At 43.3% G+C, this 57,671-nt stretch carries 47 protein-coding genes (1 of these 47 only partly in view); 21 read left to right on the top strand and 26 right to left on the bottom strand.

The genetic code is table 11. The features are described from left to right. Both htpG and ispH read right to left on the bottom strand, forming a co-directional pair. Nucleotides 1-400 carry the 5' end (the start) of a molecular chaperone HtpG gene (htpG, locus tag RT034_RS01810; protein ID WP_313012919.1) on the bottom strand. It extends 1,571 nt beyond the left edge of the window, so 400 of the gene's 1,971 nt are visible here — the first part of the coding sequence; it begins with the start codon at nucleotides 398-400; its stop codon lies off the left edge, out of view. 248 nt (nucleotides 401-648) lie between these two features. Further along, the gene (ispH, locus tag RT034_RS01805) at nucleotides 649-1,617 is read right to left on the bottom strand and encodes a 4-hydroxy-3-methylbut-2-enyl diphosphate reductase (RefSeq protein ID WP_313012916.1); all 969 of its coding nucleotides are present in this window, start codon (nucleotides 1,615-1,617) and stop codon (nucleotides 649-651) included. 196 nt (nucleotides 1,618-1,813) lie between these two features. Between ispH and gmk the strand changes: the two genes are divergently transcribed. Next, nucleotides 1,814-2,431, top strand: a complete 618-nt coding sequence (gene gmk, locus RT034_RS01800) for a guanylate kinase (RefSeq protein WP_062334573.1) — start codon at nucleotides 1,814-1,816, stop codon at nucleotides 2,429-2,431. Between the two features lie 40 nt (nucleotides 2,432-2,471). Here the strand turns inward: gmk and RT034_RS01795 are convergent, their stop codons facing one another. Next, nucleotides 2,472-3,419, bottom strand: coding sequence for a LysR family transcriptional regulator (locus RT034_RS01795; protein WP_313012913.1), 948 nt, complete (start codon nucleotides 3,417-3,419; stop codon nucleotides 2,472-2,474). A gap of 135 nt (nucleotides 3,420-3,554) precedes the next feature. Here RT034_RS01795 and RT034_RS01790 point away from each other — a divergent pair, with 135 nt between their 5' ends. The 5 genes from RT034_RS01790 (at nucleotide 3,555) to RT034_RS01770 (ending at nucleotide 8,926) form a co-directional block, all read left to right on the top strand. Further along, a complete protein-coding gene (locus RT034_RS01790; RefSeq protein WP_313012911.1) occupies nucleotides 3,555-4,793 on the top strand; it encodes an acyl-CoA dehydrogenase family protein in 1,239 nt (412 codons plus the stop codon). A 130-nt stretch (nucleotides 4,794-4,923) separates the two neighbouring features. Beyond that, entirely contained in the window at nucleotides 4,924-5,991 is a 1,068-nt protein-coding gene (locus RT034_RS01785) for a phosphotransferase family protein (protein WP_313012910.1), read from the top strand. A gap of 8 nt (nucleotides 5,992-5,999) precedes the next feature. After that, a complete protein-coding gene (locus RT034_RS01780; protein WP_313012907.1) occupies nucleotides 6,000-6,764 on the top strand; it encodes a histidine phosphatase family protein in 765 nt (254 codons plus the stop codon). A 100-nt stretch (nucleotides 6,765-6,864) separates the two neighbouring features. Continuing rightward, nucleotides 6,865-7,668 (top strand): SDR family oxidoreductase, encoded by an 804-nt coding sequence (locus RT034_RS01775; RefSeq protein ID WP_313013325.1) that lies wholly within the window; start codon nucleotides 6,865-6,867, stop codon nucleotides 7,666-7,668. A gap of 445 nt (nucleotides 7,669-8,113) precedes the next feature. Continuing rightward, nucleotides 8,114-8,926: an SDR family oxidoreductase gene (locus tag RT034_RS01770; protein WP_313013321.1), complete on the top strand. Its 813-nt coding sequence runs from the start codon at nucleotides 8,114-8,116 to the stop codon at nucleotides 8,924-8,926. A gap of 115 nt (nucleotides 8,927-9,041) precedes the next feature. On the opposite strand, the gene msrAB is transcribed toward RT034_RS01770, so the two are convergent. Next, nucleotides 9,042-10,775, bottom strand: coding sequence for a bifunctional peptide-methionine (S)-S-oxide reductase MsrA/peptide-methionine (R)-S-oxide reductase MsrB (msrAB, locus tag RT034_RS01765; RefSeq protein ID WP_313012905.1), 1,734 nt, complete (start codon nucleotides 10,773-10,775; stop codon nucleotides 9,042-9,044). Between the two features lie 326 nt (nucleotides 10,776-11,101). On the opposite strand from msrAB, the gene RT034_RS01760 reads away from it, so the two are divergent. Together RT034_RS01760 and RT034_RS01755 are read left to right on the top strand one after the other, a co-directional pair. Beyond that, on the top strand, nucleotides 11,102-12,409 hold the full coding sequence (locus RT034_RS01760; protein WP_313012901.1) for a sensor histidine kinase: 1,308 nt from the start codon (nucleotides 11,102-11,104) through the stop codon (nucleotides 12,407-12,409). A gap of 9 nt (nucleotides 12,410-12,418) precedes the next feature. Beyond that, nucleotides 12,419-12,979: a response regulator transcription factor gene (locus tag RT034_RS01755; RefSeq protein ID WP_313012898.1), complete on the top strand. Its 561-nt coding sequence runs from the start codon at nucleotides 12,419-12,421 to the stop codon at nucleotides 12,977-12,979. Between the two features lie 213 nt (nucleotides 12,980-13,192). Here the strand turns inward: RT034_RS01755 and RT034_RS01750 are convergent, their stop codons facing one another. The 8 genes from RT034_RS01750 to RT034_RS01715 all read right to left on the bottom strand — a co-directional run bounded on the left by RT034_RS01750 (nucleotide 13,193) and on the right by RT034_RS01715 (nucleotide 20,526). Then, nucleotides 13,193-13,405, bottom strand: coding sequence for a cold-shock protein (locus tag RT034_RS01750; RefSeq protein ID WP_313012896.1), 213 nt, complete (start codon nucleotides 13,403-13,405; stop codon nucleotides 13,193-13,195). A gap of 345 nt (nucleotides 13,406-13,750) precedes the next feature. Continuing rightward, nucleotides 13,751-14,470 (bottom strand): glycosyltransferase family 2 protein, encoded by a 720-nt coding sequence (locus RT034_RS01745; RefSeq protein ID WP_313012894.1) that lies wholly within the window; start codon nucleotides 14,468-14,470, stop codon nucleotides 13,751-13,753. A 14-nt stretch (nucleotides 14,471-14,484) separates the two neighbouring features. Beyond that, nucleotides 14,485-15,087, bottom strand: a complete 603-nt coding sequence (locus RT034_RS01740) for a class I SAM-dependent DNA methyltransferase (RefSeq protein ID WP_313012892.1) — start codon at nucleotides 15,085-15,087, stop codon at nucleotides 14,485-14,487. Then, on the bottom strand, nucleotides 15,080-15,901 hold the full coding sequence (locus tag RT034_RS01735; RefSeq protein WP_313012889.1) for a PIG-L deacetylase family protein: 822 nt from the start codon (nucleotides 15,899-15,901) through the stop codon (nucleotides 15,080-15,082). Before RT034_RS01735 ends, RT034_RS01740 begins: the two co-directional genes overlap by 8 nt. Continuing rightward, a complete protein-coding gene (locus RT034_RS01730) occupies nucleotides 15,889-16,986 on the bottom strand; it encodes an acyl-CoA dehydrogenase (RefSeq protein ID WP_313012888.1) in 1,098 nt (365 codons plus the stop codon). Before RT034_RS01730 ends, RT034_RS01735 begins: the two co-directional genes overlap by 13 nt. Before the next feature lie 78 nt (nucleotides 16,987-17,064). Next, nucleotides 17,065-18,480, bottom strand: a complete 1,416-nt coding sequence (locus RT034_RS01725; protein ID WP_313012887.1) for an alpha,alpha-trehalose-phosphate synthase (UDP-forming) — start codon at nucleotides 18,478-18,480, stop codon at nucleotides 17,065-17,067. Continuing rightward, nucleotides 18,468-19,301 (bottom strand): trehalose-phosphatase, encoded by an 834-nt coding sequence (otsB, locus tag RT034_RS01720; RefSeq protein ID WP_313012885.1) that lies wholly within the window; start codon nucleotides 19,299-19,301, stop codon nucleotides 18,468-18,470. The genes RT034_RS01725 and otsB overlap by 13 nt, the downstream gene beginning before the upstream one ends. A 61-nt stretch (nucleotides 19,302-19,362) precedes the next feature. Next, nucleotides 19,363-20,526 (bottom strand): zinc-dependent alcohol dehydrogenase, encoded by a 1,164-nt coding sequence (locus RT034_RS01715; protein WP_313012884.1) that lies wholly within the window; start codon nucleotides 20,524-20,526, stop codon nucleotides 19,363-19,365. A 675-nt stretch (nucleotides 20,527-21,201) separates the two neighbouring features. Here RT034_RS01715 and clpB point away from each other — a divergent pair. The 3 genes from clpB to RT034_RS01700 all read left to right on the top strand — a co-directional run bounded on the left by clpB (nucleotide 21,202) and on the right by RT034_RS01700 (nucleotide 24,910). Continuing rightward, nucleotides 21,202-23,799 carry an ATP-dependent chaperone ClpB gene (gene clpB / locus RT034_RS01710; RefSeq protein ID WP_313012883.1) on the top strand — a complete coding sequence of 866 codons (2,598 nt, stop codon included), beginning with the start codon at nucleotides 21,202-21,204 and terminating at the stop codon, nucleotides 23,797-23,799. A 106-nt stretch (nucleotides 23,800-23,905) separates the two neighbouring features. Next, nucleotides 23,906-24,481, top strand: coding sequence for a dCTP deaminase (gene dcd / locus RT034_RS01705; protein ID WP_007116249.1), 576 nt, complete (start codon nucleotides 23,906-23,908; stop codon nucleotides 24,479-24,481). A gap of 186 nt (nucleotides 24,482-24,667) precedes the next feature. Continuing rightward, nucleotides 24,668-24,910, top strand: a complete 243-nt coding sequence (locus RT034_RS01700) for a hypothetical protein (RefSeq protein ID WP_313012881.1) — start codon at nucleotides 24,668-24,670, stop codon at nucleotides 24,908-24,910. Nucleotides 24,911-24,970: 60 nt separating this feature from the next. Here the strand turns inward: RT034_RS01700 and RT034_RS01695 are convergent, their stop codons facing one another. The 6 genes from RT034_RS01695 to RT034_RS01670 all read right to left on the bottom strand — a co-directional run bounded on the left by RT034_RS01695 (nucleotide 24,971) and on the right by RT034_RS01670 (nucleotide 34,776). Continuing rightward, a complete protein-coding gene (locus tag RT034_RS01695; protein ID WP_219298806.1) occupies nucleotides 24,971-26,755 on the bottom strand; it encodes an acyl-CoA dehydrogenase C-terminal domain-containing protein in 1,785 nt (594 codons plus the stop codon). Between the two features lie 157 nt (nucleotides 26,756-26,912). Then, nucleotides 26,913-28,709, bottom strand: a complete 1,797-nt coding sequence (locus RT034_RS01690) for an acyl-CoA dehydrogenase C-terminal domain-containing protein (RefSeq protein WP_313013317.1) — start codon at nucleotides 28,707-28,709, stop codon at nucleotides 26,913-26,915. A 148-nt stretch (nucleotides 28,710-28,857) separates the two neighbouring features. Further along, on the bottom strand, nucleotides 28,858-30,702 hold the full coding sequence (locus tag RT034_RS01685) for a putative bifunctional diguanylate cyclase/phosphodiesterase (RefSeq protein ID WP_313012878.1): 1,845 nt from the start codon (nucleotides 30,700-30,702) through the stop codon (nucleotides 28,858-28,860). Between the two features lie 2 nt (nucleotides 30,703-30,704). After that, entirely contained in the window at nucleotides 30,705-31,565 is an 861-nt protein-coding gene (locus RT034_RS01680; RefSeq protein ID WP_313012875.1) for a 16S rRNA (uracil(1498)-N(3))-methyltransferase, read from the bottom strand. Between the two features lie 270 nt (nucleotides 31,566-31,835). Continuing rightward, the gene (bioA, locus tag RT034_RS01675; RefSeq protein WP_313012873.1) at nucleotides 31,836-33,203 is read right to left on the bottom strand and encodes an adenosylmethionine--8-amino-7-oxononanoate transaminase; all 1,368 of its coding nucleotides are present in this window, start codon (nucleotides 33,201-33,203) and stop codon (nucleotides 31,836-31,838) included. Between the two features lie 397 nt (nucleotides 33,204-33,600). Continuing rightward, nucleotides 33,601-34,776, bottom strand: coding sequence for a helix-turn-helix domain-containing protein (locus RT034_RS01670; protein ID WP_313012870.1), 1,176 nt, complete (start codon nucleotides 34,774-34,776; stop codon nucleotides 33,601-33,603). A 197-nt stretch (nucleotides 34,777-34,973) separates the two neighbouring features. On the opposite strand from RT034_RS01670, the gene exaC reads away from it, so the two are divergent. Then, nucleotides 34,974-36,485, top strand: a complete 1,512-nt coding sequence (gene exaC, locus RT034_RS01665; RefSeq protein WP_076774262.1) for an acetaldehyde dehydrogenase ExaC — start codon at nucleotides 34,974-34,976, stop codon at nucleotides 36,483-36,485. 266 nt (nucleotides 36,486-36,751) lie between these two features. On the opposite strand, the gene lldD is transcribed toward exaC, so the two are convergent. The 3 genes from lldD to lldP form a co-directional block, all read right to left on the bottom strand. Then, on the bottom strand, nucleotides 36,752-37,900 hold the full coding sequence (gene lldD / locus RT034_RS01660; RefSeq protein ID WP_313012867.1) for an FMN-dependent L-lactate dehydrogenase LldD: 1,149 nt from the start codon (nucleotides 37,898-37,900) through the stop codon (nucleotides 36,752-36,754). 126 nt (nucleotides 37,901-38,026) lie between these two features. Beyond that, nucleotides 38,027-38,800 (bottom strand): FCD domain-containing protein, encoded by a 774-nt coding sequence (locus RT034_RS01655; protein WP_313012865.1) that lies wholly within the window; start codon nucleotides 38,798-38,800, stop codon nucleotides 38,027-38,029. A 13-nt stretch (nucleotides 38,801-38,813) separates the two neighbouring features. Next, nucleotides 38,814-40,487 carry an L-lactate permease gene (gene lldP / locus RT034_RS01650; RefSeq protein WP_409566283.1) on the bottom strand — a complete coding sequence of 558 codons (1,674 nt, stop codon included), beginning with the start codon at nucleotides 40,485-40,487 and terminating at the stop codon, nucleotides 38,814-38,816. Between the two features lie 577 nt (nucleotides 40,488-41,064). Here lldP and mdh point away from each other — a divergent pair. Beyond that, nucleotides 41,065-42,237, top strand: a complete 1,173-nt coding sequence (gene mdh, locus RT034_RS01645) for an iron-dependent methanol dehydrogenase (protein ID WP_007116525.1) — start codon at nucleotides 41,065-41,067, stop codon at nucleotides 42,235-42,237. A gap of 481 nt (nucleotides 42,238-42,718) precedes the next feature. Next, nucleotides 42,719-44,422, top strand: a complete 1,704-nt coding sequence (gene dld / locus RT034_RS01640) for a D-lactate dehydrogenase (protein ID WP_313012860.1) — start codon at nucleotides 42,719-42,721, stop codon at nucleotides 44,420-44,422. A 225-nt stretch (nucleotides 44,423-44,647) separates the two neighbouring features. Here the strand turns inward: dld and metF are convergent, their stop codons facing one another. After that, nucleotides 44,648-45,490 (bottom strand): methylenetetrahydrofolate reductase [NAD(P)H], encoded by an 843-nt coding sequence (metF, locus tag RT034_RS01635; RefSeq protein WP_313013313.1) that lies wholly within the window; start codon nucleotides 45,488-45,490, stop codon nucleotides 44,648-44,650. Nucleotides 45,491-45,658: 168 nt separating this feature from the next. Beyond that, nucleotides 45,659-47,047: an adenosylhomocysteinase gene (gene ahcY, locus RT034_RS01630; RefSeq protein WP_309593007.1), complete on the bottom strand. Its 1,389-nt coding sequence runs from the start codon at nucleotides 47,045-47,047 to the stop codon at nucleotides 45,659-45,661. A gap of 477 nt (nucleotides 47,048-47,524) precedes the next feature. Here ahcY and RT034_RS01625 point away from each other — a divergent pair, with 477 nt between their 5' ends. Both RT034_RS01625 and RT034_RS01620 read left to right on the top strand, forming a co-directional pair. After that, the gene (locus RT034_RS01625) at nucleotides 47,525-48,334 is read left to right on the top strand and encodes a hypothetical protein (protein ID WP_313012857.1); all 810 of its coding nucleotides are present in this window, start codon (nucleotides 47,525-47,527) and stop codon (nucleotides 48,332-48,334) included. 162 nt (nucleotides 48,335-48,496) lie between these two features. Then, on the top strand, nucleotides 48,497-49,954 hold the full coding sequence (locus tag RT034_RS01620; RefSeq protein WP_313013305.1) for an alanine/glycine:cation symporter family protein: 1,458 nt from the start codon (nucleotides 48,497-48,499) through the stop codon (nucleotides 49,952-49,954). A 123-nt stretch (nucleotides 49,955-50,077) separates the two neighbouring features. Here RT034_RS01620 and RT034_RS01615 read toward each other — a convergent pair whose 3' ends face one another. Continuing rightward, nucleotides 50,078-50,536 (bottom strand): Lrp/AsnC family transcriptional regulator, encoded by a 459-nt coding sequence (locus tag RT034_RS01615; RefSeq protein ID WP_313012854.1) that lies wholly within the window; start codon nucleotides 50,534-50,536, stop codon nucleotides 50,078-50,080. Nucleotides 50,537-50,700: 164 nt separating this feature from the next. Between RT034_RS01615 and leuA the strand changes: the two genes are divergently transcribed. From leuA to RT034_RS01590, 5 genes are all read left to right on the top strand, one after another. Continuing rightward, nucleotides 50,701-52,431, top strand: coding sequence for a 2-isopropylmalate synthase (gene leuA / locus RT034_RS01610; protein ID WP_313012852.1), 1,731 nt, complete (start codon nucleotides 50,701-50,703; stop codon nucleotides 52,429-52,431). A 222-nt stretch (nucleotides 52,432-52,653) separates the two neighbouring features. Then, nucleotides 52,654-52,974, top strand: a complete 321-nt coding sequence (locus RT034_RS01605) for a YcgL domain-containing protein (RefSeq protein WP_095355610.1) — start codon at nucleotides 52,654-52,656, stop codon at nucleotides 52,972-52,974. A gap of 66 nt (nucleotides 52,975-53,040) precedes the next feature. Then, complete coding sequence (locus RT034_RS01600; protein WP_313012850.1) at nucleotides 53,041-53,496, top strand: resolvase; 456 nt, start codon at nucleotides 53,041-53,043, stop codon at nucleotides 53,494-53,496. Nucleotides 53,497-53,644: 148 nt separating this feature from the next. Next, entirely contained in the window at nucleotides 53,645-54,547 is a 903-nt protein-coding gene (locus tag RT034_RS01595; protein WP_201664354.1) for an AAA family ATPase, read from the top strand. A gap of 9 nt (nucleotides 54,548-54,556) precedes the next feature. After that, nucleotides 54,557-55,744, top strand: coding sequence for a vWA domain-containing protein (locus tag RT034_RS01590; protein WP_313012846.1), 1,188 nt, complete (start codon nucleotides 54,557-54,559; stop codon nucleotides 55,742-55,744). A 114-nt stretch (nucleotides 55,745-55,858) separates the two neighbouring features. Here RT034_RS01590 and RT034_RS01585 read toward each other — a convergent pair whose 3' ends face one another. Both RT034_RS01585 and rodA read right to left on the bottom strand, forming a co-directional pair. Then, nucleotides 55,859-56,443, bottom strand: a complete 585-nt coding sequence (locus tag RT034_RS01585; protein WP_099833790.1) for a septal ring lytic transglycosylase RlpA family protein — start codon at nucleotides 56,441-56,443, stop codon at nucleotides 55,859-55,861. Nucleotides 56,444-56,856: 413 nt separating this feature from the next. Beyond that, nucleotides 56,857-57,671: rod shape-determining protein RodA (gene rodA / locus RT034_RS01580; RefSeq protein ID WP_313012843.1), on the bottom strand; the 815-nt coding region annotated here is incomplete at its 5' end.

The raw sequence follows: 57,671 nt of genomic DNA, 5'->3' as shown, positions 1-57,671 counted from the left end.
AATAAAAACCCACCCCAAATTGACCAATCAGATTGCCGTCTTGTTTTTGTGCATCGGATAATTTTTCTAAGAAAGCTTTGGTGCCTGATTTGGCAATAGTACCCAAATGTTCTACGGCATCGGCTTCATTCATACCGATACCATTGTCGATAAAGCTGATGGTTTTGGCATCTTTATCAATATCAATGCGAATGCGTAGTTCACTGTCACCTTCATACAGCGCGTCGTTTTGATTGCCTTCAAAGCGCAACTTGTCACAGGCATCAGACGCATTTGACACCAACTCACGCACAAAGATATCCGCATTGGAGTAAAGCGAGTGGGTGACTAAATGTAATAGTTGCGCGACTTCCGCTTCAAAGCTATGTTTTTTTGGTTCAGGTTTGTTTTCATTTGACATAGTAAGTAACTCCTAAAAGTAAGAATAAAAATAAGAATAAAAATAATTAACCTAATTTATGGTGGTTCGTTGTCATAGTTAGGGTGAGTCTAAAACTATTTCAAGCACAAGCGGCACAATTTTTAATTTTTAAATAATGAAAAAATGATGCAAGCAGGGTTTAAATAACCAATAATTAAATGACCAATAAAAAGCCGAGCATACTTATACCCGGCTTTACTTGCTGTCTATCCGATACTATATCTCTGTTAAATCTTGGATTCACTAGCATTAAACAGTTGGGGTGAGCGTAACGCTTTGGGCAAGCTAAAGGTCACGTTTTCCAAAATACCTGATAATTCTTCAGGTTTTTCGCCGCCCCAGGATTGTAAGGTATCTAACACTTCTTGAATCAATACTTCAGGCGCCGACGCACCCGCAGTCACACCCACCGTATCCACGCCTGCAAACCAGTCTTTTTGCATTTCGCCTGCGTTATCAATCAAATGCGCTTTGGCACCCAAGCGCTCCGCGAGTTCACGCAAGCGGTTGGAGTTGGATGAGTTGGGTGAGCCCACCACTAACACCACTTGACAACGCGCCGCAAGCTCCTTGACCGCATCTTGACGGTTTTGGGTGGCATAACAAATGTCATCTTTACGCGGCGCATGGATTTTGGGGAATTTATTTTTTAGCGCATCAATCACTTCTGCGGTGTCATCCATCGATAGGGTGGTTTGGGTGACAAATGCCAAATCAGTATCAGTCGGTAGGTCAAGATTGGCAACATCCACCACATCTTCAATTAAGTGAATACGTCCACCGTATTGTGGATCAAAGCGCCCCATCGTGCCTTCTACCTCTGGATGACCGGCATGACCAATCAATACCGCATCTACGCCTGTTTTGGCAAATTTATTGACTTCGATATGGACTTTGGTAACCAGTGGACAAGTGGCATCAAACACCGTCAAATCACGGCGTTCGGCTTCATCTTCCACGGCTTTGGAGACGCCATGCGCTGAAAAAATCACAATCGCCCCATCCGGCACTTCATCCAACTCTTCGACAAATACCGCACCGCGATTGGCCAGGTCTTCCACCACAAACTTGTTGTGTACTACTTCATGGCGCACATAAATAGGCGGTTCAAAGCGCTCAAGGCAGACATTGACGATTTCGATGGCTCTATCGACCCCAGCACAAAAACCACGGGGATTGGCGAGTAAAATTTTCATAACGCAGTTCTTCAGTCATTGATGATTCATGTGGCTAGTTTACCATGAGTTCATACACGCAAAATATGTTAAACGTAAAAAATCAACGAATCGGTATTCAAGGGCTAAATTACGCAGAAATTGTTAGCAAAAATTGCTAAAATAGCCGATTCAAAAATGGCTACTACTCACTTCATCAAACCCCTAAGGATATGTCATGACCAAAGGCTCATTATTTATCATCACCGCAGCAAGCGGTACTGGCAAAACATCGCTGGTCAAACAGCTGATTGCAACGACCAATGACTTGGCGGTTAGTATCTCGCATTCGACTCGCAAGCCACGTCCTGGTGAGATTGATGGGCAGCATTATCATTTTGTCAGCCGTGAGATATTTGCTGATATGATTAAACAAGGTGAGTTTTTGGAGCATGCCGAAGTGTTTGAAAACTACTATGGCACCGCCCAGTCCACAGTGGAATTTATGCTGAGCAATGGTTTAGATGTCATCTTAGAAATCGACTGGCAGGGCGCGCTGCAAGTGCAAAAATTGCGTCCCGATGCCACGACCATTTTTATCCTACCGCCGGACCGCCAATCGCTGCGCCAACGGCTTTCCAATCGCGGACAAGACAGTCAAGAGGTGATTGAAAAACGTCTGGCCGGTTCGGTCAATGAAATGTCGCAATACGTGAATTTTGATTATGTGGTGATTAATGACAATTTTGACGTGGCATTAGCGGAGTTAAAATCAATCATCATCGCCAATCGTTTGACTCTCGCTAAACAGCAAGAGCGTCATGCTGGCCGTATTGAGCAGCTATTGTCTGAATAAATCATCAATAGCCTATAAATAATTGAATAAGCGCAACGAGCTAATAAAACGCACTAAAAATCTGCTGTCTTAGCCACCCATACAGCGGGTCAACCTGTTGCTGTTGGTGCCAATAGCCGTGTAACTCGATATGAGTCAACTCAATTGGCAAATCCAAAATCTGCCAGCCTTGGTCGGGTGGCAAAAATGTGGTGGCTAATTGGCGCGGCAAGGTGAGCAATAGTTTGTCTTGTTTTAGCAATTGAAAAGCAGTGGCATAATGTTGGCAACGGATTTTACTCTGCCGCTGCCAACCTGCTTTGGACAATAAACTATCTTCAATCGACAGACCTAGCCGCCGGGATGACACAGTAATATGTTGACTGGCAAAATACTGGGCTTGGGTGATAGTCGGTTCATTCGCCAATTCAGCCGTAAAATTTGGCGCATACAGTACTAGCACAAACTCATCTCGCAACAACGGTTGATGCACAATCTCACTATCCACCACCCGCGCCACATCAATGGCAAAATCCAGCTGTCCAACTTTTAGTTCATGCGCAAGCGCCGAGCGATTGAGCCGACTACTAGTGATTTGACAATTGGGCAAAACTTGATGAATTTGGCTGACCAATTTGTTAAACACAATCAATTCAATTTCATCATGCATGGCAATCGTCAATGTAGCAAAGCTCTGCTGCGCCAGCTCGCCAAGTTTGCTGTCGCTTAATAAATGGTTAGTTTGAAATATTTGTTCAAGATTTTCAAAGCTTTGTTTGACGGTGGGATAAATCCGTTTGGCATAGAGCGTGGGGTGCAGCTCTCCTTTTTCCCGATAAAAAAGTTCGTCCCCGAGCGCCTGACGAAGACGACCTAACGCATGGCTAATGGCAGATTGGCTCAAATGCAAAGCTTCTGCAGTATGAGTAAGATTTTTAAGCTCAAAAATATAAATAAATAGCCTAAGCAAATTTAAATCAAGCTGCTTTAACGGGTTTTTATGCAACATTTGGATAACACCAGACATACCTCAGTTGTATGAATTTTATTTATAGTATTCTACTAATTAAAATCATTTTATTCATGATAATAAATCCGTTAAGCTGATTCAATGATTGTTTTAGCCAAATAAGGACAACGCCCAATGGAATTCCAACTTAGCGATAAAGCAAAAGACTACATCGCCCGTACCAAAGCTTTTATTGAAACCGAAATCGAACCGATTGAAGCAGAATTTTGGCAAGCCGCGCATAAGCTTAATCCCACAGGCGATTGGACGACTTGGCAATGGCCTGCCAAACTTGAAGAATTAAAAACCAAAGCCCGTGCGCAAAATTTATGGAATATGTTTTTGCCAGACCAGCAACTCGGTCAAGGATTAAGCGTGCAAGAATATGCCCATATTGCTGAGTTGTCTGGCAGAAGCCTCATTGCACCCCATGTCTTTAATTGTAATGCGCCAGATAGTGGCAATATGGAATTGATTTGGCGCTACGGTAACGATGCCCAAAAACAGCAATGGTTAACGCCGTTATTGGCAGGCGAGATTCGCTCCGTGTTTGGCATGACAGAGCCTGCAGTAGCCAGTAGTGATGCCACCAATATGCAAGCCACGGCGATTGTCGAAGGCGATGAAATTGTGCTCAACGGTCGCAAATGGTGGTCATCAGGTTTGGGCGATCCAAACGCTAAACTTATTATTTTTATGGCACACACCCCAGACGAGAGCAAAGATCGCCACCATCAGCACACCATGGTGTTGGTGCCAATTGATACCCAAGGCGTCAAGATTGAACGCATGCTCAAAGTGTTTAACGATTATGATGCACCGCATGGACATGGCGAAATGCGTTTTGACAACGTGCGTGTGCCGCTTAGCAATGTCATCGGCGGGGCAGGCGAGGGATTTGCGATTGCCCAAGGGCGCTTAGGGCCGGGTCGGATTCACCACTGTATGCGTTGTATTGGTGCTGCAGAAAAATCGCTGGAGCTTGCCATCGATCGCGGGCTAAGCCGTAGCGCATTTGGCAAATCGCTGCTTGATTTAGGGGGCAACCGTGAACGTATCGCTGACGCCCGTGTCAAAATTGACCAAGCGCGTCTGTTAACCCTGTATGCTGCCTATAAAATGGATAAACTCGGTACCAAAGCGGCGTTGACCGAAATCTCAGCGATTAAAGTGGTCGCCCCAACGGTATTACAAGAAGTCGTCGATATGGCGATTCAGCTGCATGGGGGGATGGGTGTGAGCCAAGATACGCTGTTGCCGATGTTTTTTAATCAAGCCCGTAGCCTACGCCTTGCCGATGGACCTGATGAAGTGCATAAAGGCATGATTGCCAAACTGGAAGTGAAAAAACGCCAACAAGCGACGACCAAATAACTACTAGATAACTAGCAAATAACTAATAGCTAGCTAACAAAAAAGGCGTAATGTCAGGTTACGTCATTTTGCTATTTGACCTAGTTAAAAATACAAGTTAAAAAACAAGATAAAAAACAAGGATGAAACTATGCTTGATACTGCGAACCCAGTACGCAAAGGCGAAGAGATTGACAGCAACGCGGTCACCGAGTATTTAATGAGCCAAGGCATCGCTTTGCAAGGTCAGCCAGAAGTCACCCAGTTTTCAGGGGGCGCATCCAACTGGACATACCGCCTAAAATATGCCAACCGTGATTTGATTTTACGCCGCCCACCCAAAGGTACCAAAGCCAAATCCGCCCATGATATGGCGCGTGAGTACAAAGTCCAAAAAGCGCTGCAATCACAATACCCACGCGTCCCCAATATGGTCGCCCTGTGTACCGATGACCGCGTGATTGGTTGCGATTTTTATGTCATGGATCGCATCGAGGGCATTATTCCCCGCGCCAATTTGCCAAAAGCGTTGACGTTAAGCGAACAGCAAGTCAGCGAGCTGTGCCGGCAGGTGGTCGATGCGTTGATTGATTTGCACAAGGTCGATTATACCCAAAACCCTGATTTGGTCGCACTTGGCAAAGGCGAAGGCTACTGCGAGCGTCAAGTCATGGGCTGGGATAAACGCTATGAGCAAGCCCGCACGCCTGATGTGCCTGATTTCGCCGATGTGCGTCAGTGGTTAAAAGACAACACCCCAAAAGATGTCAAAACTAGCGTGATTCATAATGACTGGCGTTTTGACAATGTGATTTTAGACCCAAACAATCCAACCAACATCATTGGCGTGCTCGACTGGGAAATGGCAACGATAGGCGATCCCTTAATGGATTTGGGCTGTGCGTTAGCTTACTGGATTCAAGCCGATGACAATGCGGTGATGAAAGCTACGCGCCGTCAGCCGACCAATCTACCAGGCATGATGACCCGTGCCGAAGTGGTCGAATATTACCTAAAAAAAACAGGCTTGAAAGTGGACAACTGGCGCTTTTACGAAGTGTTTGGTGTGTTTCGTTTGGCAGCGATTGCGCAGCAGATTTATTACCGTTATTATCATCAGCAGACGGATAATCCGGCGTTCAAAGATTTTGGCGTGATTGTCAATGCCTTGCACGAGCGCTGCGTCGAACTCATCAAAAAAAATAACAATAAATCATAGGGGCTTTCATGAAACTCATCAGCCTTGTCCGTCATGGGCAAGCGTCATTTGGCGCAGACAATTATGACCAACTGTCCCCAAAAGGTATCGCTCAGACCCAATGGCTTGGTGATAGTTTTCGCCAGTCAGGTCGGCAAGTGCACGCGCTGATGTCAGGCAGCATGGCGCGGCAAAAGGACAGTCTCAAACATTTTTTAAGCCATTATTATGTCACCCGTGAAGGTATCGAACTGACCGAAATCACCCACCATGTGCAAAACATAGCAAATCCCAGTTTGACCATGCCGCTATTGTTGGGTGAAGATAGCAGTTTTAATGAGTTTAATCATGAGCAAATTCTTTATAAAGCTGGATTGCCATTTGCGGATAAAGCCAGTTTTATGGCGTATTTGTCCAGTCAAACACACCCTGAAATTAGCTTTACTGATATTTTTACCCAAGCCATGAGCCGTTGGCAAAGCGGTCAGTACGACAGCGATTATGATGAAAGTTGGCAACACTTTTTGCAGCGCACTTGGAACGGTTTTGAGCGTTTGATGGCGCAAACTGGCGAGCATGAACATGCGATGGTATTTACCTCAGGTGGCGTGATTGCCAGTATCATGCAGCAAGTGATGAAACTATCAGATGTCCAAGCTTTTGATTTGAATTGGCATATCGCCAACGCCAGTGTTCACCAATTTCGCGTGAGTGAGCAAGGTGTTTTTTTACAGACCTTTAATGAGTTTAGCTATCTGTACCAACAAGGTGAGCAGATGGTGACTTGGCGCTAAGGTTTAACTTATCAGTTTAACGTTTAAAAAAATTTAATAAATAATTAAGGAAGAAATAATGCAAACACTACCGGAATTACTGCAGCAAGTTCAAACCACAATGACGCCCCCGAACACTGACTTATCGCCTTTTATAGATAACCACGTGGGTAAGGGTAAAACCATTTTGATTACTGGCGCAAGCTCGGGGCTGGGGGCAGGCATGGCGACCCATTTTGCTCGCATGGGCTATAACCTGGCAATTTGTGCGCGCCGCACCGAACGCCTAGAACAACTCAAAGCCAACCTATTAGCCGATAGTCCGACGATTAAAGTCAGTGTCAAGGCACTCGATGTGACTGATTATGCGCAGGTTTTTAAAGTGTTTCATGAATTTGCCCAAGAGTTTGGCAAGCTTGATCGTATCATCATCAATGCAGGGGTCGGTGAGGGTCGCCGCATTGGCAAGGGTAATTTTGAAATTAATCGCAAAACTGCCGAAATCAATTTTATCTCAGGTCTTGCCCAGTGTGAAGCGGCGATGGAAATTTTTCGCGCCCAAAATAGCGGTCATTTGGTGGTTATCTCAAGCATGTCGGCGTTCCGTGGTCTGCCAAAACACATGTCAGTGTACGCAGCAAGTAAATCAGCGATTGCCCAGCTTGCTGAAGGGATTCGCGCCGATATGCTGCTCTCTGCGTTACCGATTAAAGTGTCAACGATATATCCAGGGTATATACGCACTGAGATTAATGAAGGCGCTAAACCGTTACCCTTTGAAGTGAGTGAAGAAATCGGCACCAAAGCATTGGCAATCGCGATTGAAGGCGAGCCTGATGAAGCATGTGTCCCTGAACAACCGTGGTCACTGATGAGTGATTGGATGAAAAACGCCCCACTGACATGGGTCAATGGTTTGGCATAAACCAAAAAGTCGTAAAAAACCCAAATGAGACTTTGCGCTGATTTGGGTTTTTTATTGTCTTCACATTGGGTGTCTTGATATAGGGCGTCCTAATATAGAGTATCTTAATATAGTGCATTGCCAGCCTGTATATTTGCTTTTGGCGACAGATTTGACATCACCGAGTAGAAGGCTATTATACAAAATAACGCGTGTAAAGGGTTAACCAGTATAAAGGGCTAAAGGGTGTCAGTCATCGTTAACCCTATCGCCATCCTTGTTTATCTTGTGTATTTAACGCCTATAATGATATTTGCAGTAGGCTAAACAAGGGTCGTAATGATAAAATCAGCGACTCTTTGATGAATTTTCTTTATTGTTACGATAACTGAGTGGTATAGGCAACCAAACGATGAAAAAACTTGAAAACGCGCTACAAAAAATTGATAAATACGGTCAGTTTGTGATGAAAAAACTGGTCAATCGACGCTCATTAGCAGAGCTACAAGGTATCGGTCAAGGCAAAACCGTATTGATTACCGGTGCCAGCTCAGGGATTGGCGCGATGATGGCACGCCGATTTGCTTATCTAGGCTATGATTTGGCAATTTGCGCCAGACGAGAAGAGCGATTAACTGCGTTAAAGCAAGACATTGAAAGCAAGTACCCTGTCAAAGTCTCTGTCAAAACTTTGGATGTGACCGATTATAATCAGATTTTTACGGTATTTGATAGCTTTGTGAGTGACTGCAAAACCCGAGGGAAAACGATTGATAAAATTATCGTCAATGCAGGGGTGGGTGATAGCCGCGTCATTGGTCATGGACGCTTTGAGACCAATCGCCATACCGCGGAAGTCAATTTTATCGCAGCGATTGCCCAGTGTGAGGCGGCGATGAAGATTTTTCGTCAGCAAAATAGCGGTCAGTTGGTGGTCATCTCAAGTATGTCAGCGGTGCGCGGTTTGCCCCGTCATCTTACCACTTATGCGGCTGCCAAAGCGGGACTGGCAAATTTAGCCGAAGGCATTCGCGCTGATATGATGCAGGAAAAACGTCCGATTACTGTCACCACGATTTATCCCGGTTATATCCGTACCGAGCTTAATATCGGTGCCAAGTATTTGCCGTTTGAAAGTACAGAAGAAGAGGGCGTCGAGGCGATTGTCGAAGCGATTGAAGCCAAAGTGAATGAAGCCTTTGTTCCGGCATGGCCTTGGCTGCCGATTGGGATTGGTATGAAAATATTGCCGCTCAGGGTGATGACTAAATTTTTATAAGCGCATGTTTAAAAAATTTTAAAGTCTCAGCATAATTAAAAACGCCTTGGCAGCTGATGGCTTGTCAAAGCGTTTTTGATATCGGTACCAGTCAACGTGCCGCCTAGTTGACTGGCTATTTGACCAATGGTATAAGTGCGCCATAGCCTGCCGCTTGCATGTCTGCCAAAGCGATAAATTGTAGCGCATCGCCATTGATGCAGTAGCGTAATCCGCCTTTATCCTTGGGACCATCATCAAACACATGCCCCAAATGTGAGTTGGCGATCCGCGAGCGCACTTCCGTTCGTGTCATGTTAAAACTGCTATCGGTTGAGGTGGTAATGACGTTTGCGCTAATGGGTTTGGTAAAACTCGGCCAGCCGCAACCCGAATCATATTTATCCGTAGATAAAAACAACGGCTCGCCACTGACGATATCCACATATAAACCTTTAGCAAACAAATGGTCGTATTGATGGCTAAAGGCGCGCTCTGTAGCTGCGTTTTGGGTGACGTCATACTGCGCTTGGGTCAACCGACTTTTTACATTTTTATCGTAGTTTTGATAGCGGGTAGGATTGAGCGCCTCGGTGACTGTCGTGGCAGGCGCTAAGGCTTTGATAACGGGGATTTTTTGATTGGCAAGGCTAATATCAATATGGCAGTAGCCATTGGGATTTTTGCTCAGATAATCTTGGTGATAATTTTCTGCGTCATAAAAATTCGCCAAGGGTTTATTTTCTACCACAATTTTTTGCGGATATTTTTTTGCCAAATCGGCAAGGGTTTTATCAATGATTGGCTTATCATTGGCATCGGTATAATAAATGCCGGTGCGGTATTGCGCCCCGCGGTCATTGCCTTGTTTGTTGATACTGGTCGGATCAATCACTCGCACGTAGTACGCCAAGAGGGTTGCAAGATTGGTTTTATCGATATCATAGATAACTTTGACGGTTTCTGCGTGTCCTGAGCCTGCTATCACCTGCTCATAGCTCGGGTTCGCGCTATTGCCATTGGCATAACCTGATATCACATCAACCACGCCATCCACGCGCTCCATATAGGCCTCTAGCCCCCAAAAACAGCCCCCCGCCAGATAGATAGTATGCGTGCGAATCGGGGTTTTACCATCTGCTTGATAATACACACCGTTATGGTTAATCGGAGCTAAGGCTTTGATGCTAGCGGCTTGCTTGCTAGCTTGGTTATTAGCCTGCTCATCAGCTTGGTCAGACTGGCTAGGCGGATTTTTTGCTTCATTCATGGCTTTGAGTTCTGCAAAGTCGTTGCTGGCATTGTCTGATAAGGCTTGGATTTGTGTTGGGGTAAGATTGCCTTTGACCAGTTTTAATAAATTACCTTGTTTATCCAAAATCGCAAAACTCGGATAGACTTGCACGCCAAATTGTTTAATCAGCTTGCCATTGTTATCCATAAGCACCGGTAGGTTAGCATAGTCTTTGGCAAGCACTGTGTACCAAGTTTGAAAATCTTGGGGGGATTTTTCACTCAAATGACCTGGACTGACCACGCTGATGACATTCATATTGGGATACTGCTTTGCCCATGCGTCGCTTTCTTGGAGCGTTGCCAAACACAGCGGGCACCAGCTTGCCCAAAACTTCACCACAGTTGGCTTGTTGGGGTCAATCACATGACGACCCATTTTGCCTAATTTTGGGTTGATTTGGCTCAAACCTTGTAAGGTTGCTAACGTATCAGTCGGCAATACATCCGCTTTGCTAGCAGCACGCGCAGAGCCAGCGTTTTCTTTGGCATTCATTTTTTGACAACCCAGCAACAGCAGGCTGCTGATTAATAGGGTAATGGTTAAATTCTTAGCACTTTGAGGAAAATTGACCATGGTACATTTCTCATCTATTTGTAAAGCGTCAAAGATAGCTGTGAGTTGGCACTCAAATAAATTTTTAATTACAAACATAAAGTGAGCCTTTATCTGATTGTAACTGAATCAGCAAATAAGCACACTTTAAAGTTTTAAAAATTAACATTAAAAAAATTATGCCATCATCCATAGGGTTTAAGGAGAAAACTTCTAGTGTATCGATGGTTATCCTAGCATTGACTAGCCATTGATTTACTTTTGACATGTTAATTCGGTCAAAGTTCGCTCAAAGTGCGGCTGCTTCATGCTAAAATCTTGTTTTATGGTTCGTCAAAAGTTTGTCCATGCATCAAGCCATCAAGAACGTCGCAAAAGCCCCCATGATTGCTCGCTATACCTGGTTAGCTATTATGGTCGCCGCCATGATTTGTGCCGACCAATGGGGCGTTGCCAAACAGCAAATCAATCATCTGCTCACGATTACCATTATGTATGGGGTCAGCGTTGAGCTGATTAAACGCCTATTGGCTATTCGACAATTTAACCCCCAACACTCTTGGGTCACATTGGCGGGATTTATCGGGGATTTACTGGCGTGGTCAGCCTTTATTTATTATTCAGGTGGGGCAGCCAATCCGTTGATTACTTTGTTTTTAACGGTGATTGCCGTGGCGTCTATGGTGATGCGCACCGTGCACATCATCGGCTTGTCGATGCTGTCAGTTGGGCTGTACACGCTGTTATGGTATTGTTATGTGCCGCTGACCCTGAGCCACCATGATCATGCAGTGGGTCAAAAACTCCATTTACTGGGTATGTTTGGGGTTTTTATTTTTGCCGCCATCATGTTAACTGCCTTAACGGTTTATTTTAAACAAGCGATGAGCCGCAGTTATCAGGCACTTGAGCAAGCGCAGCAAGCCATTCACCAACAACGTCGGTTGCTTGCCATCAGTAGTCTTGCTGCCAATATCGCCCATGAGATGAGCACACCGATTGCGTCGATGCAATTACTAAGCGATGACATTGCCCAGCAATTAGATGAAGACGATGAATTATTGGATGACATAAAACTGTTACAGTCACAAATCGACGTCTGCCGCCAATCGCTGCACAAGCTCAAATCCCATATCCAATCCAATGCGCTGCCGCCAGCGCAATCTGAGCCATTGGCATGGGTAACGTCATCAAATTTACAAACGCTACTCCCCAAAGTCGTCAATGATTGGCGATTTATCAACCCCCATGTTGAAGTAGCACTCAATGTACCACCACAACCGATCGCTGTCCCCTTGAGTGAAGAACAGCTGTATTCTATTGTGATGAATATGCTCAATAATGCCATGCAGGCACAAGCCACAAGGCTTGCTATTAGCGTACAGCTTGCTCAAAACGTGATGATTATAATTGAAGACAACGGCCAGGGTATCGACAGTAGCATGGTACAGCGTATTCAACACCAAACCGCCATCGAATCTGATCATGGCTTAGGGCTTGGCTTGACGATTGCCAAAACGGTTATAGAATATGTTGGCGGACACCTTGAAATGACCAATAAGCAAAATTCACCCATGCAAAAAAGGTTAAATGATTCAGGCACGTGCGTAAAGATAACGTTACCAGTAATTCATGCGCCCGCCAGTTTGTTTTAGGAGACTAGGTTGCAACACCCACCCCTGTTAGCAGAGACATGGCTTATCATTGATGATGATGAGGTGTTTTGCCGTATTTTAAAAAAGTCGTTGGAAAAGCAGGGCAATCAGGTATTGACTGCCAGCAATGCCGATAGCGCGCTACAACTGGCAAAGAAGCAGTTACCCAAGTTTATTATATTGGATCTCAACATCGGTGATGACAACGGCATTCATCTGATTAAGCCATTACTCGCTATTATGCCCAACGCCAAAATTCTAATGCTTACTGGCTATGCCAGCATTGCTACCGCTGTCAGTGCTGTCAAAATGGGCGCGTATCATTATTTGCCTAAGCCTTGTAGTCTGGATGAAATCTATAAAGTATTGGACATCGTAGTAGCCCCTACAAAGTCACTAAGTAGTGCCACAGATGAACGTTTGTCACTTGAACATCACGAATGGGAATACATCCACCAAGTATTAGATGAATGCCAAGGCAATATCAGTGAAGCCGCGAGGGTACTAAAAATGCACCGCCGCACACTACAGCGTAAACTACAAAAAAAACGTAAAGTGGATGCGCAATAAGCTTTTTTAACCGCACACAGCAGCCCACAAATTGTCAGCCGAGTCAGCCAAATAATTGGGTAAGCAAAATACACAAAAAAAGCGCTTATAATAAAATAAGCGCTTTTTTGATATCTATTTTTTTGGTGTCTAGGCAAATGGTTAATCAATCAATGCAGCGTTATTCACGCAGTCACGTTATCAGACCATTTACGATAGTAGGCTTAGCTAACCTTAGATAGCAATGATATTGCTAGCTTGGTCGCCTTTTTGACCTTGGGTCACAACGAAAGATACGCGTTGACCTTCGCTCAATGTTTTGAAACCTGAGCTTGCGATTTGGCTATAATGTGCGAAAACGTCTTTGCCGCCATTGTCTTGTTCGATAAAGCCAAAGCCTTTTGATTCGTTAAACCATTTTACGGTGCCGTTTACAGTATTTGACATAGGATTGTCCTTGATTAGATAGATTTTAAAAGTGGTCATCTGACCCTAAAGCTGGAACTAAGCCACAACACGATTCTATTCAGTATGAAAGAATTGCGGCAGTTTTGATACACGATTGACTTAAAATCTAGGACACAAGCGTAATGGAAACGAACTTAGAATAGACTTAATGTAATGCGATTGAAACTTCTGACTGCTTTCTAGCTGTCGTCCAGTATATAGTAATACCGGCAGATAGCAAGGAATATCACAATAGTTTTGTAAGTGAACTGTGTTAAACCCAATTTTTATACCTTTATTTAAGCCAAAGGCTGATTTTGATTTGAGCCAAAGGCTGGTTTTCATTTAAGCTGAAGGCTGATTCTCTAAGCGCCTTAAAAAATGGGCAAACCCTTCCTCAGCGCGGGCGTCAAGGCGACTGCTAGTCACCACGCGTACCAAATTACTCCAAATAATGGGTAAATTGGCTTGCTCAAATTTTTTCACCAAACCAACATCTTCATGGCAAGTTAGTTCATCAAAACCACCCACCGCCAAATAATCTTGACTGGCAAAGCTCAAATTTGCCCCATGAATATGGCGATGATTCATACAATCTTGATAATGGGCGAGGTATTGCTGTTTGGTACGCTCTGACAACGCATCCCAACAATCGATACTCACTACGCCACATATCATAGCTGTGGGCATAGTTGTATATTTGGCTTCCAAGTGTTTGATTTGCGCCATTAACCAATCAGCTTCCACCATACTATCGGCATCGGTGCAAGCAATCCAATCAGCCCCCTGTTCAATCAAGTAGCGCACGCCCAAATCCCTAACTTTACCCACACAGCGAAACTCACAGCGAAGCCAGTCTACGTGGGCGTTTTGTACTTTTGATAAGGTAGCATCATCACAGCTATCTAGCACGACCACCGTTTGTACCGCTATGTCGCTTGATAGCTGAGCAATCGCCTGTTTAATCGCATTCAAACACGCGCTGATGCTATCGGCTTCATTATGAGCAGGGATGACTATGCCGATTTTTTGGGGTCGCCGCTGTGAGGCTGGAGTATTTGCCATGATGCTTTTCTCAGTTATTCCACTAGATTTTCTTGCTTGGCAACGCTTTGGTGATTGGCTTGCCAAATGGTCAACAAAAAATCTTGGTCAATCACATGACTTTGCTGACGGTAGTGAAGCTGTTGTTGCAAACTGTCGTGGACTGTTTCGCCTGTCAGTTGAAACCCGTCAATCGGATAGCGCCAATGACAGGCTAAAATCACGCCATTGTCGGTTAATGCGGTGTTGAGCCAAGCGATGACTTCGGTCAGTGCATCAGGCGCCAAGTAGTATAAAATCTCACTGACTACAATCAAATCAAATCGCTCACTGGGCAAATCCTGCGGTATCAAGCCTTGCATCACCTGCACATGCGCCTTTTTTTGCAGACGCTCACTGGCAAGTTTGACTGCCTCAAGTTGCCCATCCACACACCTCAAATAATCGCAGCGCTGGGCTAACTGCTCACTAAATACACCATTGCTACAGCCCAGTTCAATCGCCTTGGCAAAATGCGGATAGGGCAATAATGACAAGCAAATCGCGCGTTTTCGCACTTCATACCAGCGTTTTTCATATTGCCAAGGGTCGCTACTATCGGCATAAATTTGGGCAAAATACGCTGACACATCAGTCATGAAGATATACCTCAAACGGTTGGCTAAGCCTAGTTAATGTGGTGTCGGACAAAATAGGCGCTGTTCCTGTTGTTGGGTCAGCATAGATTTGACTGCTAAAACAGCGCATGGCATAACTTTTTCGCTGCGCCTGCAATTCGCTTAAATCAAATCGCCATGCCTTGCGCCAAGGAATACGGCTATCGCCAGGCTTTGCCCAATGCCATGCCCAAATAAGCACTTGATAGCAGGTCAAATTTAAGCGACTTTTAAATTCATGGGCAAAACGCTGTACCACTTGCCCAGTGCCCTCATGGTCGGGATGACCATCGTACGCAAATGTGGTGATTAAAATATCAGCGGGCTGAATCAGCGATGTTAACTTATCAAAAAAATCCACTTGTCGCCCGAAAACTTCGCCATCAGGAAAATTCAAGCTCGTCATCGACACATTGGGCAAATCCAAACTGCTATCTAGCGTTTCAAGCGCAAGCTGGCTTTCAAGTGCTCGGATTTTTGCCAGTTTGTCGGTCGGATACAGCGGTGAGCTAGGGTGGCTTTTCTCGCCGTGGGTGACACTAACAATCAATATTTGATTGCCTTGAGCCACCAACGCTTGCAGCAGCCCACCACAGCCCAAAATCTCATCATCTGGGTGCGGCGCAAAAATACACACACGCCGATGTTTGGGAAAATGGGTCAATATATCCAGTCTGGTGAGACTGTCTAACCCTTGCCAAGCTTGCCAGTCTTGTGCAGATGTGCCGTTGCCAGCAATTAAACGGTCACCCACAATCGGATGCAGTGGGGCGTGCTTAGAATCTACAGTTGCCATACTCCCCCTTGTGAATCGCCTAACTGTTCGGCAGTCAATTTGCCAATCGCTTCACTGTCAAATGCGCCATGGGTTTGACGGATAAATACCGATAAATCTGCCGCTAGCCGTGCAAAATGGGCATTTTTGCAATAAGGCGTTGCGCCCAAAGCTTTACCAACTTTTTCAAGCACTAGCATGGCGGTAGTCTCAACTTGCGCTCTTAAGATACGGATGGGGAGTGCATGACTTTGGCTAGGCTCACTGTCGATTAATTGCGCAACCTGATGAAAGTACGCTTGGGTGACACTGAGTGCTTGCGACACTTCGCCAAGATAAAGCGCTTTAAAGGCTTGGGGTTTTTGCTGATAATTATCCAATAAAAACTGTGCCAACTGCGCTGCCGCGCCATACCAACAAGCCGCTACCCCTGCTGCACCCTGCCAAAATCCTGGGCGGTCGAGATAAGGGCTGCTACCTTTGGCAATCGCATTTGATATGACTGGGGTGGCATTAGCGCCTTTTAGATGGAGCGTGGCTGTCGCCGTGTAGGGCATACCAACCGCATACCAGCCGCTGTCATCAATGGTCACTTGCGGTTGGTTCATGGCGACCATCAGTAATTGGGCGTTATTTTGGGCATCTCGGAAACTAACCAAGCCATGATCGACAAAGGTCGCACCCGAACACCACAGTTTTTGACCCGTGCATGTTTCGCCATCAAAACGCAGTGGGTCATTACCGCCTTCTGCTGCCCATACGGCCCATAGGCCTTCAGCGATATCGTCCACGCCCAATTCTGCCAAAATCGCCAATGCATCAAGATGCGACTCAAAAAATTTGACCAAGTTCAAATCACAAGCGGCAACCTGTGCCAATACTTGCCAGCGCTGTAAAGTATTACCGTTTGCGGGCAAGGCAATTTGAGTGGACAAAAGCACCAACTGCGACAAAGTTTGCTTTAATTGTGTGACATACTCGGCATCACTTAGTTTAGGTGATGTATCAACCGTTCTGCGAAAGTCTTGCAAAATAGCGGTGATTAATTTACTCAAGTCCGATTGGTGGTAGTCGGTAGGTAAAGCATGATCCAACACTGGTGTCATTTTGAATTTCTCATTGGCTGTTTTATTATCTGTTTTATGGTCTGTTACATTGTTTATTTTATTGTCTCTTTCATTGAGTTATGGAGTTTTATCCATGTGGGTTAAATCTGCCAAAAAATGCGCTCGCCACGTGTCAATATCGGTCTCATAGATGCCATTTAGTAGCGATTGGTGACGTTGTTCCCGTTGTTGTTTGGTCATGGTCAATGCTTGGTATAAGCCCTCTATCATGCTGTCGTTGTTCGTAGGGTCTACCAAGATAGCTTGCTGAAGTTGGTGCGCTGCCCCCGCATTTTTAGACAAAATCAAAATCCCTGCGTTTTGTTCATCCTGTGCGGCAATATATTCTTTTGCCACCAAATTCATGCCGTCTTTTAGCGAGTTAACCCAACAAATTTGGCATTGCCTAAATAAAGGCATTAAATTGTCATGACTGACGGGGTCTTCTTGATAGATAATCGGTTGCCAACTGGCAGTAGCAAATTGGCTATTAATTTGCTCAACGAGGGTGTGCACTTGTTGTCGTAACTGTTGATAAGTCTGAATATCAAGACGGGACGGGCAAGCAATTTGATAGAGCTGAATCCGTTCAAGATATTGCGGATAACGCTGCAAAAAGGCGGCAAAAGCTTGTAAGCGTTCGGGAATGCCTTTGGTGTAATCCAGTCGTTCCACCGCTAAAATTGTGGTGATGGTTGAACTGAGATTTTTTAATACAGCTTGGTCAGACAGCGGTTGACTGGCAAGCTTATGAATATAGACAGGATTGATACCAATCGGATAGGCTTGTATTAAGGTGGTATGATTGCCATGGGTAATCAGTGTACGCCCATTTGTTTGAGTAATCTGGATGGCGTGGGAGAGTAGCTGCTCAATCACCGCGACACAATTTTGAGCGTCTTGTTGGGTTTGTAATCCAACCACATCATAATCGAGTAATTGATGGATTAAAGTTTGACCATAAGTCAAAAAATCCCACACCCATAACTGGGGAAACGGAATATGCAAAAAAAAGCCAATGCGCTGTTTCATGCCTAAGTCTCGGCAATGCCTTGCTACCGCAAAAAAATGATAATCTTGTATCCAAATCATATCGTCAGGCTGCGCAATTTGCTGTAGCTGTTTGGCAAACATACGATTGACAGCTTGATAAACGCTAAAATCTTCACTACTTGATACAATCAAATCCGTGCGGTCATGCATCCCCGCCCAAAGTCGATTATTGGCGTAACCACAATAATATTTTTCATATTGCATGGGTGAAAAAGCCGTCGTGACATAGGTGACTTTATCATGCTGCTCAGTCGCAAATTGATTGACGGTATCAGGCATATCGCTGATATTTGTCACTACTTGACCGTTCCAACCGACCCAAATACCGCCATCTTTGGCGAGGGCTTCTTGAAGCGCTACTGCCAGCCCCCCTGCCACAGCTTTAGGTGACTGTTTATTAGGTAAATTAACCCGATTCGATAACACAATCAACTTTGACATAGGGTCAATAATCCTTGAAGTAACGCGGTAACCGCTGAGACATCGCTCACATAATAATGGGCATGGGTAGGTTCATAACCGACTTTGACACCAATTCCTTTGATATCACTACCTTTCTTATTTGATGTATCACCATAACTTTGTACAGCAATAAATCCTGCTTCATCGGTCACATCATCACCGATAAATATTGGACGGCAATGAGGGTGATAGTGGTTTAAAACATGGTTAATGGCACTGCCTTTATCGACCCCTTGCGGCAATAACTCATACACACATTTGCCCGCTTTAAGTTGCCAATCATTAAAATCATGCCCAATAGCTTGCATGATAGTTAAAGCGCTATCGGCAAGTTCGGGATGCTCACGAAAATGCAGTGCCACACCAAAAGGTTTTTGCTCAATTCGCCAGTGTGGACGATCACCAGTGGCGTTAATGACGCTTTGGTTAATTTGTTCTAGCTGCGCTAAATCGATGTCCACCAAAGAATAGCTATCGATTAGAGTATCGCATTGCAAACCATGACTACCAATCACCGGCAGTTTTAACGGCGTTGTCAAACGTCTAGCATCAGCAACTGATCGCCCTGTTACCAGCCAAATGGGTAGATGCTTTTGTAATTGCGCTAAAATTGCTAAATTATCATTGCTGATAAAACTTTGCTGGGGATCGGGGTGAAATTCACTAAGTGTCCCATCAATATCTAATAATAGCAACAAATCAGAAACCCCTTGCACAACTTTGGCTAAATTATTAGCTAAAAGTTGTGAGGGGCTAGTGATAGAATGATTAATCATGGTATAAAGGTGACTAACACTCATCTTATATTTTTATCATTTTATCATTCTAATTTAATTATGATTAATCCATGATGAGATTAAATTACGGCGTCAAAATCACTTTTCGACACTCTTCTTCACGTTTTTCAAAGATTTCATAACCTTTTGCCGCATCCGATAAATTCATACGATGGGTAATAATCGCTTCAGGCGATAAATCCCCATTTTCAATATGTTCAAGCAGTTGTGGTAAGTATTTATGTACATGAGTTTGACCCATTTTAAAGGTTAATCCTTTGTCAAAGGCATCACCCATCAAGAAACCATGAATCGGACCTGCATACACCCCAGGAATACTGACTGTACCACCACGGCGCACCGCTGCCATACACTGACGTAATGCTGCGCCACTTGAGCCTTCAAGCTTAAGCGTCGTTAATACGGTTTCAACCACGCTACCTTTTGATTCAAAACCAACAGCATCAATCACCGCATCGACACCACGATGCCCCGCAGTTTGCTCAATAATGGCTTCTGCGGCATCAACTTTATCAAAATTGACAGGAATCGCGCCATACGTATCTTGTGCGTATTGCAGGCGATAGTCATTGTGGTCAACGATAAATATTTGTGTAGCACCTAACATTTTGGCGCAGGCAGCTGATAGCAAGCCCACAGGTCCTGCACCATAGATAGCCAAAGTCGAACCTTTGGTGACATTGGCATTCGTCACCGCCTGCCAAGCCGTCGGCAAAATATCTGATAAGAACAACACTTTTTCGTCAGGCAATGAACCTGGGACTTTGAAAGGGCCAAAATTGGCTTTTGGGACACGCACATATTCTGCTTGTCCGCCAGGCACACCGCCGTATAAATGACTAAAACCGAACAACGCCGAAGGTGGCGGAATAAGCTTTTTGTTCATCGCCGCGCCTGGACCCTCGTTGGTGGTCTCACAGGCTGCCATCAAATCATTTTGACAAAAAAAGCAGCTACCACAGGCAATTACAAAGGGTATTACCACGCGATCGCCTTTTTTTACCGCTGTGACGTCAGCGCCCACTTCTTCGACAACTCCCATAAATTCATGACCAAAAATATCGCCTTCTTCGGTCGCAGGGATTTTGCCACGGTATAAATGTAAGTCCGAGCCACAAATGGCGGTAGCGGTAACTTTTAAGATAATATCATCTTTGGCTTGTAATTGTGGGTCGGGAACATTGTCGACTCGAACATCTTTGGCACCGTGGTAGGTTAATGCACGCATGGGTATTACTCCTAGTTATTGTTTTGCTGTTATTGTTTTTTGACTGTTATTTCACCAAATAAAGCAGCGCCACTGAACTAATATGTTATGGGGCGTTATCATTTGACGTTTTGCAGAGTAACATGCGCCATGCATGGTTGTTGTCTATTCATGTAGTAGATAGGTTAATGTAATGTAAGTAATCTTAAAATAAACCATTGGAAATATTATATAATTTTAATAATTGTCCATAAAATTTTAGTATCAATTTTTAGCTATGACTTAAACTTTAGTTCGCGTAATTTTTTTAAAGATAATGGTCAAGGCGGCTGATAAAAAACCAAGGTGCTACTACGCTACTAATTTGCTAATAAAGTAAATGCATATCAGCCAACAACAAAAACTCAGTCAGTAAAACTGATTAGCTATATCCCTTTGAAAGTTATACGATAAGCCAAAATTTGTTGGTTTATGAATTTATCTACATTTTTATTGTCAATTTTTAATAGGTAACACGATGAATTCTACAAGCTATTGATCCAAGTGGGGGTTGAAAACAAATCTACATCCCATCATCAAGAAAATAACCATTGACAATTAAAAAATTTTAAAGGTGGATATTGAAACGATTTATCAAAACACCATATCAATTTTAGTTCAAAGCTAATTAGTTAAAAGCTAAAAGGAAAAATAATAATGCAATTTGATAAATTTACTAACGCCTTACAAAATGCGGTTCAGCAGGCACAAACGCTCGCTGTCACTCGTGATCATACCGCGATTGAGCCGATTCATTTGTTGTCAGTGCTACTCAATGAACCGAGTAATGCCAATGTGTATGAACAAGCAGGCGCAAACTTAAATCAGTTAAAAACAGACGTGCAACAATCGCTCAACAACCAAGCGGTGATTGGTACACCCACAGGTGATGTCAATCTCAGCCCAAATACGGTTAAGATTTTAAATCTAACCGAACGTCATGCGCAAAAAGCGGGCGATCAGTTTTTATCCACCGACTGGGTGCTAGTTGCCCTAGCAGAGACGGGTGACACCGCAAAACTGCTTGCAAAAGCAGGGGTCAATGAGCCAAAACTAAGACAAGTTATTAATTTTATTCGTGGGGGTGATAAAGTGGATACACAAAATAGCGAAGACCAACGTGATGCCTTAAACAAATATACCATCGATTTAACCGCACGTGCCGAATCGGGCAAACTTGACCCCGTGATTGGGCGTGATGACGAAATCCGCCGTACCATTCAAGTGTTGTCACGCCGTACCAAAAACAACCCTGTGCTTATTGGTGAGCCGGGTGTAGGTAAAACTGCGATTGTTGAAGGATTGGCACAAAAAATCGTAAACGGTGATGTGCCAGAAGGCTTGCGCAATAAACGTGTATTATCGCTTGATTTGGGGGCACTGATTGCGGGGGCAAAATTCCGTGGTGAGTTTGAAGAACGCCTAAAAGCGGTACTTAACGACTTAGCAAAAAGCGAAGGGCAAGTCATTTTATTCATTGATGAAATTCATACCATGGTCGGTGCGGGTAAAGCTGATGGCGCGATGGATGCGGGTAATATGCTCAAACCTGCTTTAGCGCGTGGTGAGCTGCATTGCGTGGGTGCGACTACCCTTGATGAATACCGCCAATATATCGAAAAAGATGCCGCCCTTGAGCGTCGTTTTCAAAAAGTATTGGTTGATGAGCCTACTGTGGAAGATACCATTGCCATTTTGCGTGGTCTAAAAGAGCGCTATGAACTGCATCACGGGGTCGATATCCAAGACAGTGCGATTATTGCCGCTGCTCGGATGAGTAACCGTTATATCACCGACCGTATGCTACCTGACAAAGCCATTGACTTGGTGGATGAAGCAGCTAGCCGTCTAAAAATGGAACTTGATAGTAAACCAGAAGCCTTGGGCAAACTAGACAGCCGTTTGATTCAGCTCAAAATGCAACGTGAAACGTTAAAGCATGAAGATGACGAAGGCGCGAAATCACAGCTAAAACTGCTCGACACCCAAATCAGCGAGCTTGAAAAAGAATACGCAGATTTAAATGAAATTTGGCAAGCAGAAAAAGCCCTCGTTAAAGGTAGCCAACAGCTCAAAGACGAGCTTGATAAAGCACGTATCGCCTATGAAAAAGCCCAGCGTGAAGGTGACTACGAGACCATGTCAAAACTGCAATACGAAACCATTCCACAACTGGAAAAACGTATTAAAGATTCTGACTTGGCTGAGCAAAAAGAGCAAGCAGGGGAAGCGCCAAGCGTCAAACTGCTACGTAACAAAGTCACCGAAAACGAAATCGCTGAAGTCGTTGCTGCTGCAACGGGCATCCCTGTGACCAAAATGATGCAAGGCGAACGTGAAAAAATGCTGCATATGGAAGAAAAACTACATGAGCGCGTAGTTGGTCAAGATGAAGCGGTACAAGCAGTCGCCAATGCGGTGCGCCGTAGTCGTGCAGGCTTGTCTGACCCTAATCGTCCTAGCGGTTCGTTCTTGTTCCTAGGTCCGACAGGCGTGGGTAAAACTGAATTGACCAAATCGTTGGCAAGTTTCTTGTTTGATGATGAAAATGCCATGATTCGTATTGATATGTCTGAATTTATGGAAAAACACAGTGTCAGCCGTCTTGTCGGCGCACCCCCAGGCTACGTGGGTTACGAAGAAGGTGGGGTATTGACCGAAGCCGTACGCCGCCGACCCTACAGTGTGGTATTGTTTGATGAAGTAGAAAAAGCGCATCCCGATGTGTTTAATATCCTACTGCAAGTGCTAGACGATGGTCGCTTGACCGACAGCCAAGGTCGCGTTGTGGACTTTAAAAACACCGTCATTATCATGACCTCAAACCTTGGGTCGCATAAAATCCAAGAGATGGCAGGCGATAGCTACGAAGAAATCAAAGCGGCAGTGATGAATTCAGTCAATCAGCACTTCCGCCCAGAGTTTGTTAACCGTATCGATGAAATCGTGGTATTCCATCCACTTGGGCAAGAGCAAATGGCAGGTATTGCAGATATTCAACTGTCACGCTTACGCAAACGTCTTCAAGAGCGCGACATGAATATTGTATTATCAGATGAAGCCATGAGCCAATTGGTCGCTGTGGGTTATGACCCTGTGTATGGTGCAAGACCGCTAAAACGCGCCATCCAGCAAGAAATCGAGAATCCGCTATCAGTCAAATTGCTATCGGGTGAATTTGTGGCGGGTGATACCATCAAAGTGGATGTCGATGCCCAAGATAAATTGACCTTTGATAAATTGCGTATGAGTTAATTTTCTTACCAAAAAAAACGGCTCTCACTCGAAAGCCGTTTTTTTTCGCCTATGTGTAGCAAATTACAGTATAATTCTGCCTAAATTTAAAATTTGAGGAAACAAAATGTCGATCAAATCCGACCGCTGGATACGCCAAATGGCACAAGAGCATGGCATGATTGAGCCATTTGAAGCAGGTCAAGTACGTGTGGGCGAACAAGGACAAAAATTGGTCAGCTACGGCACCTCAAGCTATGGTTATGATGTGCGCTGCGCGCGCGAATTTAAAGTGTTTACCAATGTACATTCTGCCATCGTTGACCCAAAAAACTTTGATGAGCGTAGCTTTATTGATATCGTGGGCGATGAATGTATCATCCCGCCCAACTCATTTGCCTTGGCTCGTACTGTCGAGTATTTTCGTATTCCCCGCGATGTATTGACCATTTGTTTGGGAAAATCTACCTATGCGCGCTGCGGTATTATTGTCAATGTCACGCCGCTTGAGCCAGAATGGGAAGGGCATGTGACGCTTGAATTTAGTAATACCACCAACTTACCGGCGCGTATCTATGCCGGCGAGGGCGTGGCGCAAATGCTATTTTTCCAAAGTGATGCCGATGATGTGTGCGAAACTTCCTACAAAGACCGTGGTGGTAAATACCAAGGTCAAATGGGCGTGACCTTACCCAAAGCTTAAACGGCAAGCAGTAATATAGACCCACTTCGGTGGGTTTTATATTTTATGGCGATAAATTGTTAAATGCTCAAATTTTACACGAGCTTACAACTGCTTTAAGCTTTCTATTTTTGAATATGTCATACTAACGATGCGCTATCGCTATCGTTTTAAAAAAATAATACCCCACATAAGAAGGATAACATCATGATTGAACTAAGTAATAACTATGTCGCGCTAAATTTGGCAAAATTCATCTATGAAGAAGAAGCCAAACTCACGCCAAATAAACACAAGCAAGAAAGTGATATCAAAGAATATATTTTTGAATTATATGAAGAGTGTGTTGCTGTCGTTGAAGAAAACGACTCAGCGGATTATGAATATGAAGACTTTGATTTTGATGAAAATGAATCGTTAGCAGATGACGATGACGATATGCTTCGCTAACATGTTAATCCATAAAAAAATCGGCTACTAGCGCCGATTTTTTTTATATTTAAGTAGGGATTAAGCAATGGTTGCCGCAAAATAATCGCGGTCGAATGCTGTGATGGGTTGGCTTGTTGCTTTTACCATCGCAATATGCGCATCTAAGCGTGGCAACATACGACCGACATAGTAATCTGCTAATTTTGCTTTGTTGGCATAGAAGTCGCCTTCTTTGCCATTTGCTGCTTCAACCATCAAGCCAAACATATAAGCAAAGCTGACATAACCAAAGGCTTGTAAGTAATCAACCGCACAGCCATTGATTTCGTCTTTGTTGACCGCTGCCGCCGCTACCACCGCTTTAGTTAAGTCTTCAAGTTTATCTGCTGATGTTAAAATCGCTTGTTTGATGGCATGGTCTGCTTTCATGTTATTGGCAAAATCACGCATTTCTTGAACATACGTTGTCACAAACGCACCGCCGTTTTTCACCACTTTACGACCCAACAAGTCAAGTGATTGGATACCATTGGTCCCTTCATAAATTTGAGAGATACGGGTATCACGTACGATTTGTTCCATTCCCCATTCACGGATATAGCCATGACCACCAAAGCATTGCTGTGCATCAATTGACGCTTCAAGACCACGGTCGGTTAAGAATGCTTTAGCAACGGGCGTCAAAAGAGCAACGCGGTCATCAGCCGCTTTTCTTGCTGCAGCATCATCGGTATATTTGTTGGTATCAAGCTCTTTGGCGACATACATCGCAAAGCAGCGTGAGGCTTCACTGATGGTTTTGGCATTTAACAGCATACGGCGAACGTCGGCATGAAATACGATTGGGTCAGCGGCTTTGTTTGGCTCTTGGATACCGCTATCGGCGCGACCTTGAATACGGTCAAGGGTATAAGCTGTGGCGTTTTGATACGCTAACTCAGCCCCGCCGATACCTTGTAACCCCATTGTCAAACGCTCATAGTTCATCATGATAAACATGGACGCAAGACCGGTATTTTCTGCGCCTACCATAAAGCCTTTGGCACCATCAAAGTTCATGACGCAAGTGGCCGACGCTTTGATACCCATTTTATGCTCGATAGAGCCGCAGCTTACCGCGTTACGTTCGCCCAATGAGCCATCCGCATTCACATGGAATTTGGGTACGATAAACAATGAAATCCCTTTTGAGCCTGCTGGGGCATCGGGGGTTTTTGCCAATACCAAATGGATGATGTTGTCCGCTAAGTCATGTTCACCTGCGGTGATAAAGATTTTGGTACCTGTAATATTGTAGCTACCGTCTTCGTTTGGCACCGCTTTGGTTTTGATGATACCCAAATCCGTACCTGCGTGCGGTTCGGTCAAACACATCGTACCTGTCCACTCACCTGAGTAGATTTTTTCTAGGTAGGTTTGTTTTTGTTCTTCAGAGCCTGCGTTGTAGATACACATACACGCACCACCCGATAGGTTTGGATAGAGCGCAAATGATTGGTTGGCGGTAAATACCATCTCTTCAGCGAGCATAGTCACCATTTTTGGCATGCCTTGACCGCCATGATTTGGATCGCCGCCCAAACCAATCCAGCCGCCTTGTGCATATTCGTCAAATGCTGCTTTAAAACCAGTTGGGGTTTTTACTTTGCCTTCACCCAGATATTGTGCCGCTTCTTCATCGCCCGAGCGGTTGATGGGTAGTAACGTGTTTTTAGCAAATTTTGACATTTCTTCTAAAATCATATTGACCGTGTCACTGTCAACATGGGCTAACTGTTCATTTTTTTGCCAAAAGTCAGCTGCATTGAATACATCATTTAAAATGAATTTCATGTCTTGAATTGGCGCATTATAAATAGGCATATTATTTCCTTTTATGGGTTAGCTCGTAATTCGAAATGAGACAAATCCTTAGATAGCTTTTGCTACCTAAGGATTAAATAAAGAATTAAACTATCAATGATTCTATCATAATTTTATTACTACACTAGATAGCTTAACTAGATAGCTTAGTAAAAAATTAGAATTGGAATTCGTCAACGTCCATGCTCATGTATGGCTCGAGACCTGTATCAATACGTTTGACGTAAGTTAAGGTGCGAGGCAATAGTTTTGCAAAGTAGAACTGAGCGGTTTTGATTTTGGCTTGATAGAATTTGGTCTCAGTGGTGTCGCCTTGGAGCGCTTGTTGCGCGACTAACGCCATACGAGCCCATAGGTAAGCTAGGGTGATGTAGCCACTATAGTACATGTAGTCAACGGCCGCTCCACCCACTGCATCAGGATTTTCAGTGGCTTGCATACCAATGCGAGCGGTTAGATCGCCCCATTCTTTATTCAAACGTGCCAGTGGACGAATGAATTCACCCATTGCATCGTTGTCTTTGTTTTCTTCACAGAATTGATAAATGACTTTGCTAAAGTTAGCTAGCATTTTACCTTGTGAACCCAATACTTTACGGCCTAACAAGTCAAGTGATTGGATTTCAGTGGTGCCTTCATATAAACAAGCAATACGCGTATCACGTACGTTTTGCTCCATGCCCCATTCACGGATAAAGCCGTGACCACCATATACTTGCACACCGTGATTGGCTGCTTCATAACCTGTTTCAGTTAAGAAGGCTTTGGCAATTGGTGTTAAAAAAGACAACATTTGGTCAGCGTAAGCTTGTGATTCGCCTTCACCTTTAGTTACCACATCAGAGAATTGTGATAGATAGTAGACTAGCGCACGGCCACCTTCAGCAAACGCTTTACAAGTTAATACCATGTTGCGCACTGCTGGATGGACGATGATTGGGTCAGCCACTTGTTCTGGCGCTTTTGCACCGCTTAATGCACGCATCGCAAGACGTTCTTTAGCGTAGCTTAAGCCACCTTGGAAAGCCAATTCAGCCGCAGTTAAACCTTGAATCGCGGTACCAATACGGGCGGTATTCATAAAGGTAAACATACAGTTTAGACCTTTGTTTTCAGGTCCAATCAAGTAGCCTTTGGCTTTATCAAAGTTAAGTACCGCAGTTGCAGAGGCTTTGATACCCATTTTGTGTTCAATCGAACCACAGGTAACGGTGTTACGCTCACCGATAGAGCCATCTTCGTTGACATTGAATTTTGGTACGATGAATAATGAGATACCTTTGGTACCTGCTGGCGCACCCGGTAAACGCGCTAGTACGATATGGACAATGTTGTCTGCCATGTCGTGTTCGCCCGCTGAGATAAAGATTTTTTGACCGGTGATAGCGTATGAACCATCTTCATTAGGTTCAGCTTTGCTGCGGATAATCCCTAGGTCAGAACCAGCATGTGCTTCGGTTAGACACATGGTACCTGTCCACTCACCACTAACGAGTTTTAACAAATATTTTTGTTTTTGTTCATCGCTACCGTGGTGCTCAAGCGTACGGATGGCGCCTTCAGATAGACCTGGGTACATTGAGAAAGACCAGTTAGCGGTACCTACCATTTCGTTGACCGCCGAACCCAATGACAATGGCATGCCTTGACCGCCAAACTCTTCATCGGCACATAAAGAAGGAAAGCCTAATTCACAGTATTGTTTATAGGCTTCTTTAAAGCCTTTTGGGGTATACACATTACCATTTTCAAAACGACAGCCTTCTTCATCGCCTGAACGGTTAAGGGGTGACAGCTCTGCTTCTGAGAAGCTTGCACCTGCTTCTATGAAACTATCGATCGTTTCCCTATCCGTATGCGCATAGCTAGGAATGGATTTGTAGTGATCTTCAAATTTTAACAACTCATGCATGACAAATTTCATATCACGAAGAGGCGCTTTATATTGCATAATATTTCCTTGATTGCTGTTTTTAAAAAGACAAAAAAACCTACCCCATTATTAAGGTTTTATATTCCTAAGATAGGAAAATTTGGCAAAGGTGACAAGGTACTAACATGACTATAGGGTCATAAAAAAATCTAATTGGTCAAATTAAAACTTATAGCAAATAGTTTGGTTTATAGTTGGCTTTGAGCCACTCTGTGGTATCTTTACTAGACATGGGTTTAGCAAACCCAAAGCCTTGAATCGAATCACAACCAAGACTACGCAGATATTCGATTTCTTCACGGTTTGAGACGCCCTCAGCCAATGCTTGCATGGATAACGAGTGCGCCATCTCAATCACTGATTTGACAATCACTTGTTTTTTTGGGTCTTGTAAAATATTGGTGATAAATAAGCGGTCAATTTTAAGCACATCAATCGGATATTTAATCAAATATTGCATCGCGGCAAAGCCTGTACCAAAGTCATCAATCGATATGCTAAAACCATACTGGCGCAGTTTTGCTAGCATCGCTTGCGCTTTTAATTCATCATGAATTTTGCAGACTTCCGTGATTTCAAAACTGATTAATTGCGCAAGCCAACTATATTGTTGTATCGTCCCTTCAATAAACTCAATAAATTTGTCACTAATTAATTGACGAGTATCAATATTGATACAGATGAGGCAGTTATAGCCCATCTCACGCCATGTCAAAATCTGCTCAATACAAGCTAAAACAATTTTTTCAAATAGCGGCTGCGATGACTTATCGAGCACCTCCGCCAAAAAATCGTTGGGATAGAGGAGTCCAAGGGTGGGGTGCTCCCAGCGCACCAGTGCTTCAAACATCGGCAAATCAGGCTGTGCAAACTCTAACTTAGGCTGAAAGTAGGGCAAAATTTGCTGTTTTAATAACGCATTTTTAAAGGCGCTGAGCAAATGAATGTCCTTAAAATTGCCTTTTTGCTGGTTGGCATCATACCAAACACAATCTTCATCACTGATGAGCCGCGCATGTTTTAACGCCGTGTCTGCTTGTAATAGCAATGTCTGAGCATCTTGGGTATGAGTGGGGAAAACCGAGGCGCCAATCGACAACCTTAAATAAATTGATTGGTCATCAATGCTAAAAGGTAAGTCAAATAACTGTTTGAGCGCTGCCACGTAGTGATGCGCGGCATCAAGGTGTTGTACCGAAATCATCGCCGCAAAACTATCACCCCCAAACCGCGAAAAAGTGACTAAACTTGCACCCGAAATTTTTAAGGATTTTACCCGTTTGACAAAACCTTGAATCAGCGTATTGGTATTTTCAATGCCAAGGCTGATGTTAAAAGACTGCAATTTGTCAATATTGATGCGTAGCAATACCCCCATACACTCGCGCTGATTATCGGCTGCCTGGTAATAGTCAATACAGCTTTTTAATTTGTCATAAAAAGTATCGTAATTGGGCAGACCCGTTAATTCATCATAATTGTATAGATGTAAGGTGTGGCTAAGCTGCGCATCTTTTTTGGTTAAATTGCTAAGTAGCCCTACATACACCACTCGGTTATCATCGACTTCACACACGGAAATATCTAGCCAAACCGCCACTTCAGGTAAATTGTGATAAGAAAGCACTAAATTGGTCGAAATTGATTGTCGATTATCCAGTTTGGTAATGATGGCGGCAATCGCTTGCTGTAAGTGTGGAGCATAGGTCTTATAAGGATAAAAATAAAACGGGTTACCTATCACCTGATCGCGTGGCAAGGCTGTAATGTTTAAAAATTGCTCATTGACACAGATAAAACGTAGCCGTTCATCAAGCATAAAAATGCCATCATGGATTTTTGAAAAAACCGAGGCAAACACCGCATTTTGATGTTCAAGCGAAATTTGTTTGTCAAAAAAATGGCTATCGACAATAAATTCATACTCACGTAAATCACCATGACACAACTTATTAGCACCCACACAGCAATCACGAGGGACTATTGGCATGACTGATTTGTTATTCGGTGGCATGATTATTCCTGTGCAAGGGTCAAAGTTTGATATAGCGTCAACAATGAAGACAATGCCACGACAGGGGCTGTCTCAGTTCTTAGCACACGCTCGCCAATTTGCCAAGGCATAAAACCTCGCTCGATAGCTTGCGTTATTTCTTGCGCTGAAAACCCACCTTCTGCCCCAATGAGTAACCAAAATTGGACTAAAGAACACTGTCTAAACTGGTTTGTTATCTGAGGTAGTGGGTTGGTATAGGGCGTGATGGGTTCAATATAGTTATGCTCAATGTCGCTACCTTCAATTTGATTACAAGGTGTCACTACGCCACTGTCATCAGGAGGAACGGCTAAAATTAATTTGGTCACGTTGTTAGAAATGGGCACGCCTGCTAGCTCGTCAATCCAGTTGCTAAAAGCTTTTGGTGCCAGTAAGTTTGGCACAATATTAAGCCCACATTGCTCACAAGCCGATACCGCAACCTGCTGCCAATGGGCGAGCTTTTTATCGGCTTGGTCTGCTTTTAGGCGTACTTCGCCATGTTGGCTTGTGAGTAGTTGAACCGATGAAACCCCAAGCTCTGTGGCTTTTTGAATGGCATAATCCATACGCTCGCCACGACTCATCACCAAGGCAATGTTGACAGTAAATGGCAAATCTCGATTTATTGGATTAAAATCGTTGATGGTAACGAGCGCTTGTTTTTTAGTGATATCCATTAAAGTGACGGTATATTCACCACCTTGACCATCAAAAAACAACGCTTGCTCGCCGATACTTGCTCTTAACACTTTACACCAATGATGAAAAATCTCTTCGGTCAAAGGCACAGTGCTGCCAACTTGTAGCGAATTTGGTTGGTTATAAAAAAATCTACGCATAAATCATCTAAGTAAGTTTCACGATTCAGTTAAGTTGGTTAAAATGCCTACAAAAGTTAAATATTTTTTGACGATAATCTCATGGATTATACGTTAAATATTAGCAATGTAGGCATAAGCTGTGAATTCTAATACAATTTTTTATAATACAGTAAGAATTGAACGTTTGTAAAAAATCCTAGCTTTTGACAAGGAATGATAATAACAAACATCTGTTTATAATTAATTGGCTAATTAGTCAGTAAATCTCATAAGGCGTTAGTAAAGGCGTTAAGGCAGATCGATGGCTTGAGACGAGCCTTTAGGTGTTTTTGGGAGATTGTCACAAAGCTTTTGCAAACAGTGATTTAATATGCCAAAAATGTGCCCAAGCTCTGCCGGTGTCGTGCAATAAGGCGGAATAAGATAAACATGGTTGCCAATCGGACGAATCATCACGCCTTGATCAAGGCATAAATTGGCAAAAGCTTTGCCCAAATTTCGAGAAAAATCCAAGGTAAAAGCTGCAATCATGCCGGTTTGACGTGCAAACTTTATGGGTAAATTGGCATCAACTAATTGCTGTAAGCCATCAGCCATCGCTTGTATAAGAGATTGGTTGTGTAGCAAGACATTATCGCGTTCAAACAGTTCAAGCGATGCCAAAGCCGCGCTACAAGCCAATGGGTTGCCAGTAAAACTATGCGAATGTAAAAAGCCTTTTTCCACTTTATCATCATAAAACGCTTGATAAACATCATCGGTTGTCATGACGCAAGACATTGGCAGATACCCTGCCGTTAGACCTTTTGACAGACAGATAAAGTCAGGGCAATAATCGTCTTGTTTATCCGCATCTGCCAAGGCTAGCATTTGTTCTACCGCAAACATAGTACCTGTACGACCAAAACCCACGGCAATCTCATCATATATCACATGGATGTGATAATGGTACGCAAGTTTGGCAACGCCAAGCAAATAATTAGCAGAATACATCGCCATGCCAGCCGCCCCTTGTACCAAAGGTTCAAGGATAATCGCGCAGATATCGCGGGATTTTTCTGCCAAGATGCGTTCTAGTGCATCCAAGCTTTTTTGTTCATGGAGCTGCGCTGGGATGGCGTCAGGGCTGAAAATATGCGCGGGGGAAGGAATACGAATTTGACTGACAATCAAATCTTTATATTGCTCACTAAACAGCGGGATGTCTGTCACCGCAAGGCTGCCAACGGTTTCACCGTGATAACCGTGCTCCAATGAGATAAATTTGGTTTTTTGCGTTTGCCCTGATTGCTGCCAGTACTGCAAACTCATTTTAAGCGCGACCTCCACCGCCCCTGAGCCACTGTCGGCAAAAAAAGCTTTGGTGAGTGATTTGGGCGTGATGGCAACCAATTTTTCTGCAAGCGTCAAAATCGGCGGGTGAGTGACACTAGCGATTAAAGTATGCTCAAGCGTATCGAGCTGCTGTTTTATTTTTTCGTTAATAAAAGGATGGCAATGTCCATGTAAATTGACCCACCATGAGCTAATCATATCGTAATAGGCGTTACCGTCCTGATCATATAATTGATTGCCTTGAGCTTTGACGAGGTGGAGTGGGGGATTGTTTTCAAGGGCTTGCATCTGTGTGCAAGGAAGCCATAACGCGTTATTCATAAGGGTCTCAAAATTTTTTGTCACATTGTAGCACTTTTGACCCAAGAAAAAACGCTTGAAATCGCAAGCCTTCTAATGCTATAGGCAATAATGATAATAATAATAGGAACGGTAATTATCACAGAATTTACGTACTATAAATTTTCGATAAAAAACACACAAGCATTATCACCCAAAAGTGCATAGAGGCATGCTATCTTTTATCTTGACAGGTCGATGGTATTGCAGCAATGCTTGCAAGGACAGCGGCTAGACAGGATGGTAAAGCGGGAAGTCAATAACACATACAACCAACGGTTTGGTGGGGTCTCACCCATATCGAAAAAGCCTTGCAACGGCTTTTTCAACGAAAAGTGCATGATTAGGGGGAAATTGATGGTTAAAGAAAAATGGATGGTTACCTATTAGACAGTACCTCTAAATGTTGGTGAATCGAGAGGTTATCTGGCATTAATTCAATCAACCTTTCTATAGCATCACTAGCATCAGGGCAATTTGACAAATGCATGAGTAATAAGTCAACCTGATCTGAATGATAAATGGCTTGGCTCAAGCGAGCTTCTAAACAGGTGCGCCAAGTGCATAAAAAAGGGCTTTCTGTTTTGCTAAAAAATATGCCGGTATATAATTTGATGGCGGCTTCTAAATAACCAGCATTTAATGATTGTTCAACCCGTAAAAAATCACCATCAATAGGCATTAATAGGCGGTACGGACGAGAACCCAATAAACCAGTAAGTGTATCACGTAACTGCGACATTTCAGTCTTTAGCGTACCTTGTGACACTTTACGCTCACCATAGATCGCTTGGTGTAAGGCATCTAAGCTCATGCCTTGGGGACAAAGTGCTAACACTGTCAATATCTCGACTTGCCGAGGGGTCAGCCGCAAGGTTTTGCCATTGAATATGACGCTGGGTTCATTAAATCCTTGAATATACAGATAGTGTCTTTGGCACTCATTCAAAGCGGATTGTAAAATACTGGCACAGCGTTCAGCAGCAAATATGCCAAAATTATTGTGATTCTGCCAAGTGGTCGATAAATCTAGTACGCCAATGACCTGTTTGGTATGCGGTTCAATGATAGGCGTGGCGTAACATACCCATTCATGAACCGAAGGCATATAGTGTTCATTGGAAAAAACACAAGTTGATTGCTGCGTTTTTAGCGATAAAGCGAGCGCATTTGTGCCAACTTGGCTTTCCCCCCAGCATCCGCCTTCGATGAAGTTAACCGCTTCTGCCGCTTTTTGCATAGACTTGCTGGCAGTCGTCCAGATAATCGTACTACCGATATCAGCCACAGCCATCACCATGGAGGATTGCAAGGTGATATGTTGTAATTGATTTTGACAATAGCCTAAGGCTTTTTTTAGATAATACGATTGCTCGCTTTTGGTGGCGTTAATGGGTGCTTGTTGGCGCTCAGTTGGAATGTTAGCACTGTCTGAGCGGTGCCATGACTGGACAATACTTTGTTGGATAAGATCTGCATTATTATCGGTAAAGGTAATGTTAAAACGCCGCTTATCAATCCGATGCCTTTGCTCTAACAGTCTATTTTTATTCATATTTTAAAATATCCTAATTCACTAACCAATCCTTGGTTTTTTAAAATAAGCTATCCTCAATAGTATAATGTGCCTAGCGTATTGTAAAGAATAATTAAACACCTACCTTTTACCTACCGTTTCTGTAATAATATGAATGTGTAACCCCCAACTGCACGAAGCAGTTTATCTACCAACTGACAAAAGGAAATGTCATTATGCGTTATGCTGACCCTAATACTGACGGTGCTAAAATCAATTTTAAAGAAAAGTATGACAACTTTATTGGCGGCCAATGGGTTGCGCCGGTTAAAGGTGAGTACTTTGATAACATCTCACCCGTCAACGGCAAGCCCTTCGCCAAAGTCGCCAAATCAAGTCCAGAAGACATTGAGCTTGCGCTAGATGCCGCCCATACTGCTAAAACTAAGTGGAATGCGGCTTCACCCACAGAGCGCTCTAATCTATTATTAAAAATCGCAGATCGCCTTGAACAAAATATTGAGTTATTAGCGGTAGCTGAAACATGGGAAAACGGTAAACCTATCCGTGAAACTTTAGCGGCGGATATACCACTTGCCATTGACCATTTTCGCTACTTTGCGGGTGCAATCCGCGCGCAAGAAGGCGGTGTTTCACCCATTGATGATGACACGGTCGCTTATCACTTTCATGAACCTTTAGGTGTGGTTGGACAAATCATTCCTTGGAATTTTCCAATCTTAATGGCTACCTGGAAAATAGCGCCTGCACTAGCCGCGGGTAACTGCATCGTCTTAAAACCCGCCGAACAGACGCCTGTGAGCTTATTGGTGCTTGTTGAATTGATTCAAGATTTGCTACCCGCAGGTATTTTAAATATCGTGAATGGGTATGGCGAAGAGGTGGGGAGTCATTTAGCTAGAAGCCCACGCATCTCAAAAATTGCCTTTACTGGCTCAACCCCTGTCGGTCAGCTTATTATGAAGTATGCGACAGAGAATATTATTCCAGTTACTTTAGAGTTAGGTGGTAAATCACCCAATATTTTCTTTGCCGATGTTATGGATAAAGAAGATGATTACCTAGAAAAAGCACTTGAAGGTTTTACTATGTTTGCGCTCAATCAAGGTGAAATATGTACCTGCCCTTCGAGAGCATTAGTGCATGAAAGTATCGCCGATGCCTTCTTGGCGAAAGCCGTAGAACGGGTAAAACGTATTAAAACAGGTCATCCATTGGATACGGAAACGATGATTGGTGCCCAAGCTTCTCAGGAACAACAAGACAAAATCTTAGGCTGTATTGCTACAGGCAAACAAGAAGGCGCCGAGCTTTTAACCGGTGGTAATGCAAGACATGAGGTGGGTGAAGGCTATTATATCGAGCCGACGATTTTTAAAGGCAATAATGATATGAAAATCTTCCAAGAAGAGATTTTTGGTCCGGTATTGTCTGTGACAACCTTTAAAGACTTTGATGATGCCATGCGTATTGCCAATGATACTATGTTTGGGCTAGGTGCTGGCGTGTGGGCACGTAGTGGCAATACTGCTTACCGTGCAGGGCGTGCTATTCAAGCTGGGCGAGTATGGACAAACTGTTACCACATTTATCCAGCCCATGCCGCATTTGGTGGTTATAAGAAATCAGGCATTGGGCGTGAAAACCACAAAATGATGTTAGAGCATTACCAAAATACCAAAAATTTACTGGTCAGCTATTCTGAAAAACCAATGGGCTTTTTCTAGAATTTGATAGGTCATAAACAACAAAAACCGCTCTCATAGAGCGGTTTTTTTATCGAAAATAAAAAGTATCAATATTTAATTAATTCACACTTGCTCAATCAGACAATCACAATAAGCGGTTATTGAGCAATTAAGTTGATAGATTTTAAAGAAGCAAGTGGCGTACTTAGTTTAAAAAACTTATAGTTTAGCCATAAAATCTTAGCATTTACCAAAATAAAAAAATCCCATAGATATGCTGAGGTTGACTAGTCACTGTCAGCCTATCAAGTCAAAGTACTAAAATCTACCAAACAGTCTCGATTGATATCTTGAATTCGGTTTGCACTGGTCAATGTCATTGCCACGCGCATTTCTTTGTCTATCAAGTTAAGTAAATTGGTTACCCCGGACTCACCATCGGCGGCTAACGCATAGATAAATGCACGTCCTAACATACATAAATCCGCTCCCAATGCCAACATTCTCACCACATCTAAGCCATTACGGATACCCGAATCGACCAAGATTTTGATATCACCTTTAACAGCATCGGCAATTTTGGGTAGGGCAGTGGCGGTTGACATCACCCCATCAAGCTGACGCCCACCATGATTGGAAACCACGATACCATCAGCGCCAAAACGTACTGCATCTTTGGCGTCTTGTGGGTCAAGAATACCTTTGATGACCATAGCGCCATCCCAAAAATCACGAATCCATTCTAAATCTTTCCAAGAAATCGAGGGATCAAAGTTATTACCGAGCCAACCGATATAATCTTCCAAGCCGATTGCTTTACCAAGATATTTAGACACATTACCCAAATCATGAGGTCTTCCTAGCAATCCCACGTTCATTGCCCAGTGCGGATGGGTGCACGCTTGTAGATAGCGACGCATCGCGGCATTGGGTCCACTCATGCCAGAGTGCGCATCGCGATATCTCGCCCCAGGTACAGGCATATCGACGGTAAACACCAGCGTTGAGCAGCCTGCCGCTTTGGCACGCTCTAGCACATTTTGCATAAACTTACGGTCACGCAACACATACAGCTGAAACCACATAGGGCGATTGATTTTTGGGGTGACTTCTTCGATAGGGCAGACTGATACTGTTGACATGGTAAATGGAATGCCTTTTTTGTCAGCAGCCATGGCTGCTTGGACTTCACCACGGCGAGCATACATACCTGTCAAACCCACCGGCGAGAGTGCCACAGGCAAAGACAGCTGTTCACCAAAAATCTCAGTGGATAAATCAAGCTGCGTCATGTCTTTTAATACCCGCTGACGTAAGGCAATACTCGATAAATCTTCAACATTACGTTTTAGGGTGTATTCTGCATACGCGCCACCATCAATGTAGTGGAATAAAAAGGGGGGTAAACGGCGGCGAGCCGCTTCTCGGTAATCATTGGCAGAGGAAATAATCATAATATCCCTATCTTAACTATGTTATTAATGGTAGAAATAGCCACGTGCATTCAAAACTATTTACACTAAGATACGTTTATAAAATGTGCCTGCATTAACAGGCATCAGTATTAAAAAGCATCTGTATTAAAAAGCATCAGTGGCCAATCGGGAAACTCGCTGTCTGCGAGCCGTTGCCTCATCAATCTTGGCAACCTGTTTTATCACAAACTCAATATGCTCTCCCACGGCTTTGCGAGCTAATTCACTATCACGCGCGATAATTGCATTCATCATCGCCATGTGCTGCGTATGTAAAGTTTCAAAGCCATAATGCTCGGTGTAAATTTTTCGCCGAGCTAATACCACGTTATGTCGCAGTAGATGAAAAACATTTTTCATCATCTGCAACAATACCGCATTTTGGGAGGCTTCAGCAATCGCTAAATGAAAATTGGCATCTGCAATAGCGGCTTGTTCGGTATCGCCATGTGCCTGACTGTTTGCTAACTGCTCGTAGTAAAAGCGGATTTTTTCAATGTCTTGTTTTGTAGCTCTTTGGGCAGCGTACCAGGCTGTGCCGCCTTCTAGTACAATTCTTGCTTCTTGCACATCTAGGCGATACAGGGGATCGGCATCTAATAACGGGGTTAGGGTTTGTAATATCAGATTATCAGACAGCGCTACAAGGGGTTGGTTCTGTTTGGTTTTTTGCACATCTTTGACAAACGTTCCCGACCCAATACGACTTTCGGTAATACCGACACTATTCATCTGCTGTATCGCTTCACGCAGTGCAGTACGAGATACGCCTAGCCGCTCACACAAATGGCGCTCGGCAGGCAATCTATCGCCATTTTTTAGCCCTTCACGGTCTATTAGCGAAATTAATTGTTCAATAACCTGCGTTGCAACCTTCATACCTTACCCATCATTATCCGTGTGGAATCATCCAAGGCAGAACATACGCTTGTAGCGTAATGAGCGCGCCCATCATAATGGTAAAAATAATACTATGTTTGACGGTAAATCTGAACAAATCCGACTCTTTACCAACCAAACCTGTGGCGGCACAGGCAATGGCAATGGATTGGGGAGAAATCATTTTACCGGTCACCCCACCCGAGGTATTGGCTGCCACTAACAACACCTCAGGCACACCAATTTGCTGAGCGGTGGTGGCTTGAAGGGCGGCAAATAACGCATTGGCTGAAGTGTCTGAGCCTGTCAAAAACACCCCTAACCAACCCAAAAATGGTGAAAAGAAGGTAAAAGCTTTGCCCGTGTGCGCCAATGCTAACGCTAATGTAGCAGATAACCCCGAATAATTGGCGATAAACGCAAACGCCAACACCATACCAATAGAATAAATCGGGGTGCGTAGTTCTTTAACGGTCTCGCCAAACGTCGATAACGCTTCTTTGGGGCGCATCTTTAGCATCACGATGGAAATAATCGCCGCTAATATGATGGCAGTACCTGTTGCTGAGAACCAATCAAATTTATAAATTGCGGCATAGTCGGTAATTTTGGTGACAACTGGGGGTAGTTTTTGTACTGCATTGTGCAAATACGGCACATTGATACTCATCACCATATCGACCAATGCCCCATCAGGATGACCATCTTTGCCTTTGACAAACAAATCTTTAAACGGCTTAATGCTCCACAACGACACCATCGCGGTCAAAATGGCAAACGGCATCCAAGCTTTGATGATTTGAGCGGGCGAGTAATGGGTGTTTGGCAACGGTGCTGATACGCTTGTGGTATCACCCATCTGATTTTTGCCATCGACTTGATTTTCAAAACGGAACACATGCTTGGGCTGCCACACTTTAAATAGCAACGTCAAGCTGATTAACGAGGCAATAGCAGCGGTAATATCAGGCAACTCAGGTCCAATATAGTTTGAGGTCAAAAACTGCGCAATAGCAAACGACCCACCACCGACCACAATCGCTGGGAAGGTTTCACGAACCCCGCGCCAGCCATCCATAATCGCCATAATCCAGACTAATACAATCGGCACAATAAAAGGCAACTGACGTCCGACCATTTGGCTAATGGCATGGGTTTCTACCCCAGAGACTTGTCCTGCTACAATGATTGGAATTCCCATCGCACCAAAAGCAACAGGGGCGGTATTGACGATGAGGCAAAGTCCAGCCGCATACAAAGGCTTAAACCCTAATCCGACCAATAACGCTGCCGTGATAGCCACGGGTGCACCAAAGCCTGCTGCGCCTTCCAAAAAAGTACCAAAAGCAAACCCGACCAGTAACATTTGTAACCGTTGGTCTTGGGTGAGCGATAAAATACTGGAGCGGATAATATCAAATTGCCCTGTTTTTACCGTGACTTTGTATAAAAATACTGCCCCGATAATAATCCAGGCGATTGGCCAAAGCCCGTAGAAGAATCCATAAATCGCGGATGATAGCGCTAATGTCACCGGCATTTGATATAAAAATAGGGCAACAAGCAACGCCAAAATAACGGTAATAGTGCCTGCAACACTACCTTTTAAACGAAATACCGCCAAGGCTAGAAAAAAGAAGATAATTGGGATGAGGGCAATGGCACTTGAAAGCCAAATATTACCCATGGGATCATAAATTTGTTGCCAATGTTGCATCATTATTTCCTCCGTGAAATAATTGGTATTACCAAAATAGTCGAGGTGTCATTAATGGGTGAAATAATAAAGAATATTACACTTTAATTCAATTAAATTCAAAAAAAACAGCGATATTTATAAGGTTTTTTGTAAATTGGTAATACCAATTTTGATAGTAATATGACTTGTTGTGTGACCGGATACAAAAAAGCTTTGTGTTGAAGTGAGCAGGGATTCAAGACTTTTGCTGTCAGGGTGCGTGATGAAAGCTACCCAATGTTTTGCTGTATGGTTGACAGCATAAGCCATGAGGGACATAGCGCAAGTAGCGTGCTTTATTTTCTCAAAAGACATTAACTCTAGTAACTTTTTGACTAAGGTAGGTTAATAGTAGGTAGAGCGCATTGGATGACTGAACTAAAATCAAGTCATAGTGATTTTATAAGAATATATTTTATAAAAATATATTAGTACATCCTATCTATTTGTAATGATGAAAAAAAACTAGGCGTACGAATAAAATTACTATATACCCCTAACATAAAAGATTAAAAGGAATTTAATCATGGCTTATAAGCAAATCTCCGATCAAACCAGTGGCTTTTTCATTCCCTGCGTATCATTATTTGGACCTGGCTGTGTCAAAGAAGTAGGCTCAAAAGCCAAAGATCTAGGTGCTAAAAAAGCGCTTATTGTAACTGACCAAGGGCTGAACAAAGCAGGTGTTCCAGACATTATCATTAAACATTTAAGCGAACAAGGTATTGATAGCTACGTATTTGCAGGCGCAGAGCCAAATCCAACGGACAAAAATGTCCACGATGGCGTCACAGCGTATCAGGATAACGGCTGTGATTTTATCATCTCATTGGGTGGTGGTTCGTCACATGACTGTGCAAAAGGGATTGGTCTAGTGACCGCAGGCGGTGGTCATATCCGTGACTATGAAGGTATTGATAAAAGTAAAGTGCCAATGACGCCATTGATTGCTATCAATACCACGGCAGGCACGGCATCAGAGATGACACGTTTTTGTATTATCACCAATACCGATACCCACGTCAAAATGGCGATTGTCGATTGGCGTTGTACCCCTCTTATTGCTATTGATGACCCTCGACTGATGACTGCTAAACCCGCATCTTTAACTGCGGCAACAGGTATGGATGCGTTAACCCATGCGGTAGAGGCGTATGTATCGACTGCTGCAAATCCGATTACAGATGCTTGTGCTGAAAAAGCCATTCGAATGATTCAACAATGGCTGCGTCAAGCAGTAGCGAATGGCGAAAACATTGAAGCGCGTGAGGCTATGAGCTACGCCCAATACTTAGCAGGCATGGCGTTTAATAACGCCTCGCTAGGCTATGTACATGCAATGGCGCACCAGTTAGGTGGGTTCTACAATCTGCCACATGGTGTCTGTAATGCGATTTTGTTACCGCACGTCTGTGAATTTAACCTGATCTCAACACCTGAGCGTTATGCAGATATTGCTGAATTTATGGGCATTGACATCAAAGGCATGACTCGGGCAGAAGCAGGTAAGGCAGGCATCAATGCAATTCGTGAGCTATCCCAATCGGTAGGTATTCCTACAGGACTCACTGAGCTTGGTGTTAAACAAGAAGACCTTGCCATCATGGCAACCAATGCCCAAAACGATGCTTGTATGCTCACCAACCCACGTAAGGCAAATCATGAACAAGTCGTAGCAATCTTCGCAGCTGCTATGTAATAATGTAACATCAAACTAAAACAGACTCACAGCAGTGAAAAAAGGGGACTTTAATAGTCCTCTTTTACATTGAGCGCTGATACAAAGCGCATAAATTTTTGCGTAAATTGATTAAAATATAGTAGCATAAAGGGATGAAACAAAAACTCATCATTCGCTTAGACCACTGCCAATACTTACGGGTAACCCAAATAAACTACCCACCTAGGCACTACGCCAAGCCACATCTAGCACGAAATCTAGTAGCAAAAAATCTCCTAATAAAAAATCTAATAGCACAAATCAGCGATAACCGCATCTATAATCGAGCCACCGATGGTAAACGCACACTTGACCATGTTAACGCCATGCGTAGCTCTACTATCGAACACAATCCTATCTTTGATAAAACCAGACCGGTTCAACTATCAACAAGTCAATACAATACAATACAATCGCCAATAAAACCTCATGACTCATTTAATCAATAAGGATATTTATCATGTTAAAACAGTATAAGCCGACACTCGATAAATTAACGAAGATCGTCGGGAAGTCTCATGTACTCATCGATGAACAAGATACCCGTCATTATCGACAAGGCATACGTTTTGGTGAGGGAAAAGTGTTGGCTGTGGTATGTCCCGGCACCTTACTTGAGCAGTGGCAGGCACTACAAACAATTATTGAGGCAGATTGTGTGGTAATTATGCAAGCTGCCAATACAGGACTGACAGGCGGCTCTACACCTTATGGTGATGAATATGATCGTCCAGTTATTATTATGAGTACTCGGCGTCTACAAGGCATTCAAGTGATTTTAGATGGCAAACAAGTGGTGTGTTTACCTGGCGCTACTTTGGATAATCTTGAGCGTACTTTAAAGCCTTATAATCGTGAACCGCATTCTGTGATTGGGTCATCATGTATTGGGGCTTCAGTTTTAGGTGGGGTGTGCAACAACTCAGGTGGCGCACTGGTACGTCGTGGACCTGCTTATACTGAAATGGCGTTGTATGCCCGTGTCAATGAATCGGGTAAGTTAGAATTGATTAATCATCTAGGTATTGATTTAGGCAACACGGCCGAAGAAATACTCACCAGACTGCAAAAACAAGACTATGAAACCGGTCAGATAACCACGCAAACCACTCAGCTAGCATCAGACAATCGTTACGCGCATGACGTTAAGCAAGTCGATGCAGATAGTCCTGCTAGATTTAATGCCGATCCGACACGATTATACGAAGCATCGGGTTCAGCGGGTAAAGTCTGTGTGTTTGCGGTACGACTCGATACCTTTGAAAAAGTTGAAAGTAAGGTTTTTTATATCGGCTCAAATGACCATGATGACCTAACGGCAATACGTCGTTATTTGCTGACATCACTACCCAGCTTGCCGATTGCTGGGGAATATATTCATCGTGATGCCTTTAGTATTGGCGCAAAGTATGGCAAAGATACTTTCTTGTTTATTGAACGTTTTGGCACGGTGAATATACCCAGAGCATTAGCCCTCAAAGATCGCATTGATGGGTGGTTGGAAAAAATCAAGATACGGGGGTTGACTGATCAAATTTTACAAGCTATCACTTTTTTCTTACCCAATCATTTACCGCAGCGCATGCTAACGTTTCATCAACGTTTTGAGCATCATTTGATTCTACGAGTAGATGAGCAAAGCGCAGAACAGACAGAGCAGTTTTTAAATGAGTATTTTGCCGTTCATTCTACTGGCTCGTATTTTGCCTGTACGGAGGAAGAAGGTCGTAAAGCTTTCTTACACCGTTTTGCTGTTGCCGGAGCGGCGATACGATATCGTGATACCCACCGAGCAGAGGTTGAGGATATTGTCGCATTAGATATTGCGTTACGACGTAACGATAGAGAATGGGTGGAAAAAATCCCCGCAGATCTTGAACAACATATGTTACATAAATTATATTATGGGCACTTTTTTTGCCATGTATTTCACCAAGATTACATTGTCAAAAAAGGCACTAATCCACTGGATATTGAGCATCAGATGTGGCAGCTGCTAGATGAGCGTAGAGCAGAATATCCCGCAGAACACAATGTGGGTCATTTATATGTTGCTAAGCCAGCATTAGCCAATTTTTATCGCAAGCTAGATCCTACCAACACCTTTAATGTGGGGATTGGTCACACTTCAAAGTTAAAATATTGGCGCAAACCTAACGCATGAAGACATTTAACTAGGCAAGCATAATTAGGTAAGCATCCGACTATCAGGGCAATCGCATCATAAAATTTTACCGAACAGTAACTGCTCAAGATAAACTGTTCCAGATAAACTTTTTAAGATAAGCGTTATCTTGCGATGCCCCAATTTTACGATGTTGAACAGACAGTTTAACATCGCCATTGTCATTTTTTTTGCTATCAGATAGTGCTTAAGGTCTATCCTCAATTAAACCAATCCAAGCGCTTCAATCAGTTGTTTATTTGGGCTGACTTGGTTCATGCTGTAAAAATGCATTGACGGCACGCCTTCGGCAATCAAACGCTCACATAGATTGACCACCACTTCAAACCCAAATTGACGAATGGCTTTTTTGTCATCGCCATAGTCGGCAAGCTGTTTACGGATAAAACGTGGAATATCTGCGCCACAGCCATCGGCAAACCGAATCAAATTTGACGCATTGGTGATGGGCATAATGCCTGCGATAATTGGGAACTGATCTTGTGTCACCCCTTTTTTGGCAAGGGCATCCCGCAAATATAGATAGCTGTCAGCGTTGTAGAAAAACTGGGTAATCGCTTCAGTCGCGCCTGCATGGTATTTATTGAGCAAGTTTTGGATATCGGCCTCAAAGCTTTTGGCTTGCGGGTGCATTTCTGGATAAGCAGCGACTTTGATACGAAAATAATCACCGCTATGCTCGCGTATGTATTTAACTAAATCGACAGCAAACGGCAGCTCGCCAAGACCCACCATACCTGATGGTAAATCACCGCGCAGCGCCACCAAGCGATTAATACCTAACGATTTATAATAATCCAATAACTCGCCAATTTTGGCTTTATCATCGCCAATACAGGATAAATGCGGGGTAATGGGCGTGTTACTTTTTTCACTCAGTGCCTTAACAATACCTAAGGTGCGCTCACGGGTTGACCCACCTGCGCCATACGTGACGCTAAAATATTGAGGTTTTAAAGCATTTAATTCATCAAAGGTTGCCAATAATTTGGTTTGACCGTCATCGGTCTTGGTGGGAAAAAACTCAAAAGAAAACGGCGTTGTCATGGCGGTCATAAAAGTATCCAAAATGCTAAAAAAATAGCACCATTATAACGGGTATAACAGTAAAAAAATTGAATTTTTTGGCATAAATATTGAGTTAAACGGCATAAAAAAAGTCATGCACATTGGCATGACTTTGATTGAACCTTTAACAAATAGTATTTTTAGCTATTAGTATTTATAGCTATCAGGTTTGAATGGACCTTCAACTGGCACACCGATATAATCGGCTTGTTGCTGCGTCAATTTAGTCAGTACCCCGTTAAAGCCTGCAACCATCGCTGCTGCCACTTCTTCATCGAGTTTTTTTGGCAATACTTTGACATATAAATTGTCCGCTTTCTTATCCGCAGGCAAATCAGCAAATTTTTCTTTAAATAAATGCATTTGTGCCAATACTTGGTTGGCAAAAGAACCATCCATAATACGTGATGGATGACCTGTGGCATTACCCAAATTGACCAAACGACCTTCCGACAATAAAAGCAAGTAATCGTTTTCATCTTCTGATCGATAGACTTGGTGTACTTGAGGCTTCACTTCCACCCATTTCCAGTTGTCACGCATAAACTGGGTATCAATCTCAGTATCAAAGTGACCAATATTACAAACCACTGCGGTGGCTTTTAAGGCTTTTAACATATCGCTATTACAGACATGGTAGTTACCAGTGGTAGTGACCACCAAGTCAGTATCTTGCATGAGGGTATTGTTGACACCTTTGGCAGGGTCACCTTCCACAAATGGCGAGACCAATTCATAGCCATCCATACAAGCTTGCATACCACAAATCGGATCGGCTTCCGTCACTCGTACTACCATACCTTCTTGCCGTAGGCTTTGCGCAGAACCTTTACCCACATCGCCATAACCGATAACAAGCGCACGACGACCCGCTAAAAGCATATCGGTACCACGTTTGATAGCATCGTTTAGGCTATGACGACAGCCATATTTGTTGTCATTTTTTGATTTGGTCACTGCGTCATTGACATTAATGGCGGGTACTTTTAACGTGCCTGCATTAAGCATTTCAATTAGACGATGTACCCCTGTTGTTGTTTCTTCTGAGATACCGTGAATGTTATCGAGCATTTGCGGGTAGTCGTTATGAATCAGCGCCGTCAAGTCACCGCCATCATCTAAAATAATATTGGCATCCCACAGCTTGCCCGTGGCTTCACCGCCTTCAAAAATCTGCTGGCGAAGACACCATTCGTATTCTTCCTCAGTTTCGCCTTTCCAAGCAAATACAGGAATACCGGCTGCTGCGATGGCGGCAGCGGCATGGTCTTGGGTTGAGAAAATATTACAAGAAGTCCAGCGTACTTCAGCACCCAGTGCCACGAGCGTTTCAATCAATACCGCTGTTTGAATGGTCATGTGGATACAGCCCACAATCTTGGCACCTTTTAAAGGCTGCTCGGCTTGGTAGCGTTGGCGTAAGCCCATCAAAGCAGGCATTTCAGTTTCAGCCAGTTTGATTTCTTTGCGACCGTAGTCAGCAAGGCTAATATCGGCAACTTTATAATCAGAAAAATTTGAATCGGTAGAATTGATAGACAGGGACACTGCGTCCACTCCTTAATAACCAGTAAAAAAAGTTAAAGTAAAAACGCAGATGCCGTTATTTATTTTGGATTTATTTTGGTTAAAATACAAAAAACGAGCCTAGCAAAGACAAGCCAATATAAATTAAGCGAACCTTAAGCTGCAGCATCTCTCGATAGGCGTATTGTAAAAAAAATTAACATAAAAGTCATTCTCTTAATTGCAACATCAACTTAAGTCTTTTAAAAAAGCAACATTTTTGATAAAATATTACACTTCATCCTATGTAATTACATAAACATATAGAAAAGTTATACAAAATTAAAAGACATTGCTGAAAAATTACGTTTTAATATACCTAAGAGAAACGTAACAAAATATGTCAACTAATTTACTTTTTCTTTATATGTCATTCATCGCTTAAAAGTCGTTTAGATTTTTAAGAGAAATGGTAAATTTACCTTATCCTGTCCTTAGGAGATTTATATGAAAGTTTTAAAATTAGCTGCTATTCCTGCTGCTTTAATTGCAACTTCTGCTTTTGCTGAAACTGTAGTGGTTGATCAACAAGTTGTTGCACAGCCTGTTGCCGTATCTACTACCACCTATGACCCAAACGCAGGTGTGGTACAAAATACGACAACTCAATTGGTTTCTGGTACTAGAACATTTTTTGATACCGTAACACATCCTGCCGCTATCAGTGCCGAAGTAGGTACTTTAGGTTATGGTGCCAATATTGGTTGGGCGCTAAACGATAAAACTGAACTTGTAGCTGGTTGGGCTGGCGGTGATATTGGCGATTTAAAAGACACCATCGAAATTGAAGATGTTGAATATGACTTAGAAACAGATTCAAGCAATCCGTATATTGGTGTGAATTTACGTCCAGCTGGAAATTGGTTTACTGTGGGTGTTGGTACCATTTTTGGTGACAATGAAATCACTTTGAAAAAACAAGCAACTGAAACCAAACAAGTTAAAATCAATGGTAACTCTTACTATGGTAACATTGAAGCGTCAGCTGAAAACAAAAACACCATGAACCCATACTTAACTATTGGTTTCCGTCCTAATATCACTAATAACTTTGGTGTATTTGGTGAAATCGGTGCAGCTTATACTGGTGGCTTAAAAGTGACTGATGCTAAAACGCGAGTTCTAGATGCCAATGGTGATGAAATTACAAAATTTGACAATGATCGTTTAAAATCTGACTTACAACAAGATTTGGATGATTCAAATTATTCAGATTGGTACCCAATCGCTAAAATCGGTGCAACTTACCGTTTCTAATTTGTTAGCGTAAGCTTTAGAAAAACGACACTTTTGGTGTCGTTTTTTTTTGCTGAATGATTGCCAAAAGTTTGCTTTATTGATACTATCCGCTATCAATTTTTGAGGCGAGATTTGTTGATGTATAACAAAGATTTAGCTTGCTTGGCGCAAGCAAGTGTGATGGATAGCATTCATTGTAGTGTCAATCTTATCAGTTCACCCATGTGGGATTGGTTGGTGTGGATTTTGATTTGTATTGGTGTGTTTTTTACCGTCATGACAGGGTTTGTTCAATTTCGTTTATTTGGACACAGTGTCAAGAATTTGCTGGCTAGTCGAAGCACCGAACATCACGAGCATAGTGAGAGTATCTCATCGTTTCAAGCGTTTATGACAGGACTGGCGAGTCGTGTCGGCACAGGGAATATCGCAGGGGTTGCTATTGCCGTGAGTGTTGGCGGACCAGGTGCGGTATTTTGGATGTGGTTTATTGCCTTGATTGGGATGGCATCGGCGTTTGCTGAGTCGTCACTGGCACAATTATTTAAGGTGCGAGATGCCAATGGGCATTTTCGGGGTGGGCCTGCTTATTATATCCGTCAGGGTTTAGGGCAAGGTTGGCTAGGTGTGGCATTTGCAGTGAGTCTGATTTTGTGTTTTGGCTTGGTATATAATGCCATTCAAGCCAACACCATCGCCCAAGCGGTACAATCAGCGGTCGGTTGTACGGGCGATAATACCTGTGCCGCATGGGGAACGGGTAAACATGTGGTAGCGATATTGTTGGTTATTATTTCTGCACCGATTATTTTTGGTGGGATAAAACGCGTTGCCACCATTTCAGAAATGCTAGTACCTGTGATGGCAGGGGTATATCTGCTGATGGCGTTGTATATTATTGTGACCAATATCACCATGATTCCGCAGGTATTTAATTTGATTTTGGCCGATGCCTTTACTTTTAATGCGGCAGCGGGTGGGGCGTTAGGCGGTTTGGTATCGCAGTCGATGATGCTTGGGATTAAGCGGGGTTTGTATTCTAACGAAGCAGGTCAAGGCTCTGCCCCCAATGCCGCTGCTGCTGCGGATGTACCTCACCCCGCCACACAAGGACTGATTCAAAGTTTGGGCGTTTTTGTGGATACCATTATTGTCTGTTCTTGCACTGCGTTTATTATTTTATTATCAAAATTACCCACCGCTGATTTGACAGGGATTCAATTGACCCAAGCCGCTTTAGAAAGTCATGTGGGTTCATGGGCACAAATTTTCCTAGCGGTAGTGCTGTTCATGTTCGCTTTTTCGAGTATTATTGGCAACTACGCCTATGCCGAAACCAATGTGCAATATCTTAAAAATCATCCAATGATTTTAAATATATTTCGTATTTTAGTGCTTGCCTTTGTGTATTTTGGTTCTGTGGCTGAAGTGCCTATGGTGTGGGATATGGGTGATTTGATGATGGCGATTATGGCGTACATTAATCTTGTCAGTATCGTCCTGTTGTCAAAATATGTGTTTATTTTGGCAAAAGATTATTCCGCTCAAATCAAATCAGGTGTTAAGCATCCTGTTTTTAACATCAATAAATACCCCGCCATGAAAGCCAAAATCACATCGGGGATTTGGGAAAAATAACGATTAGACAATAAAAAAGCCGTTGGTTATCAATGGCTTTTTTATTGTTTGGCTGGGTATCATAAGCGATACCAACAAATAGTGCGTTTTTTTATAGTTTTTAGCACATGGTTTAACACCCAATCAGATGATTGACTTTTCAAACACTTGCCGTAATTCAAAACTGGTATGCACTTGTGCAATACCTTCAATACGGTTTAGACGATGCAATAAAAATTCTTCATAATGCGCCATATCTTTGACCAAAGCTTTGATAAGATAGTCTTCGCTGCGCCCTGTCACAATACTACAGCTTACCACTTCAGGGAATTCTCGTAGTTTTTTTTCAAAATTGCTAAAGCGTTCTGCTGTATGTTTATCCATGCTAATGGCAATATAGACTGACAGTTGATAACCTAATTTTATAGGGTCGGTGGTGACACTATAACCCGTGATAACACCTGAATCCTCTAATTGTTTGACTCTGCGCGCACAGGGAGTAGGGCTTAAGTTTACGCTTTCTGCCAATTCAAGATTGCTTATGCGTGCATTTTCTCGTAATAGCGCTAATATTTGTCTGTCTATTTTATCTAATGAAGCCATGTTGAATTCTCAATATTAGTGATTTTAACTACACAATATAATTTTATTAGCCACAAATATCAAATGCTATGTATTTTATAGCAAAATTTGGTTACTTCAACTACAAAAAAATGGGTATAATTTCATCATAAAATTTTAAGCAAAATTAAATTTGGAGAATTAGCATGACAATACAACCCAAGAATACGGCGTTTAATCATAAAAAATACCAACCCTTTGCGTTTGCACCAAAGATGACCCAGCGTACTTGGCCCGATAAAACTATCACCAAAGCGCCCATATGGACGTCGGTGGATTTGCGAGATGGTAACCAAGCCTTGATTGAGCCGATGAGCATTGAACAAAAAATGCGCTTCTTTGACTTGTTGGTGCAAGTGGGTTTTAAAGAAATTGAGATTGGTTTTCCCTCAGCAGCGCAGGTCGAGTATGACTTTACCCGCAAATTAATCGAAGGCGGACACGTACCCGACGATGTGACCTTGCAAGTATTGGTGCAGGCACGCGAACATTTGATTCGCCGTACCTTTGAGTCGTTGAAGGGTGCCAAACGTGCCATTGTCCACGTGTATAACTCAACCTCAAAAGTGCAGCGCGAAAAAGTGTATCAAAAAGATTATGATGACATCATTGCGATTGCGGTTGAAGGCGCGACATTGTTGCGTGATTTGGCGAAAGAATACCCTGAAACCGAATGGATTTTTGAATATTCTCCTGAAAGTTTCTCACAAACCGAGGTCGATTTTTCGGTCAAAATCTGTGATGAGGTGTGTAAAGTTTGGCGCCCTGACTTAGGTCAGAAGGTAATCTTTAACTTGCCATCAACAGTAGAGAGCTCAACGCCTAATATTTATGCGGATCAGATTGAATATTTTTGCCAAAACTTACCCATGCGTGAGCATGTGATTGTGAGCCTTCACACCCACAATGACCGTGGCTGTGCCGTGGCTGCCAGTGAGTTGGGTTTGATGGCAGGGGCTGACCGGATTGAAGGCACGCTTTTTGGCAATGGCGAGCGCACAGGCAACATGGACATCATGGTTATGGCGATGAATATGTATAGCCAAGGCGTAGACCCACAGCTTGATTTTAGTAACATGAGCGAAATCGCCCAAGTGGTAAGTGAGTGCAATCAGTTACCGATTCATCCACGCCATCCTTATGTGGGCGAGTTGGTATTTACCGCTTTTAGTGGCTCGCACCAAGATGCCATTAAAAAATCGCTAGATTATAACGAGAAAAATGCCGAAGCTACCCAAGGCTTATGGGATGTGGCATACTTGCCGATTGACCCTGCTCATATCGGACGCGGCTATCAGGATGTTGTACGTATCAATAGCCAGTCAGGGAAAGGCGGTGTTGCTTATATCTTGCAACGTGACTTTGGCTTTCATTTGCCGCGCTGGACGCAAATTGACTTTAGCCGTGTCATTCAGCAAGAAGCCGAAAGCCGTCAGACAGAATTGACATCAGATGATGTTATTAGCGTGTTTGAAGACACCTATTTGAACCAATCTACTTTGGCGTTGCAAGATTATGAAATCAAAAACACCGCTGGCTCAGTGAGCTTTTCAGGCTCTGTACGCATGGGAGATGACATCATAGACGTTGTTGGTAATGGCAATGGTCCGTTGTCTGCCTTTATCAATGCCATCTCTGCCAAATTGAACAAAAATATTCACGTTATCAACTATGCAGAGCATGCATTAACGGTTGAAAGTCAAAGCCCGCTCACCCAAAATAACAGTGATGCCAATGCCGTTGCTTACTTACAGTTGAATATTGAAGGTGAGATTTATTCAGGTATCGGCACTTGCTCAAGCACCGTATCAGCGATGTTAAAAGCCGCATTGTCTGCATTGGCACAAGCGCAGATTGCAGATACTGAGCATCATTAATTAGCTTTTATAAAGCGCAAATTTATCAGTAGCTTTTATCACCAAAAGAGCAATTGCCCTAGTTGCTCTTTTTTTATGGGCTAACATGTGAAATGCCTAGATTAATGGTAAACAGGGCTGATGACAAAAGGCGCTGGTAGCAAAAGTGGTTTAATTCCAGACAAACCATTTTATGGTATGATAGAGGCACTTTAAATTTTACAGTAATAATAGAGTTGTATGATGCATTGCGATATTTATAAATTTAGCAAAAAAGATGACCTGTATGTGTACATTGCTCGTCCAAATTATCCCAATGACACGGACGAGATTCGTGATTGGCTATCGGTGTTGCCCAAGGATTTTCGCCAAGCGATTGGACGCGAAACCTTTGTGATGCATTTGGATTTGGCAAATACGCCAAAGCTTGCACGGGTCAATAAAGCAGAAGTGTTAGAAAAATTACAAAGTCAGGGGTATTTTGTGCAAATGCCGCCTGAAGACGTACTGTTACGCCAAGCAAAATTGAATATGGCAGAAGCGCAGCAGAGCAAGTGGCAATAGCAAAACTTTAACCAAATGAGTTGAATCATGCTAAAATAAGCTATCTATTTTTGGCAAGGCAAAATTATGTTTGCATTTTTATCACTCGACCAAATCGGCAATGTGCTAGGCGAAATCATCATTTGGTGGGCGCAGTTGGTTCAAGGTGTGCCGCCAGATAAATTACCCCTATATGCCTATGTGGGGTTTTCCATTATCGTATTACTGCTTTGGATTTTAGTGGTACGGATTTTGCCAAAAACGCTTGCAGGTTTGAGTTGGATTATTCTATTTGCGATTTTGCTCACGCCCACCACTTCCCTTGGCACCCCGCCTGACATCGCACCAGCGAGTATTTCAGTGGTTTATGGGATTTTACTCAAAGATCCAGCAATTATCTTTAATGGGTTGCTACCAATTATGGTTGTGATTACAGTGGGCTGTATTTTGGGTTTTATTTGGCAAATTATTCGAATGGGTATCGATAAAACCAACAAAAAACATGCGTTAAATAACGCCAATATCAGCCAGCCTAGCCGCTAATTTATGATGGTGATAAGCCAACAAGCTGTTACGGCTTAACTTTTTATAGCTTAATCTTTTACAGCTTAACCTTTTACTTATAGCTTAACTTTCCCTAAAACTTATGATAGTCTGAAACTCATTTTTGACGATTATCATAGGTTTTTTTATGTCTGACCATCAGCCAAATGCTGCCATCCAAAATAGCGTCACCCAAAGCAGTTTTGCAAGCACCGATAGTTATATCGCCACTGACAGCCTAAAGCTTGCCGTCAATGCTGCGATTCGATTGCAAAAACCGTTACTCATCAAAGGGGAACCTGGCACGGGTAAAACGCTACTGGCTGAAGAAGTGGCAAAAAGTTTAGGTATGCCACTGTTAACTTGGCACATCAAATCTACCACCAAAGCCGAACAGGGCTTGTATGAGTACGATGCGGTATCACGCCTGCGCGATAGCCAACTGGGCGATGACCGCGTGTATGATATTGCCAACTATATCAAGGCAGGCAAGCTATGGCAAGCATTTACCAGTCCTGAGCGTGTGGTACTGCTCATTGATGAGATTGATAAAGCGGATATTGAGTTCCCCAACGACTTGCTGCATGAGCTCGATAAGATGTCGTTTTATGTGTATGAAACGGGTGAGACCATTACCGCCGACCATCGTCCCGTCGTTATTATCACGTCAAACAACGAAAAAGAACTGCCTGATGCCTTCTTGCGTCGTTGCTTTTTTCATTATATTGATTTTCCTGACCAAGCAACCATGCGTGAAATTGTGGATGTGCATTTCCCCAATCTACAAGCAGACTTGGTGGATGAAGCGCTCAAGGTGTTCTACGGTCTGCGAGAAGTCAAAGGCTTAAAAAAACCGCCATCCACCTCTGAATTGGTAGATTGGATTAGTTTGCTCATGGCCGATGATTTGCAAGCGGGCAGTCAAAATGCGATTGAGCGTTTGAAAAATCCAAGCGATAACTTACCGCCCATGGCGGGAGCGTTGCTCAAAAATGAAAATGACTTGAGTTTACTTGAACGTATAGGCTTTATGCTGCGTCGTAGTCGATAGGGGATTGGTGTGTTTATCAATCTTTTTTACACCTTACGCACTTATGGCGTGCCAGTTTCCACCCGGGAATTGCTAGATCTTTATGCTTTGCTAGAAACAGGCATTGTGTTTGCCGACCGTGAACAATTCTACGAGCTGATTCGCCTATGTATGGTCAAAGACGAAAAATACTTTGATAAATTTGACCGTGCCATGGCGGATTATTTTGAAGGTATTGATACACTCGACATTGACGAGCTGATGGCAAAATTGGGCAATATCCCCAAAGAATGGCTGGAACTTAAACTTGACCCCAACAATCTCAGCGAAGAAGAGCGGCGCCTACTCAAAAAATATGGTTCGCTTGAAGCACTCATGAAAGCCCTAGAGGAACGCCTAAAAGAACAAAAAGAGCGACACCAAGGCGGTAACAAATGGGTTGGTACAGGCGGCTCATCGCCTTTTGGTGCGTATGGCGACCATCCTGAAGGTATCCGCGTGGGTGGTGAAAGCCGAAAACGCTCAGCGGTCAAGGTGTGGGAGCAGCGCAAATACCGCGATTTGGACACCGATAACCAGTTAGAAACCCGCTCCATGCAGATGGCACTGCGAAAACTGCGTAAATTCGCCCGTGATGGGGCGGCTGATGAGCTAGATATTGGCTCAACCATCAAGAAAACCGCGCAAAAAGGGATGCTCGATGTGCAGCTGCGTCCCGAACGCCGTAATCGTGTCAAAGTGCTCATGCTATTTGATATCGGTGGTAGCATGGATAGCTATATCGAAGCGTGTGAGCGCTTATTTGCCGCCGCTAAAAACGAATTTAAGACGCTTGAATTTTTTTATTTTCATAACTGTGTGTATGAATATGTTTGGACAGAAAATGCCCGCCGTAACGCCAGTGCCGTGCCCACATTGGATGTGCTACACAAATACGGCAGTGATTATCGGGTGATTTTTGTGGGGGATGCAGCAATGTCGCCTTATGAGTTGTTATCTGTCGGCGGCAGCGTTGAGTATATGAGCCAAGATACGGGACAGGCGTGGCTAAAACGTATCACTAACCATTTTGATAAAGTCGCATGGCTCAACCCTGAGACACCAAGCTTCTGGCAATACACCCAGACCATCGGCTTAATCAAAGATATCATGCAAGGTCATATGTACCCGATGACCTTGCATGGTATTGAAGATATGACCAAGTATTTAGCGCGGTAGTATTGTTAAAGCTATTAAAAAAGCATGAATCAATTTCATGCTTTTTTTGTGCTGATAGGCAGCTAGTTTACCTAAAATCTGCTAGTAACCTAGAAGCTGCTAGTTAGCTAAACATTAGTTTGGACCGGCTACACGCTCAATAACGACGTTGCCTGTACCCGTGCTTGCTAAGCCAATTTGTTTGGCGGCGGCATACGATAAATCTAAGACGCGATGGCTTGAGAATGGACCGCGGTCATTGACTTTTACCACAACGCTTTTGCCGTTTGATTTGTTGGTCACTTTGATATAACAGTTCATTGGCAATGAGCGATGGGCAGCCGTCAACGAATTGGAATCAAAAGTATCGCCGCTAGCAGTTTTACGACCTTGAAATTGACGACCATACCAAGAGGCGACACCCGTTTGGCTAAAACGATTGACCGTATTAGATGCAACGGCAGAAAGACGCTCTAACACGTCTGCATCTTTGCTAGCTTGTGAAGTGTCTTGGCTGATAAGTTGGCTTTCTAAGGCAAGGTTGCGAGGTTGACGCGCGGATTTGACTAAGTCTGATGCATTGTTGTGCTGGCGGGTTAACTCATTAAGTACGTGATCTAAATTGCTCGTGGCTGCTTGGGTAGTTGAGCTAAGCGCCGTTACGCCACAAAAGCAAAGTAACGTCGCTACGTTAGCTAAATTCGATTGACGTTTTGACATAATGTCCTCTGAACAATCGCTCTTTACGATGAGCGCCTAATGTTTGGGAGCCAATAAGCCTTTATATGTCATTCATACAAATTGCTTATAAGTCACCACGAAAATTTATTAGATTTAACAATTAGGTTACAAATTTTACTTTGTTTCGGTATGTAATTGTTCAATCTTGATGACCCACAATAAGCAATTACGCGGTTAAAATCACGATTTATTTAGATAAAAGGTATAAAAAAACAGATAAACGGTAAAACTATTAAGTTTTACCATCATAATTATTTAAAAATACTCATAAAAAAGATATCTTTTATGCTAACCATTCTACGTTTTTTACATTTAAAAATACCCAGTTACATAAAGAATTGTTTATAAATAGCCTATTTACAAACGAAAAATTTTTGAAAATAGTCTAAGAGTTATTTAACATTATGCGAGGCAATTGACATTACTAAACCAAATCCTGCCATCAAAGTAATTAACGCGGTACCGCCGTAGCTGATAAATGGTAGAGGAACGCCGACAACTGGCAAAATACCTGCCACCATGCCTGCATTCACAAACACATAGACAAAAAATGACATGGCAATCGCGCCAGAAAGTAATTTGCTATAGACAGCAGTATTGGAGTAAGCGATAAATAAGGCACGGCATAGAATACAAAAATACAGGAACATCAGTAAACTGACACCGATTAAGCCAAACTCCTCAGAAAAAGCCGCAATGATAAAATCGGTGTGACCTTCTGGTAAAAAGTGTAGATGAGATTGTGTGCCTTGCAAGTAGCCTTTACCTGTGAGTCCCCCTGAGCCAATCGCGGTTTTTGATTGCATGATATTCCATCCAGCCCCCAAGGCATCGCTTTCAGGGTCTAGCAAAGTTAGGACGCGTTTGCGCTGGTAGTCGTGTAGCAGGTATTCCCAAGCCACAAAAACAAAAGGAATAAACAGCGCCACCGCAGAGCCAATCATCCACCAAGGTAAACCCGATAAAAACAGCACAAATAAGCCACTAGACGCCACCAATAAAGAGGTACCCAAGTCGGGCTGCTCAGCAATTAGCAGCACGGGAATACCAATCGCCACCAGCGTGATAAGCACTGTCGATAAACTTGGCGGCAAGTCGCGTTTGGATAAAAACCAAGCAGTGAGCATCGGCATACCAAGCTTCATAAACTCTGACGGCTGCACACTACCAAATCCAGGAATATCAATCCAGCGCTGCGCACCCAGAC

The sequence above is a fragment of the Moraxella sp. CTOTU48841 genome, assembly GCF_032061225.1.
Taxonomy (GTDB): Bacteria; Pseudomonadota; Gammaproteobacteria; order Pseudomonadales; family Moraxellaceae; genus Faucicola; species Faucicola cinerea.
Note: the sequence above shows the minus strand (reverse complement) of the source record. Positions and strands in the feature narration are given on the sequence as shown.

Bases quoted from the DNA above. Each gene is read 5' to 3' on its own strand.
- lldP (WP_409566283.1), bottom strand. From the start codon at position 40,487: ATGGGTAATATTTGGCTTTCAAGTGCCATTGCCCTCATCCCAATTATC.
- RT034_RS01745 (WP_313012894.1), bottom strand. From the start codon at position 14,470: ATGGCAAATACTCCAGCCTCACAGCGGCGACCCCAAAAAATCGGCATA.
- mdh (WP_007116525.1), top strand. From the start codon at position 41,065: ATGGCTTATAAGCAAATCTCCGATCAAACCAGTGGCTTTTTCATTCCC.
- gmk (WP_062334573.1), top strand. From the start codon at position 1,814: ATGACCAAAGGCTCATTATTTATCATCACCGCAGCAAGCGGTACTGGC.
- RT034_RS01600 (WP_313012850.1), top strand. From the start codon at position 53,041: ATGTTTGCATTTTTATCACTCGACCAAATCGGCAATGTGCTAGGCGAA.
- RT034_RS01740 (WP_313012892.1), bottom strand. From the start codon at position 15,087: ATGACTGATGTGTCAGCGTATTTTGCCCAAATTTATGCCGATAGTAGC.
- RT034_RS01770 (WP_313013321.1), top strand. From the start codon at position 8,114: ATGAAAAAACTGGTCAATCGACGCTCATTAGCAGAGCTACAAGGTATC.
- RT034_RS01620 (WP_313013305.1), top strand. From the start codon at position 48,497: ATGGATAGCATTCATTGTAGTGTCAATCTTATCAGTTCACCCATGTGG.
- lldD (WP_313012867.1), bottom strand. From the start codon at position 37,900: ATGATTATTTCCTCTGCCAATGATTACCGAGAAGCGGCTCGCCGCCGT.
- RT034_RS01700 (WP_313012881.1), top strand. From the start codon at position 24,668: ATGATTGAACTAAGTAATAACTATGTCGCGCTAAATTTGGCAAAATTC.
- RT034_RS01670 (WP_313012870.1), bottom strand. From the start codon at position 34,776: ATGAATAAAAATAGACTGTTAGAGCAAAGGCATCGGATTGATAAGCGG.
- bioA (WP_313012873.1), bottom strand. From the start codon at position 33,203: ATGAATAACGCGTTATGGCTTCCTTGCACACAGATGCAAGCCCTTGAA.
- metF (WP_313013313.1), bottom strand. From the start codon at position 45,490: ATGACAACGCCGTTTTCTTTTGAGTTTTTTCCCACCAAGACCGATGAC.
- RT034_RS01790 (WP_313012911.1), top strand. From the start codon at position 3,555: ATGGAATTCCAACTTAGCGATAAAGCAAAAGACTACATCGCCCGTACC.
- dcd (WP_007116249.1), top strand. From the start codon at position 23,906: ATGTCGATCAAATCCGACCGCTGGATACGCCAAATGGCACAAGAGCAT.
- RT034_RS01730 (WP_313012888.1), bottom strand. From the start codon at position 16,986: ATGACACCAGTGTTGGATCATGCTTTACCTACCGACTACCACCAATCG.
- RT034_RS01605 (WP_095355610.1), top strand. From the start codon at position 52,654: ATGCATTGCGATATTTATAAATTTAGCAAAAAAGATGACCTGTATGTG.
- RT034_RS01780 (WP_313012907.1), top strand. From the start codon at position 6,000: ATGAAACTCATCAGCCTTGTCCGTCATGGGCAAGCGTCATTTGGCGCA.
- RT034_RS01735 (WP_313012889.1), bottom strand. From the start codon at position 15,901: ATGGCAACTGTAGATTCTAAGCACGCCCCACTGCATCCGATTGTGGGT.
- RT034_RS01585 (WP_099833790.1), bottom strand. From the start codon at position 56,443: ATGTCAAAACGTCAATCGAATTTAGCTAACGTAGCGACGTTACTTTGC.
- exaC (WP_076774262.1), top strand. From the start codon at position 34,974: ATGCGTTATGCTGACCCTAATACTGACGGTGCTAAAATCAATTTTAAA.
- otsB (WP_313012885.1), bottom strand. From the start codon at position 19,301: ATGAGTGTTAGTCACCTTTATACCATGATTAATCATTCTATCACTAGC.
- RT034_RS01685 (WP_313012878.1), bottom strand. From the start codon at position 30,702: ATGCCACCGAATAACAAATCAGTCATGCCAATAGTCCCTCGTGATTGC.
- ispH (WP_313012916.1), bottom strand. From the start codon at position 1,617: ATGAAAATTTTACTCGCCAATCCCCGTGGTTTTTGTGCTGGGGTCGAT.
- RT034_RS01715 (WP_313012884.1), bottom strand. From the start codon at position 20,526: ATGCGTGCATTAACCTACCACGGTGCCAAAGATGTTCGAGTCGACAAT.
- RT034_RS01760 (WP_313012901.1), top strand. From the start codon at position 11,102: ATGCATCAAGCCATCAAGAACGTCGCAAAAGCCCCCATGATTGCTCGC.
- RT034_RS01615 (WP_313012854.1), bottom strand. From the start codon at position 50,536: ATGGCTTCATTAGATAAAATAGACAGACAAATATTAGCGCTATTACGA.
- RT034_RS01680 (WP_313012875.1), bottom strand. From the start codon at position 31,565: ATGCGTAGATTTTTTTATAACCAACCAAATTCGCTACAAGTTGGCAGC.
- RT034_RS01625 (WP_313012857.1), top strand. From the start codon at position 47,525: ATGAAAGTTTTAAAATTAGCTGCTATTCCTGCTGCTTTAATTGCAACT.
- RT034_RS01775 (WP_313013325.1), top strand. From the start codon at position 6,865: ATGACGCCCCCGAACACTGACTTATCGCCTTTTATAGATAACCACGTG.
- leuA (WP_313012852.1), top strand. From the start codon at position 50,701: ATGACAATACAACCCAAGAATACGGCGTTTAATCATAAAAAATACCAA.
- RT034_RS01725 (WP_313012887.1), bottom strand. From the start codon at position 18,480: ATGTCAAAGTTGATTGTGTTATCGAATCGGGTTAATTTACCTAATAAA.
- msrAB (WP_313012905.1), bottom strand. From the start codon at position 10,775: ATGGTCAATTTTCCTCAAAGTGCTAAGAATTTAACCATTACCCTATTA.
- RT034_RS01795 (WP_313012913.1), bottom strand. From the start codon at position 3,419: ATGTTGCATAAAAACCCGTTAAAGCAGCTTGATTTAAATTTGCTTAGG.
- clpB (WP_313012883.1), top strand. From the start codon at position 21,202: ATGCAATTTGATAAATTTACTAACGCCTTACAAAATGCGGTTCAGCAG.
- RT034_RS01595 (WP_201664354.1), top strand. From the start codon at position 53,645: ATGTCTGACCATCAGCCAAATGCTGCCATCCAAAATAGCGTCACCCAA.
- RT034_RS01750 (WP_313012896.1), bottom strand. From the start codon at position 13,405: ATGTCAAATACTGTAAACGGCACCGTAAAATGGTTTAACGAATCAAAA.
- RT034_RS01655 (WP_313012865.1), bottom strand. From the start codon at position 38,800: ATGAAGGTTGCAACGCAGGTTATTGAACAATTAATTTCGCTAATAGAC.
- dld (WP_313012860.1), top strand. From the start codon at position 42,719: ATGTTAAAACAGTATAAGCCGACACTCGATAAATTAACGAAGATCGTC.
- RT034_RS01695 (WP_219298806.1), bottom strand. From the start codon at position 26,755: ATGCCTATTTATAATGCGCCAATTCAAGACATGAAATTCATTTTAAAT.
- RT034_RS01785 (WP_313012910.1), top strand. From the start codon at position 4,924: ATGCTTGATACTGCGAACCCAGTACGCAAAGGCGAAGAGATTGACAGC.